We start from the raw sequence: 55,829 nt of genomic DNA, 5'->3' as shown, positions 1-55,829 counted from the left end.
CCACGGCCGCGGGACCGGATCTCGCGCCCGCGGGGTCCGCGCTGTCCCCGCCGCGCCGGCCGTGGTACCGCCGCAGACGTGCTGTGGCCGCACTGGCCTGCGCCTGTGCTGTGCTCGCGACGCTCGGGGCGCTGACCGCGCTGGCGGACGGGCAGCGGGCGCCCGCCGGCACTCCCGCCCGGGCGGCAGCCGTCCCGTCCGCCTCCAGCACGGCAAGGACCGGGGCATCCCAGCGGCCGAGCACCTCGCCCCCCGCGAGCCGCACCCCCGGCGCCGCACGCTCTGCGCAGCCGACCGCACCCGGGAAGAAGCCGGCCACCACGGCCCCGTCCGGCGCGGCGTCCGCCACCGCCGGCGGCGGCGGGCAGCCCGCCCGCCTGCCGCTGGCCTGGTCCGTGAACTCCCAGGCCTGGAAACTCGGCTGCGGGCACGACTACGTCATCGCCAAGGAGCCCGCCCAGGTCCCCCCTCCCCCCGCCCCGCAGGACGCCGCGCCCTGGGCGGCGACGCAGGGGGCGGTGCACGGCGGCGAGACACTCGTGCAGCTGACGGTGCAGGGGCGCAGCGACACCGCCGTCGTGCTGGAGGCGCTGCGCGTGCGGGTGAGCGGACGCACCGCGCCGGCCGAAGGCAGCGCCTACGCCATGGACCAGGGCTGCGGCGGCGCCGTCACACCCCGGTCCTTCGCCGTGGACCTGGACAAGGACCGCCCCCTCGCCCGTGCGGTCGCCGGGAACGACTCCGGCACGCCGATCCCGGCCGTGCGCATGCCCTACCGGGTCTCCGCGACGGACCCCGAAGTGCTGCTGGTCACCGCCGGCACCCGCGCGTGCGACTGCCGCTGGTACCTGGAACTGGACTGGTCCTCCCAGGGCCGCACCGGCACGGTCCGTATCGACGACGGCGGCCGCCCGTTTCGCACCAGCGCCATCGAGGGCCTGCCCCGGTACACGTACGACACCCTGAACCGCCGGTGGGGGCCCTACAGCTAGCAGCGGGGCCCCGGGTTCGTGCGGGCCGGGCCGGGCGCTACAGGCCGATGTCGAGCCGGTCGATGTCGGTGAACTCCACGCCCAGGCCGTGGGCGCGGGTGTTGTTGTAGCGGAAGTACATCTCGGCGAGGCCCTCGGCGGCGATGCGCTGGAGCTGCTGTTCGGTGGCGCCCTGGTCGCGGGCGGTGAACAGGCGGTCCGCCCACTGGGGGGTGAGGGCCTGGGTGATGTCGCGGACTCGGGCGTCGTCCGTGGTGCCGGGAGCCGCGGTGAAGCCGAAGCGGGCCCGGGTGGAGAGGATCAGGCCGTCTGTGGTGGACGCCTTTGTCCTGGCCCGTTGCCGCACCTTCGGCTGCCAGCGCTTTCTGACCTCGCGTTCCATGCGGTCGCGCAGGTCCGGGCGGGGCCGTTTGAGCTGTCCCTTGACGTAGCGCTCCACGGTGCGCTGGGAGACGCCGAGGAGTCGGGCGACGGCCCCGGTGCCCTTGAGTTGCTTGACCAGGTACCTCATCCGGGCTTGGGCGCTGCGGGGAAGGGGGCGGGTGAAGGCTGCCTCCAGGGAGCGGTCCAGGCCGTCCCCGACCGGGTCTGTCATCGTCGGCTACTCCCCTTCCCCGGTGGGCGGATCGTTCTTGACGTGGTTGGCGATGTTGAAGACGCCGCCCTGCTGCTCGAACTGCTCCTCGGCCCACAGGACCGTGCGGGTGCCCTGGTGTTTGACCATGCCCGGGGAGATGCCGAGCCGGAAGGTGCCCGGCAGGGGCCGGCCCTCGGGTGTGTGTGGCAGGACGTCCAGCGGGGACGGCCCGGGTGAGGGGTAGACGACGGCGTCGGTGCCGATCGCCACCGGGTAGAGATCGGCCGCGGCGGCGGTCTTCATCAGTTTGCGGTGCAGGCCGACGCGCTGGTTGGCCAGCACGGCGGCCCGGATGTCGGGGCGCCACGTCTCACGTTGCAGGGCCGGCCACGGTTCGTAGTGGGGCACTTGGCCGCGGCTGCGCTGGCGGAGTTTGCCGATGCCGCCCTTCGCGGTGGCCTTGATGGCGCCGGCCAGCAGGGCCGGCGCCGCGTCGGCGTGCCGGGAGCGGGCCATCGCCCGCAGGAACTCGGCGCCGTCCATGCCGGTGGTGACGCCGAGGTCGGCCATCGTGGCGACGTAGGCGTCGCGCAGCCGCTTGTACCAGGCGTCCAGGTAGCGGCCGTTGCGGGTGCGTACGTACGCCTCGACGGGTGCGACCTCGAAGCCGAGTTCCACCGCGTAGGCGACGGTGGGGGTGGCGTACCAGGCCGGTCCGGTGGGGTGTTCGCCTTTGGGGGTGAACGGGGAGGGGAGCCGGCCGGCGTCGATGGTGCGGCCGTTGATCTGGATGCGGGAGAGGTCGACGTGGGAGAGGTCGACCAGCCAGGAGCCGGGCAGTGAGGGGTCGAAGGGCGGGTTGCCGGTGCGGTGGGTGGGGCCGCCCAGGCCGACGGTGAGGCCGTTGGCGGCGGCGGCGAAGGACATGTTGATGTCGATGGCGACCAGGTAGGGCCGCATGCACTCCTCGTCGGTGAGGGGCCGGCACCAGTCGTAGGGCTCCTCCATCAGCATCTCGGCCGGGGTGCGCAGGTGGTGGCGGGCGAAGCGGCCCTTGAGCAGGGGGTGTTCGTCGGGGACCTCGCACTCCACCGCCTCGTGCACCGCGGTGAGCGCGTCGTCGTTGAGGGCCCGGGTGAACTCGCCGGTGGCGGGGTCCTTCTGTGCGCGGGTCGGCGGGTGCAGCGCGGTCATCAGCTCCAGGCCGGTGACCGCCGCGGTGCCGCGCGGTGTCATCACGCGCTGGGCGTAGGTGGTGAGGTAGCGGGCGAGGTCGGCCGGGTGCATGGTGGGCAGCCGCGGGGTGTCGCGGTCGTCCCACTCGCGGGCGTCCAGGGCGTTCCAGGCCGGGATGCACAGCTGGACGCAGTGGCGGCGCGCTCCGTCGGCGGGGCGGTAGATCCTCGCCCAGGGGCCCAGGCCGCGTCGGGTCAGTTTCCAGTCGGCGCGGGCCAGTTGCCGGACCGTCCGGTGGCTGTCGGGGAGGCGGCCGTTGCGGCGTTCGTCGTCGGTCAGGGTGGTGGGCAGGCCGTAGCGTCGCAGGGCGGAGGGGGTGAGGACGAGGAGGGGGTCGGCGTCGCGGCCGTGGGCGTGCAGGCGGGCCTGGCCGAGCCGGGCCTCGGTCAGGGCCCAGTCGACGAGCGCCGGCAGGGACTTGGCGGGCACGTCCAGGACCAGGCCGTCGACGCAGTACGCCTGTGTCGGGCCGGTCTCGGCGTCGATGACGGCGAGGGGGCCGTGTTCGAAGCGCCGGGCGGTGGCGGGTGGGGCGGGGCTGGGTGCCGTGGCGGTGGGGGTGGGGGCGGTGGGGGTGGGGGCGGCGGTGTCCGCACCGTCGGGAGTCTCGGGGGCGTCGGGGGTGAGGGTGTCCTCGGGGGCGCCGGCGGGCGGGAACTGCTGTGCCCAGCCGTCGAGGAGGCGCTGGTAGGCCTGGCGCCGCGGGGGGCGGGGCTCGGCGCGGCCGGACTCCCAGTTCTTCACCGTCTGCGCCGTGGTCTGCAGTACCTGGGCGAGGCGGGCCTGGGTGATGCCGGCCCTCTCTCTCAGGCGGGCCCGCTCGGCGGGGGCGGGCAGGTGCGGCTCACCGGCGAGCAGTGTGTCAACGGCCGCGAACAGCTCTTCTTCCGTCGGCATGGAACCCGGTCACCTCCGCCGGTCACCGTAGCATTCGTTACCCTCCGATTCGCCGACGTGTTTACCCCTGGATTTAACCCGCCGGGGAGGCCGCCGGAACGCGGGGGATGTCGTTCCGGCGGCCGGTCCGGTCAGACGGCGCTCAGGACGGCCGCCGAGTTGAAGCCGCCGCGGCCGCGGGCGAGGACGAGGGCGTGGCGGACGCGGGTCTCGCGGGGGGTGGTGACGAGGTCGAGGGGGCAGTCGGCGGCGGGCCGGGTGGTGGCGGTGGTGGGCGGGATGATCTGGTCGCGCAGGGTGAGCAGGGCGGCGGCGGTGTCGAGGGTGGCGCCGCCGGCCAGGAGGCGGCCGGTCATCGTCTTGGGTGCGGTGACGGGGACGCCGCGGGGGCCGAACAGGGCGGCGAGGGCCTGGGCTTCGGCGCGGTCGGCGGTGCGGGTGCCGGCGGCGTCGGCGAAGACGACGCCGATGTCGGCGGCGTCCAGGCCGGCGTCGGTGAGGGCCAGGCGGGCGGCGTCGGCCAGGCGTGGGGTGCCGGGGCCGTCGAAGGTGGCGGCGTAGCCGGTGAACGCGCCGTAGACGGGGGCGTCGCGTTCGCGGGCGGCGGTGGCGTTCTCCAGGACGAACAGGGCGCCGCCCTCGCCGACGACGTGGCCGTCGGCGCGGGCGTCGAAGGGCCGGTAGGCGCGGGCGGGGTCGGCGGTGGTGCTGAGGTGGCCGGTGGCGAGGTGGGCGGCCCAGCCCCAGGGGCACAGGGCGGAGTCGACGCCGCCGGTGACCATCAGGCGGGCGCCTTTGCGGATCTGGCGGCGGGCGTGGGCGAGGGCGTCGAGGCCGCCGGCCTGTTCGGCGACGACGACGCCGCTGGAGCCGCGCAGTTGGTGGCGGATGGAGATCTGGCCGGTGTTGACGGCGTAGAACCAGGCGAAGGACTGGTAGGCGCTGACGTACTGGCCGCCCTTGGACCACAGGGCCTGCAGTTCGCGCTGGCCGAACTCGAAGCCGCCGGCGGAGGAGGCGGTGACGACGCCGGCGCCGTAGCCGGGCAGGGTGGCGGGGTCGCTGCCCGAGGCGTCGAGGGCTTCCTTGGCGGCGGTCAGGGAGAGGCGGGTGACGCGGTCGGTCTGCGACAGCAGGAGGCTGGGCAGGTGGTCCTCGTCGACGAATCCGGGGATCTCGCCGGCGATGCGTACGGGGTAGCGGGAGGCGTCGAAGCGGGTGAGCGGGCGGATGCCGCTTTCGCCGCGCAGGGTGGCCGCCCACCAGGCTTCGGTGCCCAGCCCGTTGGGGGCCGTGACGCCGATGCCGGTGACGACGGAGCCGGTGGTGGCGCCGGTGGCGGCGCGCCGGGCGGGTCGGTCGAGGGTGGCCGTGGTCATGCCGCCTCCTCAAGTCGCGGCCGGGTCAGGACGATGGCGCTCTGGAAGCCGCCGAATCCGCTGCCGACGCTGAGGACGGTGTCCGTGCGCTGTTCGCGTGCGGTCAGCGGGGTGTAGTCGAGGTCGCAGGCCGGGTCGGCCTCGTGCAGGTTGGCGGTGGGGGGCACGGTGTTGTGCTCGATGGCCAGGGCGCTGGCGGCGATCTCGAGTGAGCCGATCGCGCCGAGGGAGTGGCCGATCATGGATTTGATGGAGCTGACCGGGACCCGGTAGGCGTGGTCGCCGAGGCTGCGTTTGAAGGCTGCGGTCTCGTGGCGGTCGTTCTGTTTGGTGCCGGAGCCGTGGGCGTTGACGTAGTCGACGGCGGTGGGGTCCAGGCGGGCTTCGTCGAGTGCCGCGCGGATCGCCTCGGCCATCTCCGCGCCGTCGGACTTCAGGCCGGTCATGTGGTAGGCGTTGCTGCGGCCGGCGAATCCCGCGATCTCGGCGTAGATGTGGGCGCCGCGGCGGCGGGCGTGCCCGAACTCCTCCAGGACCAGCACGGCCGACCCCTCGCCGAGGACGAAGCCGTTGCGGGAGCGGTCGAAGGGGCGTGAGGCGGTTTGTGGGGTGTCGTTGCGGGGGCTGGTGGCCTTGATGGCGTCGAAGCAGGCCACGGTGATCGGGGAGATGGGTGCCTCGGTGGCGCCGGTCACCATGATGTCGGCGCTGCCCTCGCGGATCAGGTCGACGGCGTGGCAGACGGAGTCGATGCCGGAGGTGCAGCCGGTGGAGACCAGGGAGACCGGGCCCTGGGCGCCGACGGCGCCGGCCACCTCGGCGGCCATGGAACTGGGCACGAAGTAGTCGAAGAGATGCGCGACGGCGCGGGTGTGGTCGACCTCCCAGGTGCTGCCCCCTTCGCTGACCACGCCGTACTCGGTGTCGAGGCCGGTGGTGCAGCCGACGGCGCTGCCGAGGGTGACGCCGGTGCGCACCGGGTCCAGGACGCCGGCCAGTTGGCTGTCCTCGAGCGCTTCGCGGGCGCTTGCGAGGGCGAACTGGGCGGCGCGGTCGAGGCGGGTGGCGTCGGCGGGGCCGATGCCGTGGGCGGCGGGGTCGAAGTCCGCTTCGGCGGCGATGCGTGAGCGGAAGGTGCTCGCGTCGAAGAGTGTGATGCCGCGGGTGGCGGTGCGGCCCGCGGTCAGCGTGTTCCAGAACGCGCGGGTGCCCACGCCGCCCGGGGCCACGACCCCGATGCCGGTGATGACGACCCGCCTCATCGGTTGTCCCTCACAGTTGTCCTCCAGTTATGAGCCCAGGTACGGGCCGAGTGCGCCGCACCACGCGGCAGGCGCGCCCGATCAGCCGGGGTGCGTGCGGGCCGCGGACGAAGAAGTGGCCGCCGGGGACGGTGCGCCGGACGAAGCGGCCGGTGGTCCAGCGCGCCCAGCCGTCGAGCGTGGCCGCGCCGACGACGGGGTCGTTGTGGCCGTCGACGGCCAGGACGGGCACGGGCAGGGGGCGGTGTGCCGCGTCGGCGAGCGCGGCGGTGCGCAGGGCGGTGGCGAGCAGGAGGTCGTCGCGCAGTACGGGCAGCACGGTGCGGTACCAGAGGCTGCCGGGGGCGGCGAGGGGGCCGTGGGGTGCCGCGTCGAGGTCGCTCGCGAAGCGCAGCAGGTCGGTGTCGCTCAGCTCGCCGTGGTGGGGGGTGGCGGCGTGGGGCGGGGGGCTGGCGCCGACGGCCAGGAATGCGGGGGCGGGCAGCGCGAGGTCGAGCAGTGCGCGGGTGAGGGTGTGGGCGACGACGCCGCCCAGGCTGTGTCCGTACAGGGCGTAGGGGCGGCCGTCGGTGATCTGTTCGGCCAGCGGGCCCAGGAGGGCCTCGAGGAGCTGGGCGCGTGTGGTGGCGCGGGTTTCGCGGCGGCGGGCGCCGCGTCCGGGCAGCAGGAGGGGGACGACGTGCACCGCGGGGCCGGTGGTGGCGGGCCAGTGCGTGAAGGCGGACACGCCGGCGCCGGCGTGGGCGAGGCAGTAGAGGGTGAGGGGTGTGCCGTCCGGCATGGTGTCGCACCTCCTCGGTCGCCGTGGTGGGAGCGTGTGGGCTGGTGCTGAGCCTCGCCGACGTGCCTGGAGCACGGCTTGAATCGGCCACGTGCGGGCGGGTGTTGGCGGCAGCTGCCGCGGTGTGCCGGTGTCACTCCGCGGGCGGGGGCGGGGTGGGGGCGGTCAGGGCGTGGGCGGTCAGGGCCGGTGCGGCGCCCACGTAGGCGGTGGGGTCGAGGAGCTTTTCGAGTTCTTCCACGGTGTGGTGCGCGGTGACGTCCGGCAGGGTGGCCAGAACGTCCAGCAGGGGGCGCTGCTGCTGGTGGGCGGTGAGCGAGGCGTGGGCCAGGAGGTCTTTCGCGCGGGTGCGGCCCAGGCGGGGTGCCAGGAGGGCGGCCAGGCGTTCGCTGACCACCTGGCTCTTGGTCAGGCGGAGGTTGTGCAGCATGCGCTGGGGGTCCGGGGTGAGGCCGGCGGCCAGTTCCGCGGCCGTGTGGGCGGCGCCGCCGGCCAGGCGCAGCGCCTCGCGCAGCAGGAGCCACTCGGCGTGCCACACGCCCGCCGAGCGTTCGTCCTCGGTCACCAGGCACTGGGTGAGCCCGGCGGTCAGCAGGGGCACCTGCAGGGCGGCGCTGCGGATGAGTGTGGACAGGACGGGGTTGCGTTTGTGCGGCATGGCCGAGGAGGTGCCGCGTCCCGCGGCGGCGGGCTCGGCGGCCTCGGCGATCTCGGTGCGGGTCAGGACCTGTACGTCGGCGGCGAGTTTGCCCAGGGCGCCGGTGGTGAAGGCGAGGGCGGCGGCGGTGTCGGCGACCGGGGTGCGCAGCGCGTGCCAGGGCAGGGCGGGCCGGGCCAGGCCGGTCTCGGTGGCGAAGGCGGTGACGAGCTGCTGCGGATAGTCGCGGTGGGGTGCCCGGTGGGCCTGGGGGCCGGCGAACTCCAGGTATCCGGCGAGGGTGCCGGCCGCTCCGCCGAGGGAGACCGGCAGGCCGCGGTGTGCGGCGCGGACGCGGTCGGCGGCGTCGACGGCCAGGCGGTGCCAGCCCGCGGTCTTGAGGCCGAAGGTGGTGGGGACGGCGTGCAGGGTGAGGGTGCGGCCGGCCATGACGGTCCGCGGGTGCCGGCGGGCGAGGCGGGCCAGGGCGGCGGCGGTGCGGTCCAGGTCGGTGAGGATCAGGTCCAGGGCCCGGCGGCACATCAGCATGGTGCCGGTGTCCAGGATGTCCTGGCTGGTGGAGCCGCGGTGGACGTATTCGGCGGCCTGCGGGTCGGTGGCCGCCACCGCCTCGGTCAGGGCGGCGACGAGTGCGACGACCGGGTTGGCGGTCTGTCGCGCCTGCAGGGCGAGGGCGCGCGGGTCGAAGCGTTCGGCGCGGGCGGCGCGGGTGATGGCGCGGGCCGCGGAGTGCGGGACGGTGCCCAGGGCGGCCTGGGCGCGGGCGAGGGCCGCTTCGGCGTCCAGCATCGCCTGGAGCCAGGCCGTTTCACCGACGGCCTCTTCGACGGGGGTGCCGGCCCGTACGGGGGAGAACAGTCCGGCGTCCGGGCCGCCGTCGAAGGGGGGTGCGTGCTCGGTCATGGTGTCCTCTCCAGCAGGCCGGCGGGGGGTGCGGGCAGGGGGGTGGCGGGCCGGGCGGGGGCGAGGCGCAGTACGTGGCGGGCGATGGCGTCGGAGTCGCCGAGGATGACGGAGTCGACGCCGGGGCGGATACCGGCCGCGGTCACCCAGTGCACGGACTCGGTGGGGACGCCGTAGGCGAAGCGCCGCGGGTGGGCGCGGCCTTGGGCGTCCACGGTGTGGTAGGGGCGGGTGGTGACGGCCAGGCCGCCCGATTCCCAGGCGCCGCCGGTGCTGTTGATCCGGTAGGGCGTCGCCTGGCCGGTGGTCAGCAGGCTGTGCAGCAGGGGGTCGGCGGTGTTGCGCAGGTCGGGTTCGGGCAGGCGGGCCTCGATGAGGACGCCGGCGCGGACGGGGGCGGCGCTCACCTGGCCGGCGCCGGCCACGAACGCGGCTCGGGCTCCGTGTGCGCCGGTGCTCAGGGACACGTGGGTGCCCGGTCCCAGGAGCCGGACGGTTCCGGCTTCGATCAGTGCGGTCAGTTCCTCGATGCGTGAGACGGGCGGGCCGATGGAGAGGAACGCGTTGAGGGGGGTGTACCAGCCGGCCAGTTCGTCCCGGTACGAGGCGCCGTCCAGGCCTGCGTGGTCGACGGCGAGGCGTATTTCGTTGCGCAGGTCGCGCAGGACGTCGAGGGCTGCTTTGAGCGGTCCGTCGACGTTGCCGGCGCGTGCCTGGCGTATGTCCTGGTCCAGGTGGGTGAGGAGCCAGTGCTGGAACTGGTCCCGGCCGGCGAAGTGCCGTCCCCGGGCGGGGTGCTGGATGCGGTCCCAGTCCCAGCGCTGGGCGGGGGTGATGCCGTGGGTGTCCAGGACGTGTTCGCGCTCGTGTGCGGTGGCGGCCGTGAGGTAGGCGGCGGCGAAGTGGGGGGCCTGGCGGGTGCGGTGGCGGGTGCGCAGCAGTGTCTCGTAGTAGACGCTCTCGACTTCCGCGGAGATCAGCGGCCACAGGTGGGTGGTGAAGCGGACCGGTTCTCCTTCGCGCCGGCGGCGGTGCAGCCGGTCGATGGCGGCGGCGGTGAGCAGGCGTGGTTCGTGGCGGCCGCTGGGGCCTTTCTGGTTCTCGCCGCGTGCGTGGTGGGGGACGCCGCGCCGGGAGCCGGCGTACAGGCGTGGCTCGCGGCCGGAGGGGAGGTAGACGGTGCGGCCCCGGCGGCGGACGAAGCGGCCGCCGCGGCCGAGGGTGAGCAGGGCGATCTGGTCGAAGAAGTTGAGGCCGAGTCCGCGCATCAGCACGGTCTGTCCGGGTGGGATGGTGTCGAGGTCCAGGTCGGCGGGGTTGGCGGGCGGGACGTATGTCAGGCCGTGTTCCGCGGCGGTGCGGGTCCAGGCCGATTCCTGGGCGCCGGGGCGGCGGGGCAGGTGGCCCTGGGCGAGGACCACGGCGTCCAGGCCGCGCAGGCGGGTGCCGTCGGCGAGGGTGAGGATCTGGGGGCCGCCGGGTTCGTCGCTCTGGTCGCGCAGCGCGACGGCGCGGGTGCGGTGCTCGACGATGCGGCAGTGGGCCGGCGCCCGCCGGCTGATGCGCCGGTAGGCGTCCTGCAGGTAGCTGCCGTAGAAGGCGCGGGTGGGGTAGGCGTCGGGCCCCAGGGCGTGTGCCTCGGCGCGGGTGGCGTCGTCGAAGGGGCCGCCGGGCGTGGCGGTCCGGGCCAGGGAGCGGGCCCAGGTGTACAGGTCGGGGCCGGGTTCCACCGGTCCTTTCATGGTGACCGTGGGGTCGGTGAACACGGTGACCTGGGAGGCGACGGTGTTCATCAGCAGCAGCCGTGACTGGTCGGTGCGCCAGACCTGTCCGGCGCCGGGCGGTGCGGGGTCCACGAGGTGGACGGTGACCCGGCGGGGTGAGGGGGCGGCGCGTTCGTTGGCGCAGATCCGTTCCAGTACGGACAGGCCGCGGGGGCCGGCTCCCACGAGGGCGATCCGCAGGTGCTGCGTGTTCATCACGCGTCCTTGGATCCGGGCACGGACGCGTCCTCGGATCCGGGCACGGGGGTGGGGGCGGGGGCGGGTGTCCGGCCGGCGGCGGGGTGGCCGGGGGCGTGGGCCGGGGTGCGGCGCCGACGGGGGGTGGTCATGGCCGGGGCTCTCCTCGGGTCGGTTCACTGGAAGCGGGCCCGGCGGGTGCCTGGGCCATCCGCACCCGCGGCTGGCCGGCCAGGGCGGCGAGCGCGGCGGCCACGCCGCCCGTGCCGCCCCCCAGTCGGGGCAGTTCGCGCAGCAGCCGGGCGCACTGGCCGACCAGACGCGACGCGTCGGCGTCGGCGATCCGGGAGCGGTCGTGTACGGCGGTCAGGACGAGGCCGTCGTCGGTGCCGCGGCGGGCGGACAGGGTGACCGGGAACAGGGTCCGGGCGCCGGCCGGGCGGGGTGGGGTGACGCTGATGCCCTGGGCGGCGAGGGCGGAGCGCAGGTCGTCGCGGCCGGGCCGCAGGGTCTCGACGGCGATGGCGCTCTGCGCGAGTTCCTCGTTTGCGCGGCACCCGCTCCACCGGTGGACCTGGCCGAGCGAGACCCACTCGTAGGAGGCGATGTCCAGGGCCGCGTCGCGCAGTTGGGCCAGCAGCCGGGTGACGGGCGCGGCGGGGTCGACCCGCACGGTCACGGGCAGCGTGTTCGTGAGCAGGCCGGGCAGCCGTTCGACGGAGTCGAGGGCGATGCCGCGGCCGGGCACGGTGACGCCGAAGCCCACCGTGGCGGGCCCGGTGGCGTCCGCCGCCCGGTACAGCAGCAGGGCCCACGCCGCCTGCAGCGCGCCGGCCTCGGTGGCCGCGCAGGACGCCGCCCAGGCGCGCAGCCGGCCGGCCTGGGCGGCGCCGAGGCGGGCCTCGCTGCGGCCGGTCCCGTTCCGGCCGGTGGCCGGTCCCGGCACGCCGGGCAGGACCAGGGCGGTGCCCGGGGTGATGGCGCGGGACCAGAAGTCACGGGCGGGGGCGGTGTCCTGGCGGGCGAGCCAGCGTGCGTAGTCGCGGATGTCGGGGCGCCGTTCGCCGCCGGGCAGGCGGCCGCCGGCGAGGTAGGCGCGGTAGAACTCCTGCAGCAGGACCGCCACGCTCCAGCCGTCCAGCATGACGTGGTGGAAGGTGAGCAGCACCCGCACGCCCGGGTGGTGGCCGGCGCCGGCGGGGGCCCTGTCGTCGAGGAGGTTCAGGCGCAGCAGGGCCGGGCGGCGCAGGTCGAAGCCGCGTGTGCGGTCGCGTGTGCTCAGGTGCTGGAAGCCGACGGAGCCGGCCGGATGCCGGACGACTTCGATGCCGGCGTGTGCGTGCAGGAGCAGGCGTGGTCCGTTCTCCCAGTCGAAGGCGGCGCGCAGGACGGTCTCCCGGTCGGCCACCGACTGCCAGGCGGCGGTGAACCGTTCGGTGTCCAGGGGGCCGCGCCAGCGCCAGTGCAGTTGCTCCACGTGCCGGCCGGGGTCGGGGTGGGCGAGGGCGTCCAGGAGGAGGGTGTGCTGGTGGGGGGTGAGCGGCAGGGTGGCCGGTGGAGGGTGAGGGGTGGGGGCGGGGTGGTCCGGGGAATGGCTTGAGGGGTGGCCTGGGGGGTGGCCTGGGGGGTGGTGGCGGGACTCCCCCGGGCGTGTGGGGGCGGTGGCCGGTAGCGGCTGCGGCTCACGGGGCGGCACCGGGTCCGGCTCGGGCGCACGCGGCGGCACCGGCTCGCGCCCGGGCCCCGGATCAGGATCGGGCCCCGGATCGGGATCGGGCCCCGGATCGGGATCGGGCTCACGCGCGCGCTCGGGCTCCGGTGAGGTCAGGTGCGCCAGGGCGGGCCGGTCGGTGCTGCCGTCCGCGCGCAGGGGGATGTGCGGCACCCGGTACAAGCGGGCGGGGACCAGGTGGGCGGGGAGCCGCGCCGCCAGGGCGGCACGCAGGTCGGCCGGCGCCGTGCCCGTCACCACGTGGGCGACGATCCGCGGGCCGTCCGGGCCGTGTCCGGCCAGGCCGACGGCCGCGTCCCGCACCCCGGGCAGGGAGACGAGCGCGGCGTGCACCTGGCCGAGTGCGACCCGGTCGCTCATGTCGGTCTCCCGGTGGTCGGCGGCGGGACGGGACGACGGGCCCGGCCCGCTGTCGCCGCCGGTGCCGCCCCAGGGACTGACGCGCCGCTGACGGCTGCCGCCGCGCCTTGCTTCGCCACTGTCATGACAGGGCGGTCGGGTGGACTGCGGCTGTGGCGCGGCTCGCGGGCCGCTGGTGCGGGCGGGGGCGGGAGGGGCCGGGCGGCGGCGTAGGGGAGCGCGGCCGGTGGGGGACGAGCGCGGCGCAGGGGCTCTGCGACCGGTCCTCGACCCGTGGTCCAGCGCGGCGGCCGAGGATGCCGCCAGACGGGGAGGTGAGAGCACCTCCGTTTCGGCGTGAGGAGTACGTGATGCGCAAGGTCGTTTCCCGGGACGGCACGACGATCGCCTACGAGAAGGCCGGCGACGGACCACCGATCGTGCTCCTCAACGGCTCCTTCCGCGACCACACCATCTTCGACGCGCTCGTTCCCGAACTGGCGCCGCACTGCACCACCTACGTCTACGACCGCCGCGGCCGCGGCAAGAGCGGCGACAGCCCCCACTACGACGTGGCCCGCGAGATCGAGGACCTCCAGGCCGTGATCCAGGAGGCGGGCGGCTCGGCGGTGGTGTTCGCCGGTTCCTCGGGCGCGAACCTGGCCGTCGAGGCGGCGCTCGCCGGGACGGCGATCTCCAGGCTCGCGCTGCACGAGCCCTTCTACCGGGTCGACGGCTTCCCGAAGCCGCCGTGGAACGTCGCCAAGACGCTGCGTGTCCTCATGGAGGAGGACCGGCGCCAGGAGGCGGTCGAGTACTACCTGGGCAGCTTCCTGGGGCTGACCCCGGACACCGTCGCCCAGTGGCGCAAGGGACCGATCTGGGCGGTCAACGAGGCGAACGCCCACACCCTCGCCTACGACGTGGCGATCTGCGGCGACTGCACCGTCCCGGCCGGACGGCTCGCCGGGTACACCACGCAGACCCTCGTCCTCAACAGCTCCGGCACCAGCGAGTGGCTGCGTGCGGCGGCACGGGCCACCGCGGCCGCCCTGCCCGCCGGCCGGTCGCTGGAACTGCCCGGCTCCTGGCACCGGATCGACATGGACGTCCTGGGCCGGACCCTCGCCGAGTTCGCCACGGCCTGAGCACCGCCTCTGCTCGCTCCCCCACGCCATCCCCCGTCCAGGAGGGCCCCACCGTGACCACAGCGCACACCCCGGCCACCAGGACCGGCCCCGCCGGGGCAGCCGCCGGTGCGGGCGGCGCCACCGTGTGGCTGACCGGGCTGCCCAGCGCGGGCAAGTCCACCCTCGCCCGTGCCCTCGCCCGACGGCTGCACGTCACCGGCCGCCGCGTCGAGGTCCTCGACGGCGACGAGATCCGCGGACTGCTCTGCGCGGGCCTCGGCTTCGGCCGCGCGGACCGGCACACCAACGTGCAGCGCATCGGCTTCGTCGCCGAACTCCTCGCCCGCAACGGCGTCACGGCACTGGTCCCGGTGATCGCCCCGTACGCGGAGAGCCGCGACGCGGTCCGCGAGCGCCACGAGGCGAACGGCACGCCGTATGTGGAAGTGCACGTGGCCACCCCCGTCGAGGTGTGCTCGGTGCGCGACGTCAAGGGCCTGTACGCCAAGCAGGCGGCGGGTGAGCTGACGGGGCTGACCGGCGTCGACGACCCGTACGAGGTTCCAGGGACGCCGGAGCTGCGGATCCGGACACAGGGCAGGACGGTGGCCGACACCGCCGCCGAACTGCACACCTTTCTGACCGAGAGGGGCCTGGCATGACGGTAGCGCCGCAACTGCGCGAGGCGGTGCCCGAGGACGTTGAGGCACTCCCCCACCTCGATGCTCTCGAGTCGGAGGCGGTGCACATCTTCCGTGAGGTGGCGGGTGAGTTCGAGCGGCCGGTGATCCTGTTCTCCGGCGGCAAGGACTCCATCCTCATGCTGCACCTCGCGCTGAAGGCGTTCGCGCCCGCGGCGGTGCCGTTCTCGCTGCTGCACGTGGACACCGGGCACAACTTCCCCGAGGTCCTCGACTACCGCGACCGCACCGTCGAACGGCACGGGCTGCGGCTGCACGTCGCCTCCGTGCAGGACTACATCGACCGCGGCGTCCTGCGCGAGCGTGCGGACGGCACCCGCAACCCGCTGCAGACGCTGCCGCTGACCGAGAAGATCCAGGCCGAACAGTTCGACGCCGTCTTCGGCGGCGGACGCCGCGACGAGGAGAAGGCCCGCGCCAAGGAGCGGGTGTTCTCGCTGCGCGACGAGTTCTCCCAGTGGGACCCGCGCCGCCAGCGCCCCGAACTGTGGAACCTCTACAACGGCCGCCACGCCCCCGGCGAACACGTCCGCGTCTTCCCCCTGTCCAACTGGACCGAGCTGGACGTGTGGCAGTACATCGCCCGCGAGAACATCGAACTGCCCGCCATCTACTACGCCCACGAACGCGAGGTGTTCGCCCGCGCCGGGATGTGGCTGACCGCGGGTGAGTGGGGCGGCCCCAGGGCCGGCGAAGCCGTGGAGAAGCGGCTGGTGCGCTACCGCACCGTCGGTGACATGTCCTGCACCGGCGCCGTCGACTCCGACGCCGACAGCATCGAGAAGGTCATCGCCGAGATCGCCGTCACCCGGCTCACCGAACGCGGCGCCACCCGCGCCGACGACAAGATGTCCGAGGCCGCGATGGAAGACCGCAAGCGCGAGGGGTACTTCTAGACATGACCCGCACCACCGAACCCACCGGAGCCCTGTCCATCTGGCAGCTGTCCGAGACGACGCTGCTGCGGTTCGCCACCGCCGGCTCCGTCGACGACGGCAAGTCCACCCTCGTCGGACGCCTCCTGCACGACTCCAAGTCGGTCCTCACCGACCAGCTGGAGGCCGTGGAGCGGGCCTCCGCGAGCCGCGGCCAAAACGCCCCCGACCTCGCCCTGCTCACCGACGGCCTGCGCGCCGAACGCGAACAGGGCATCACCATCGACGTCGCCTACCGCTACTTCGCCACCCCCAGGCGCCGCTTCATCCTCGCCGACACCCCCGGACACGTGCAGTACACGCGGAACATGGTCACCGGCGCCTCCACCGCCGAGCTGACGGTGATCCTGGTCGACGCCCGCAACGGGGTCGTGGAACAGACCCGCCGGCATGCGGCCATCGCCGCGCTGCTGCGGGTGCCGCACGTCGTCCTCGCCGTGAACAAGATGGACCTGGTCGACTACCGCGAGCCCGTGTTCGCCGCGATCGCCGAGGAGTTCACCGCCTACGCCACCGAGCTGGGCGTCCCCGAGGTCACCGCGATCCCCATCTCCGCACTGGCCGGGGACAACGTCGTCGAGCCCTCCGCGGTCATGGACTGGTACGGCGGACCCACCGTGCTGGAGCACCTGGAGACCGTGCCGGTCAGCCACGACCTCGCAAACTGCCACGCCCGGCTGCCCGTCCAGTACGTGATCCGCCCGCAGAGCGCCGAACATCCCGACTACCGGGGTACGCCGGTCAGATCGCCGCGGGCACCTTCCGCGTCGGCGACGAGATCACCGTCCTGCCCTCCGGACGCACCTCGAAGGTGTCCGGGATCGACCTGCTCGGGGTGCCGGTCCAGGAGGCCTGGACGCCGCAGTCGGTGACGCTGCTGCTCGAGGACGACATCGACGTCTCCCGCGGCGACCTGATCGTGCCCCGCAAGGACGCCCCCGCCACCAGCCAGGACGTCGAGGCCACCGTCTGCCACGTCGCCGACGCCCCCCTCACCGTCGGCCACCGGGTCCTGCTCAAACACGGCACCCGCACCGTCAAGGCAATCGTCAAGGACATCCCGGCCCGCCTCACCCTCGACGACCTGTCCCTGCACCCGCACCCCGGACAGCTCGCCGCCAACGACATCGGCCGGGTCACCATCCGCACCGCCGAACCCCTGCCCGCCGACTCCTACGCCGACTCCCGCCGCACCGGCTCCTTCATCCTCATCGACCCCAGCGACGGCACCACCCTCACCGCCGGCATGGCCGGTGAGTCCTTCGCCACGCCGGAGCCGGTCAAAGACGAGGCGGACGAAGACGGGTGGGACTTCTGAGCATGAACTCCCCTGACTTCTACTCCACGTTCGCAAAGGAGGGCGGCCGCGTCGGCAGCGGTGCCCTCGGCAGCGGGCAGGGCGGAGTGGCGCGATGTGCGCGCTGACGTACGCGCACTGCCCGCGCGCCCACACCCCCCACCCGCACAGCCGAAGACAAGCCGACCTCCCGGCCACGACCTGACACCTCGGACGACCCGACAGGCGTGAGAGCCGGACCAACGAGAGGAACACCTCCCGTGCCTGCCACCACCGCCCTGCGCCGCACCGTCGCGGTCCTGGCCGCCCTGCCGCTGCTGGCGCTCGCCGCCTGCGGGTACGGCTCCCAGGCCGAGAAGGACGACGGGGCCAAGGTCGCCGCCGGTGCCGAGAAGACCGACGGTCTGGACTCCGTCCGGATCGGCTACTTCGGCAACGTCACCCACGCCACGGCGCTGGTCGGCAACCAGAAGGGCTTCTTCCAGAAAGCCCTGGGCGCCACCGAGGCCAAGTACGCCACCTTCAACGCGGGCCCCTCCGAGATCGAGGCGCTGAACTCCGGTTCCATCGACATCGGCTGGATCGGCCCCTCCCCCTCGATCAACGGCTACACCAAGTCCGGCGGCAAGAACCTCCGCATCATCGGCGGCTCCGCCTCCGGCGGCGTCAAACTGGTGGTGAACCCGGACAAGATCAAGTCGCTGAAGGACGTCAAGGGCAAGCGCATCGCCACCCCGCAGCTCGGCAACACCCAGGACGTCGCCTTCCTGAACTGGATCGCCGAGCAGGGCTGGAAGACCGACGCGCAGTCCGGCAAGGGCGACGTGACCGTCGTGCGCAGCGACAACAAGGTCACACCCGACGCCTACAAGTCCGGTTCCCTGGACGGCGCCTGGGTGCCCGAGCCGACCGCGTCGAAGCTGGTCGCCGAGGGCGGCAAGGTACTGCTGGACGAGTCGACGCTGTGGCCCAACAAGAAGTTCGTGATCACGAACATCATCGTGTCGCAGAAGTTCCTCACCGAACACCCGAAGGCTGTCGAGGCGGTGCTGAAGGCCTCGGTCGACACCAACGCGTGGATCAAGGCCAACCCCGACGAGGCCAAGGCCGCCGCCAACAAGCAGCTGGAGAAGGACACCGGCAAGGCCCTGCCCGCCGACGTCCTCGACCCGGCGTGGAAGTCGATCCAGCTCACCGACGACCCGCTGGCCGCCACCCTCGACGCCCAGGCCGAACACGCCGTCAAGGCCGGCCTGCTCGACCAGCCCGACCTGGGCGGCATCTACGACCTCACACTGCTCAACAAGGTCCTCAAGGCCAAGGGCAAGCCCACCGTCGACGACGCCGGACTCGGCCGCCGGCCCTAGCAGCCGGCGCCGATCACGCCCAGGGACCAGGACCAGGGACCAGGAGGTTCGACCGACCATGGCCACGACCACGACCCCGCCCGTCGCCGAGGACACCCGGGCCGGTGAAGCCGGCACCGCCGGGAAGGCCGCGGCCACCACCGCGCGCGCCGCCCGTATCGAGCATGTCTCGAAGTCGTTCGCGGGCCCCGCCGGGCAGCAGCTCGTGCTGGACGACATCACCCTCGATGTCGCGCCCGGCGAGTTCGTCACCCTCCTGGGGGCCTCCGGCTGCGGCAAGTCCACGCTGCTCAACCTGGTGGCGGGCCTGGACCGGCCCAGCACCGGCGAGATCACCACCGACGGACGCCCCGCCCTCATGTTCCAGGAGCACGCCCTCTTCCCCTGGCTCACCGCGGGCAAGAACATCGAACTCGCCCTCAAACTGCGCGGCGTGCCCAAGACCGAGCGCCGTGACAAGGCGGAGGAACTGCTCGAACTCGTCCGGCTGTCGGGCGCGCACGGCAAGCGGGTGCACGAACTGTCCGGCGGCATGCGCCAGCGCGTCGCGCTCGCCCGGGCGCTCGCCCAGGAGAGCAAACTGCTGCTGATGGACGAGCCGTTCGCGGCACTCGACGCCATCACCCGCGACGTACTGCACGACGAACTGACCCGCATCTGGCGCGAGACCCAGCTGTCCGTCCTGTTCGTCACCCACAACGTGCGCGAGGCCGTCCGCCTCGCCGAACGCGTGGTGCTGCTGTCCTCCCGCCCCGGGCGCATCGCCCGCCAGTGGACGGTCGGCCTTCCGCAGCCGCGCCGCATCGAGGACACCGCCGTGGCGGAACTCTCCGTCGAGATCACCGAAGAACTGCGTGGGGAGATCCGCCGTCATGGCCAGCACTGATCCCTCCCTCAAGGGTGACGTCGACCTCGCCGGTCTGGAGGCGGGCCTCGACGCCCTGGAGACCCGGCACAGGACCCGGATCCCCTTCAGGCAGACCTTCGTGGAGAAGGTCCTGCCGCCCGCCGTCGCCGTCCTGCTGGTGCTCGCCATCTGGCAGGCCCTGGTCTCCTTCAAGATCGTCGACGACCCGAACCGGCTGCCCGCGCCCTCCGCCGTGTGGGACGTCGTCCACCAGGCGTGGCTTGAGGGCGAACTGCTCGGCTACATCTGGACCAGCGTCTCGCGCGGACTCTCCGGCTTCCTGCTCGCCCTCGTGATCGGCACCCCCCTCGGGCTGCTGGTCGCCCGGGTCAAAGTCGTCCGCGCCGCCATCGGCCCCATCCTGTCCGGCCTCCAGTCCCTGCCCTCGGTCGCCTGGGTACCCCCCGCCGTCATCTGGCTGGGCCTGAACAACTCCATGATGTACGCCGTCATCCTCCTCGGCGCCGTCCCCTCCATCGCCAACGGCCTCGTCTCCGGCGTCGACCAGGTCTCCCCCCTCTTCCTGCGCGCCGGCCGCACCCTGGGCGCCACCGGACTGAAGGGCACCTGGCACATCGTCCTTCCCGCCGCCCTGCCCGGCTACGTCGCCGGCCTCAAACAGGGCTGGGCGTTCTCCTGGCGCTCACTGATGGCCGCCGAGATCATCGCCTCCTTCCCCGACCTGGGGGTGGGCCTGGGCCAGCTGCTGGAGAACGGCCGCAACGCCAGCGACATGGCCATGGTCTTCGAAGCCATCCTCCTCATCCTCATCGTCGGCATCGCCATCGACCTGCTCATCTTCAGCCCGCTGGAGCGGTGGGTACTGCGCAGCCGCGGCCTGCTGGCCACGTACTGACGGCGCTGCCGGCCCCGACCCCTCCCCGGGCCCGTCGGCTCCAGCCGCGCTCGACGCGCCCGGCATCGGCGCGGAGGCCGAGCGGTGGAACCGGGTTCTGCGCGACGGCGGCCCCCGCGGCCTGCCCCGCCGACAGGGCACGGTCTGGCTCTACCTCAACGGGGCGGAGGACCTGCGGACGTGGGAGGTGTGCACCGTCACCGTCTGGCGCCAGCTACGGCGGCCGCGCTCGGTGAGTTGCGGGCGCGGGGTCTGCTGCGGGGGGGGCGGGGAGGTGGTGCGGGCCGTGGCGGACGCGGTGGCCGTGACGCCGAGTGCCTGTTTCTGCACCCGCGGGAGACTTCGGGGTGGCGCCTGGCCGCGTTCCTAGTGCTGTGAGGGTTGGGTCGGCGGGAGGGCCTTTTGCATGCGGATGAGGAGGGCCTTGGCTGCCGGAGTGTGGGGACCGTCCGTCGGCCATGCGAGAGCAATCCGGCCGCGGAGGCGGGGGGAGGTCAGGGGGAGCGTGCGGAGGCCGAGAGCGGACGCGGCTTCGGGCGGGAGTTCCGGGAGGATGGCAACTCCGAGGCCGCGGGCGGCGAAGCGTGTCAGCAGGCTCGGCGCGGCGGCCTCGAAGGCGATGCGTGGCTGGAAACCGGCCTGTCGGCAGGCGCGTTCGAGTGCGCCGCGCATGCCGGTGCCGCGTGGAAGGCTGATGAGTGGGCGGTCGGCGAGCTCGGTCAGTGGGAGTTCTGTGCGGCCGGCGGGGAGGAGCAGTGGATCCTTTGGGGTCATGGCGGCGACCAGTGGGGTGTCGATCACGACTTGGAGGCTGATGCCCGGCGGGGGGTCGTCGTCGGTGACGCCGACGATGGCGAGGTCGAGTTCACCGCGACGCAGGGCGGTGAGCATGCGTGCTGAAGTGTCCTCGGTGAGGGAAATCTCCACCTGCGGGTGCTCGTCGTGGAAGTCGGCGAGCAAGGCGGCCAGGTCGTACCCGTCGGTGGCCGCGCCTGAGACGACGCCGATGGTGACATGCCCTCGGACCAGGCCGGTGAACTCGTCCACCGTCTGCCGCATCCCCTCGATGGCCGCAAGTGCTGCCCGCGCATAGGGAAGGACAGCCTCGCCCGCTTCGGTGGTGGTAACCCTTCGACCGGACCGGTCCAGCAGGGGTTGCCCAAGTTCCCTCTCCATCTGCCGGATCTGGGCACTCACCCCCGGTTGCGCGACATGCAGGCGGGCCGCGGCGCGGGTGAAGTTGGCTTCTTCGACGACGGTGAGGAAGTACTGCAGCTGGCGGAGCTCCATAAGCGGAGATGCTAGTTGCGAGAATTACCGTCTCTTGGACTTCTGGCACAGCGTCCGAGACGCTGGTGATCATGAAGAGTGCAGCCGTGGACGTCCGTGCCGAGATCGCGGCCGAGCGGCGCGAACTGGCGGACGTGCTGGACGGACTGACCGAGCACCAGTGGGATGCGCCGACCTTGTGCAGCGGGTGGCGGGTGCGAGAGGTCGCCGCACACATGAGCATGGGATTCAGGTACTCGTTCGGCAGGACGACGCTGGAGCTGGCTCGGTCGGGAGGCAACCTGCACCGGATGACCGACCGCGCCGCGCGCCGCGACGCCGCTGTCCTCACGCCCCATGAACTCGCCGCAGCGCTGCGGGACAATGCCCATCACCCCTGGAGGCCGCCGGTAGGCGGCCCGGCGGCGGCACTCGGGCACGATGTCATTCACGGATTGGACATCACCGTCGCGCTCGGGCTCGGGCGACAAGTCCCCCTGGAACGCCTGCGCATCGTGCTGGAAACCGTCAAGCCGAGCACGCTCCGCTTCTTCCGGGCGCACCTCGGCGACGTCGAACTGCGGGCCACCGACCTGGAGTGGTCGTACGGCAGGGGCGCCCAGGTGGCGCGCCCCGCTCAGGAGCTCCTGCTGCTTGCCTACGGGCGCAGGCTCCCAGCGGTGCGCGCAGACGGCTGACGCCGACTCGGTAGTTACTGGTGACCAAGGTGAGCCGGGGTGGCGTCCGGCTGTCCGCGTGGCGTAGCCGCTCGGACAGCGCGGTGGGCGAACCGGCAGAGAGAAGGTGGCGCGATGGAGTACTCGCACGACGACGAAGAGCTGGTGAACCAGCCGATCGGGTACTGGACGTGGGCCGCGAACAAGACGCTTACGGCGTATGTCAGGGGGCGGCTCGCGGCCATCGGAATCACACAGCCTCAGTGGTGGGTGCTGCACCAGGTGCTGCACAGCGAAAGCGGTGCCACGCGGGAGGAGGTGATCAGTGCCCAGCAGGGCAACCTGGACGTTGGCGCCGGCCTTGCTCCCGACATCGACCTTCTGGTGGAGCGGAAGCTGCTCGTGCTGGATAGAACCGGCCGGCTCCAGATCACCGACGATGGCAGGGCGCTGCACCAGCGCGCCGCCGAGACTCAGCGCGCCAGCCGGACACAGGTGCACACGGGTATCCCGGACGAGGAATACCTGATCACCCTGAAGGTCCTGCAACGCATGATGCGCAACGCGGGTGGAGACGTGGCCGCGGGGTGATGATCAACCGCCCCACCTGCCGAAACGAACAGATCCGGCGCTTGTCCAAGGTCCTCGCTCTCGTGATCCCGAACGTTCCTGCCCCGTCCAGGGGGAGCGCATGAGCAGCAAGGGGCTCAGGGGGCAGATCTGGCAACAGCTCTTCGACCACCACTATCACTTGGTGACCTACGACAGCCTCAACTGCTACTTCCGCGCAACGCGGCACCGCCGCTAACTAGGAGCCGAGTCGAGACCGCTCGGGCTTGCCACGACCAGCCTCGGACAGTCTCACCGCATGACAGAGGCACACCTCCGATCACGGCGGGCGCACCTGAGTCCCTGCTCTTCTTGAGTGACGCACGGAGTTTGCGTCCTGACCATGTCCATGCCGTGCGTTATGCGGCTGTGGCCTCCACAGCGGCGCACCGGTCTCCCCGGCCTGCACACACCCGAGTCGCTTATCAACCCGGAGCGTACGGTGGCGCGGCCGCTGGAGACCGGCGCCGTGTCGTGGACGCCTGGACAGTTCTCAGCGCGTCACGTCCGCCAGAACATCCCGGAGTCCCCGGAGCGACTGAATCTTGAGCTCGTCGAATCCCGGACCTTCGACTCCCAGACCGTGCTCCTGCGCTACCAGCCCACGGCACCGTGATGTAGCCCTGGCGCAGCCGCCCGACGACACCGGCCTGGACGGTGAGCTGGTGGTGTGGGAGTCCGGCCGTCTCGCGTCCGAGCGGCTGCAGCAGCGCCTGGCCCACCGTCGCGGCGCCGGCGCTCTGGCGGCCGCGAGCACTTGGCCCGCGCACCTGGTCTTCCCTGTCAAGTTCAGCGTGTTGAGCGGTGCTGGGTCTCGGTTTCGTCCATGCGCAGGATGCGGGTGAGTGAGCGCAGGACGCTCGTGGAGACGCCGCGCAGTTTCCCGCGTTTCATCCCGGTGTAGTTGTATTGACCACGAGCGTTGTTGACGGTGACACAACGCTTGTGGCTCGGGTGAAGGCGCTGGAGACACGTTCACCCCCCAGGCGGCACCGCGGTGATGTAGGGCGTTTCTCGGGTCGAGGTAGGGCCGTGGGCGGCCTCGCTGTGACGGTCAGCGTTCGCCAGACGTGCGACCTGTGGGCAATGGATGTGCTGCCGGGTCGCGCGTGCCACCCTCGATCGTTCTATGCCTTGTCGCCGAGGCTTGCCATAGCGTCGTGGACTTGTTGTGGGGTCGGTTGGCTCGCGGGCAGGGGGTGGCGGGAGGACTCGGTGCGCAGGCCGTCTAGGAGGAAGGCGGCTTGGCGGCGCCACCCGCTTGGTGCGGCCTCGCCGGTGGCTCGGGCCAGCAGGGCATTGGCGGCAAAGGCGAATACCAGATCCGCGTTGGTGAAATCGGGACGGAGTGCGCCGGCTTCGTGGGCCCGCTCAACGATCTGCCGTGCGGCGCCCATGCTCCGGGCGCAGGCGGTCATGAGTCGCTTCGCGTTCGGGTAACGTCCGCTGACCACGTCGGCGACGGCTGGATCGGTGGCCTGAAGTTCGCAGAGCTTCTCGACGTAATACGTGAATCCCTCCCAGGCATCCTCCAAGGACAGGGCCTGCTGGCCGACCTGGTCCAGGAGGTGTGCCGCGCGGTCGGTCACCACCTCGTCGATGAGGGCCTCACGCGTGCCGAAGAGGTTGTAGAGGGTGCCGTGACTCACGCCCGCCCGTCGGGCGATTTCCTTGAGCGGCACCTGCAGACCACGTTCCTGGAAGAGCTCGGCGGCGGCAGCTCGCAGCTTCTCCGCGTTCCGTTGCGCGTCGGTCCGCATGCGGTGATTCCTCCTGGTCGGCCTGGCGTATCCCTCGCCGCGTGCTGCCGGTCAGCAGAACGTGACCATCGGGTCAACTTGCATGTTACCGTCGACCCGTAAGTTGACCCGTGGGTCAAGATGACCGGAATAAGGAGTCCACCGCATGTCCAAAGTGATCGCCGTCTTCGGGGCCGGCACCGGTCTCGGCGCCTCCGTCGCCCGCCGCTTCGGCCGCGAAGGCTTCCGTGTCGCCCTGGTCGCGCGCCGCAAGCAGCGCCTCGACGCACTCGTAGAGCAGCTGGCGGTGGCCGGCATCGAGGCAGCCGGGTTCACCGCCGATCTATCCAGGCCCGCCGAAGTACCGGCCTTGGTGGCGAGAATCCGCGACCGCTTCGGCCGCGTCGACGTGATCGAGTACGGGCCGTTCAGCACCGAGCAGAGTCTGATTCCAGCCGCCGAGATGGATGCTGCCGCCCTGGAGGAGGGCATTCCGATGTTCTTGCTGACGCCGGTGGAAGTGGTACGTGCAGTTCTGCCGGAGTGGACAGAGCGGGGCGATGGAGCCTTCCTCCTGACCACCGGCGTCACGGCCGTCCACCCCCTGCCCCGGCTCAGCGGCCTGGCCCCCGTCGGCGCCGCCGCCCGTAACTACCTGCACTCTCTCCACGGTGAGGTCGCCGAGGCGGGAATCTACGCCGGCACCCTCTCCGTCGGTGCGACGATCGACCGCAGCGAGTTGAGCGCCCTCATCGCCTCTACGGGATCGACTGCAGAGTTCCCCCTCGTCGACCCTGACGAGCTCGCCGAGCAGTACTGGGACATGTACACCAAACGAGACCGGATCGAGCAGCTCTACCCCCAGCCCCAGAACGTGTAGCCCAGGACGCGCTGACGACCGGCCCCGGCGCCGTCGCGTGCGGCGAGGCCCGTAATCCCCACTCAGGGGCGAGGGGATGGGGCCGTTCCTCACCTCCACGCATCTCCCCACCACCGCAGAGGTCGTCGTGTCTCACCCCAATGCCCGGCTGACCATCCACGGCCGCAGGCTGCTGGTCGACCGGGTTCGGTCCGGCAGACCCGTCGCCCACGTGGCCGATGAAATGGGTATCTCCCGCACCACCGCTCACAAGTGGGTTCGGCGTCTCATCTCAGCCCGGCAGACGGCCCCTGTACCGCATGGACTGTGAACTGTAGAGGCTGGTCAGTGCATGCGTTCACCGCACTCTGCTGGGAACAGGGCGGCGCCGGGCGGCAGTTCGGCTGGTCGCCGTCCCGTCACCCGCAGGCACGCTTCAGCAGAGCCGTCTTCGGGTGGGTATTCGAGGGCAACCTCGTCCAGCACGGCGATCTCGCCGCCGACGTGTAGTTCCGCTGCGTGTACGCCGCTCGGGAAACAGCCGACCAGAGCCCCGAAGGCTGCCGTGTCATTGCTCTCGGCGACGCACTCTCGGATCTTGAAACGCCAGTGCTCGGCCGCATCGGCAAGCAGTGCCTTGCCCCGCTTGCCCAGTCCAGCAAGGAGAGCTGAGCGAGCCTGCAACTGGTGGGCGATGGCGCAGCAGATCGGCACCGCTGTGCCGTAGGACGTCGTCACCCGCGAGTACTCGCCGTGGGGATAGGACGACAGGGCCTCATCGACCAGCCCCAACGCGGCGTCCCGCGCCGCCGGGTGACCCTGCTGCGCGATGTCCAGGAGCAGAGGGGTCGCGACCGCCGCCGCCGGAAACACCGCGGCACTGTGGCCATGGACGATTCCGCCGCCGCCGAGCAGTGAGCTGGCCTCAGCCGCCTCCACCAGGTTCGCTGCATCCGCCAGCGCGCGCAAACCGTGGGCGGCACGAGCCGGTTCATACCAGTTGGGATGGCCTGGTATGGCATCCCAGTCCACCGCGTTGATCGCATCCAACACGACAGCATCCTCGCACCTGGTTGCTACCCACTGCCCCAGGGCCCGACGATGCCTTGTGAGTCATTCCGTTAGGAGTTTTTAGCGCTGCCGGCATCGTCCACAAACGCACGCGCCCCTATCGCCCCCAGACAAACGGCAAGGTGGAGCGCCTGAATCGCACCCTGCTCGACGAGTGGGCGTACGTGCGCCCGTACTCCAGCAACGCCGAGCGCACCGAAGCCTTGGCAGACTTCCTCCACACTTACAACTACCACCGGTGCCACACCGCACTCGATGGTCAGCCACCCATTAGCCGCGTGAACAACCCTGCGGGTCAATACATGTAGTAAACGGTGCAAGGCGGGGGCCTCCTCACGGCGCAGCCCGGGGACGCGGCGCTCACCGCAGAGGACCGTCATGCCGGCTTCCTCGGGGCTGATGCGGCCTGGAGCGTGTTGGCTGGTCGGCTGCATCGGGCGCCGCTGCTGCTGATCGGCTTCCAGAGGGCTTGATGTCCGGAGCCGGGCGGATGGTAGCCCTCTGCACTGTGGTGGCGACTCGTCCGGAAGGTCCGTCGGCTTGCGCGGTCCCGTCCCGTGATCCGCATCCAGCCTGGGGGCGGGGAGGTATCCAGCGGCGAAATTCCTCTGACCTGCGGCTCCACCCAACAGGAAAGGGCTGGCACTGGGGGTTACTGCTGTGAGGGGTAATGACAGGGTCTCTCAGTTTGTGTGCGGCGAACCTACTCTGGGCGCATGGACAACCGCGCCGAAATCAGTGCGTTTCTGAAGTCTCGCCGTGACAAGATCACGCCCGAGCAGGCCGGTCTGCCCGTGTACGGACAACGCCGGGTGCCGGGGCTGCGCAGGAACGAGGTCGCGACGCTCGCCGGAGTCAGCGTCGAGTACTACACGCGCCTGGAGCGCGGCAATCTCAGCGGAGTCTCCGACAGTGTCCTGGACGCGCTCGCCCAGGCCCTGCGGCTTGACGACACGGAGCGCACGCACTTGTACGACCTGGCCCGGGCGGCGAACGCGACGCCCGCCCGTGTGCGGCGCCGGGCTGCCCGGCCGGCTGTGCGGCCCAGCGTGCAGCGCATCGTTGACGGGATGCCGGGCATGCCGGCGTTCGTGAAGAATCACCGATTCGACATTCTGGTGGCCAATCCGCTCGGGCGGGCACTGTTCTCGGAGATGTACGCCGATCCGGTCTGTGGGGCGAACACCGTGCGGTTCGTGTTCCTCAGTCCCGCGGCCCGGCGGTTCTACGTCGACTGGGAACGCATCGCCAGGGGCGCAGTGGGTGCGCTGCGGGTCGAGGCGGGCAAGAACCCGTACGACCGCGAGCTGTCGAACCTGATCGGTGAGCTGTCGACTCGCAGTGACGCCTTCCGTGTGATGTGGGGCGCGCACGACGTACACGTCTTCCATGAGGGGACGAAACGCTTCCGGCATCCGGTCGTCGGCGAGCTGGAGCTCGACTTCGAATCGATGAACCTGCCGGACGGCTCGGGGCTGGTCGTGGCGTTGTACAACGCGGCCCCCGGCTCCGCGGCCGCGGACGCGCTGAACCTGTTGGCGAGCTGGTCCGCCACGGCCGAGGCCGCGGATGTGCAGTCCGCCGGGGCGGACTCCGAGAACTGAACCGACGTCCATAGCCCCGCCTGCTCCGGCTGCCGCCGGCAGCAGGGGCGGGGCTTTGGCCTGCGCATATGCCGCTGGGGGTCCCTGCTGTTACCCCTCACAGCGGAGACTCCCTCATCGTGTCCGTTCCCGGTTGCATGGTTAGTGCCCCGCTTTGGGGCCGACCGGTATCGAACCTCGTATCGGTCCGTCCCCGCTCATGCAAGGAACCACCATGACTGGCAAGAGCACGATGATCACGCTGAACAACGGCGTGCAGATGCCCGCGCTCGGCCTCGGCGTCTTCCAGAGCCCACCGGAGGAGACCGCCACCGCGGTCACGACCGCGCTCCAGCACGGCTACCGGCTGATCGACACCGCCGCCGTTTACGGCAACGAGAAGGAGGTCGGCGAGGGCATTGCCGCCTCCGGCGTCGACCGCGGCGAGGTCTTCGTGACCACCAAGCTGTGGCTCTCGGACTTCGGCCACGACGCGACCCTGCGTGCCTTCGACGCCAGCCTGGGCAGGCTGGGCCTGGACTACCTGGACCTGTACCTGCTGCACTTTCCGTACACGTCCGAGTTCGATTCCACAGTCGCCGCGTACAAGGCGGCACAGAAGCTGTTGGCCGACGGGCGGGTGCGGGCGATCGGCGTCTCCAACTTCAGCGCCGAGCGTCTGGACGACCTGATCGTGCGCACCGACGTCGTACCGGCGGTCAACCAGGTCGAGCTGCACCCGTACTTCATCCAGGGCGAGCTGCGCGAGGCGCATGCCGGCCTCGGCATCGTCGCCCAGGCATGGTCGCCCCTCGGCGCGGTGAACCTGTACTGGCCCGAGGCCCCGCAGGCGGGCAAGAGCCCGCTGCAGGACCCGGTCATCACTCAGATCGCGGCCAGGTACGGCAAGACCCCCGCGCAGATCGTGCTGCGCTGGCACATCGAGCACGGCCTGTCCGCGATCCCGAAGTCCGTCACGCCGCACCGCATCGCGGAGAACATCGGCATCTTCGACTTCGCGCTCACCGCCGACGAGACGGCCGCCGTCGACGCCCTCGACACCGGCCTGCGCGGCGGTCCCGACCCGGACAGCATCAAGGCCGACTCCTTCGGCTGAACCGGCGCCGGCCCTCGGCCGCTGCCGCGACGCGGCTCCCTGTTTCACCCCATATTCAGCAAAGGCTCTACCTCCGCATGTCTTCTCACCGAGAAAAGCCCGCCAGGCTGCCGTTCGTCGTCCCGCTGCTGGCCCTCGGCACCTTCCTGATGATCACCAGCGAGTACATCATCGCGGCCCTCCTGTCCGAGGTGTCCGCCGACCTCGGCGTCAGCGTCTCCACGGCCGGCCTGCTGATCACGGCGTTCGCGGTCGGCATGATCGTGGGCGCGCCCACGATCTCGATCGCCACGCTGCGCCTGCCCAGGCGTTTCACCCTGGTCATGGCGCTTGCCGTATTCGCCGTCGGCCACGTGATCGCCGCACTCAGCTCCTCCTTCACCGTCGCGCTCGCGGCACGCGTGGTCACCGCGCTGGCCACCGGCACCTTCATCTCCGTCGCCTCGGTCGTGGCCACCTCCGCCGCGGGACCGGCCGCCGCCTCCCGCGCCATGGGCGTGATGATGAGCGGAATGAGCCTGGCCATCGTGGCCGGTGTGCCGCTGGGCTCCTGGGTCGGCCAGGCGATCGGCTGGCGCGGCACGTTCTGGGCGCTGGCCGCCCTCGCGGTCGTGGCTGCCCTGGTCATCGGCCGGTTCATCCCTGCCGAGGAACGCGCCGAGGTGACACCCTCGGTCCGCTCCCAGCTCGCCGTCCTGCGCCATGGCCGTATGTGGCTGGTCCTTGCCGCCACCGCGCTCGTCACGGGTGGATTCATGGCCGCGTACAGCTACATCTCTCCGTTGCTCACCGAGCGGACCGGGATTTCCGAAGGAGCCGTACCTCTCGTGCTGGTCGGTTTCGGCGTCGGTGCTCTGCTGGGCACGAACATCACCGGGCGCCTCGGCGACCGCAGGCCGCTGGCCACGTTCATCACCACCTCCGTCGCCTCGGTGCTGGTGCTGCTCCTGCTGATCCCGCTGTCCACCAGCCCTGTGGCGACCGTCGTCCTGGTGGTGCTCCTGGGTGTGACGGGTCTGGGCATCACATCGATCGCCACCCCGCTGGCCGTGCGCTTCGGACACTCCTCGCCCGCCCTTGCCGCTGCCTTGACGGTGTCGGCCTTCAACGTGGGGATCGCCCTCGTCTCCTGGCTGGCGGGCACGACCTTGGACACCTCCCTGGGCGTGACCGGACCGGAGGTGGTCGGCGCGGTCATGGCCGGACTGGGCCTGATTCCCCTGCTCGTCCTCGCCGCGATGCGCGCCACCCGGACCGCCGTGCCTCAGATGTCCCTGCCTGCGGCGGACGAGGAGACCTCGCACAAGGCTCAGGCTCACCACGTGGCGGCCTGATTCCGGAACACCACGGGGTGTTCCTGCAATAAACCAATCAAATCTGCTGATTAAGTTTTTCAGCTAATTAAACACGCAGAAAGGATGAAATGCCATGACTGAAGAACAGACCGCCGTACAGAAGCTGCTCGGCGACTTCGCGCCCGAACTGGTCCGGCTCACCGACGACGTCCTGTTCGGCGAGGTGTGGGCGAGTGAGGGACTGTCCCAGCGGGACCGCAGCCTGATCACCGTGGCCACCCTGGTCGCCCTCTACCGCGCCGACCAGCTTGCCTTCCACCTGCCGAAGGCGCTGGAGAACGGAGTGACGAAGGACGAGCTGGTCGAGGCCATCACCCACATCGCGTTCTACGCCGGCTGGCCCAATGCGATGTCCGCGATCACCCAGCTGAAGAACATCGTCGAGGGCGCCGACGCGAGCTGACCCCGCGCCGCTCCGTCTACCTCACGACCATCAGGACCTGCACCGGCCAGGGCGTTGTCGTCGCTCGTGGCCACTCGAAAGGAGAACGAAATGAAGAAGCGTGTACTGGGAAACAGCGGGCTTGAAGTGTCGTCGATCGGGCTCGGCTGCATGGGAATGACCTTCGGCTACGGCCAGGCCGCGGACACCGGTGAGGCCATCAAGCTGATCCGGGCGGCCGCCGAGCGCGGTGTGACGCTCTTCGACACCGCGGAGGGGTACGGGGAAGCGAACGAAAGGCTGGTGGGGGAGGCCCTGGCGCCGGTGCGCGACCAGGTCTCCATCGCCACGAAGTTCGGGTTCAAGGACGGCAACCCCGCAGCGGGGCTGGACAGTCGGCCGGAGCGGATCCGGCTGGTCGCCGAGCAGTCCCTGCAGCGTCTGCAGACCGACCGCATCGATCTGTTCTACCAGCACCGGGTGGACCCCGACGTGCCGATCGAAGAGGTCGCCGGCACGGTCCGGGATCTCATCCAGGAAGGCAAGGTCAAGCACTTCGGCCTGTCCGAAGCGGGTGAGGACGTCATCCGCAGGGCCCACGCGGTCCAGCCGGTCACGGCCCTGCAGAGCGAGTACTCGCTGTGGTGGCGCGAGCCCGAGGAGATCATCCTGCCGACCCTGGAAGAACTGGGCATCGGCTTCGTGCCGTTCAGCCCGCTCGGCAAGGGCTTTCTGACCGGCGCGATCAGTCAGGACACGAAGTTCGAGGCCAGCGACATCCGTAACGTGCTGCCGCGCTTCGAGGAAGAGGCGCGTGAGGCCAACCTCGCGCTGATCGCGCTGCTGGGTGAGATCGCGGACGCCAAGCAGGCGACCCGGGCTCAGACCGCCATCGCGTGGCTGCTGGCGCAGAAGCCGTGGATCGCACCGATCCCGGGCACGACGAAGCTGCACCGCCTCGAAGAGAACATCGGCGCCGACAACGTGGAGCTGACCTCCGAGGACCTCGGGCGCATCGAAGAGGCAGTTGCCCAGGTGCAGATCAAGGGCGAGCGGTACACCGCAGCGCAGCAGAAGACCATCAACCGGTAAGTCATCATCCTCCCTCGGCCCGTTCCTGACGAAGCGTCGTTCAAGGCGCTTCGTCAGGAGGGCCCTGCCCGTCAGGAGAAGTTCACATGGAAGCGCAGGCACTCAAGGGGCGGATCGCCCTGGTCACCGGCGGCACGACCGGACTCGGTTTCGGCGCCGCCAAGCGTCTGATCGAAGAGGGAGCCACCGTCTACATCACGGGCCGGCGCAAGGACGTGCTTGACGCCGCAGCGGAGAAGCTCGGCCCGTCCGCCACCGGGATCCGAGCCGACGTCACGAGCAAGAGCGACATGCTGCGCGTCGCCGAAACGATCAAGGCGGCGCACGGCCACCTCGACATACTCTTCGCGAACGCGGGTGGCGGACACGCCACGCCCCTCGCTGAGCTGAGCGAGGAGCAGATCGACAGCGAGCTCGGCATCAACATCAAGGGCGTCATCCTCACGGTGCAGAGCGTGCTGGACGTCCTGCGCGACGGCGCGTCCATCGTCCTCAACGCGTCGATCACCGCCGACATGGGGCTGCCCGGGTTCGCCGTCTACGCGTCGTCGAAGGCGGCCGTACGCTCCCTCGCCCGCAGCTGGACGACGGACCTCAAGGACCGTGGGATCCGGGTCAACTCGATCAGCCCCGGAGTGGTGCCCACCGAGGGCTACAGCCACGAACAGAAGCTGAGCGACGACGACATCGCCGCCTACGTCGAGCGCGTCGCGAAGGAAATCCCGGCCGGACGCGTGGGAACGGCCGAGGACATCGGCGACGCCCTCGTCTTCCTGGCCTCGGACACCAGCCGCTACATCACGGGCGTCGACCTCGTCGTGGACGGCGGCATGACCCGCGTCTACGCCGGCCAGAACTGACGGAGGAACCCACATGACCACGCTCAAGTCGGCAGAGCGCCACGTCATCTGCGAGGTACGCGGCAACCCTGCCCACCGCGCCAAGGTCAAGGAGCTCCTGCTGGAGCTCGTGGGCCCCGCGCGGGCCGAAGCCGGATGCCTCTACTACGACCTCTACCAGCAGTCGGACGAGCCCGACACCTTCTACATCGTCGACGGCTGGGCCTCGCCCGAAGCCGTCGTGGAACACGCCGAGCACCCGAACGTGACGAAGGTCGTCGAGCAACTCCTCCCGCTGCTCGACGCACCCCTCAAGGTCACCACCAGCAATCGGGTCAGCGACCCGGACTAGCGACAGGCGGGGTCCGAACCCTTCAGGACATACTCATGGCTCGCATCTTTATCACCGGTTCCACCGACGGCCTCGGCCTGATGGCCGCCCAACTGCTCGTGCGGCAGGGCCACACGGTGGCGCTCCACGCACGCAACAACACCCGGGCCCGCGACGCACACGCCGCGCTCCCGGACCACGCGGGCGTCGCCGTCGGTGACCTCTCCAGCATCGCCCAGAGCCGCGACGTGGCCACCCAGGTCAACGACCTGGGCACCTTCGACGCGGTCATCCACAACGCCGGCGTCGGCTACTACGGGCGAGGCAAGGTGGAGACCGAAGACGGTCTCTCGGACGTCTTCGCGGTCAACGTGCTGGCGCCCTACCTCCTCACGGCGCTGATCACACCGCCTCGACGGCTCATCTATCTCAGCTCCGGCATGCACCACAGCGGCGAGGCCACCCTGTGGGACCCGCAGTGGACGACGCGGCCGTGGCAGGGCTCCCAGGCGTACTCGGAGTCGAAGTTCCACGTCACCGCTCTCACGCTCGCCGTCGCTAGGAAATGGCCCGAGGTGCTCTCCAACGCCGTCGACCCGGGCTGGGTCGCCACGAAGATGGGCGGCAGTGGCGCCACCGACGACCTGCGGCTGGCTCCGGTGACCCAGGCATGGCTGGCGGCCGCCGACGACGCGGCGGCGCTGGTCACCGGCCGCTACTTCCACCACCAGCAGCCCCGCCCTCCGCACCCGGCGACGCAGTCGCCCGAAGTGCAGGATCGGCTGCTGACGTACTGCGCCGACCTCACAGACGTCGAGCTGCCCACAGCAGTCTCTGCCGACTGAGCCCGCGTCCCCCTTCCCGTCCTCACGCGGGCACCGCTGCGTGCGCCCACCACGATTGGAGCGAACCATGACCGCAACGAACCCACTCATCACCCTGAACAACGGCGTCCAGATCCCCGCCCTGGGACTCGGCGTCTACCAGAGCGCCCCCGAGGAGACCACCGACGCGGTCCTGACCGCGCTGCACGACGGCTACCGGCTGATCGACACCGCCGCCGCCTACTTCAACGAGCGGGAGGTCGGTGAGGCGATCGCCCGCTCCGACATGGACCGCTCCGAGATCTTCGTGACGACCAAGGTGTGGATCAGCGACTACGGCTACGACTCCGCGCTGCGGGCTTTCGACGTAAGTCTGCGCAAAATGGGCATCGAGCAGCTCGACCTGTGGCTGCTGCACCAGCCGTTGCCGTCCGACTTCGAGAGGACGATCGCGGCGTACAAGGCGGCGGAGAAGCTCCTCGCCGAGGGGCGCGTCCGTGCGATCGGCGTGTCGAACCAGACGCCCAAACAGCTCGAAGAGCTCATCTCCCGCACCGACATCGTCCCGGCCGTCAACCAAATCCAGGTGCACCCCTACTACACGCAGCCCGAGTGGCGCGCAGCGAACGAAAGCCACGGCATCCTGACCCAGTCGTGGTCGCCCATCGGCGGCTCCTACGTCTACCGAGGCGCCGAGACGAACCCTCTTGAGGACCCCGTCATCACGGCCCTGGCCGACAAGCATGCAAAGACGTCCGCGCAGATCGTGCTGCGCTGGCACCTCGACCACGGCTTCTGCGCGATCCCCAAGTCCGTCAAAGCCCATCGCATCGCCGAGAACTTCGACGTCTTCGACTTCGCCCTGACACCCGACGAGGTGGCCGCGATCGACGCCCTCGACACCGGCGTACGCGGCGGACCCGACCCGGACTCGCTCAACCTGGAGAACGCCGGCTTCCCAATCCCCGACTAGGGACTCCCCAGCCGATCAGGCACGTCGTCAGCGCCGCTGACGCCCCCCCTCCGGCCGGGCCCGAACGGCTCACGGGCCTGGGCCCGGTCGTGGCTCTCCCCATTGCTGCCTCCAAAGCGCTGAACACCTCGGTACCCGTGCGGCGCCGATGGAAAGAACGAAAGAGTGCAATGACCACGAAAAACATATCCATGAAGAAGCCGTTCAAGCTCGCGGCGATCTCCGCGACGGCAGCCGTCATCGTCTCGGCACCGTACGCGTCCGCCGCGACCGGACAAACGGACGCGCAGCCCGCCGTCACCCATGTGAAGACCGTGGCCGCCTTCGACTTCGCCACCGGCGACGTGCCCGAGAACATCACCGTCGCCCCGGACAATTCGCTGACCGTCTCGATGGTGGGCACGCCCGCGGGCGAACGGCCGGCACTGGTGCGGATCACGCCGTCCGGGCACCGCACGGTGCTGGTCACCGGGCAAAAGGGCGACGGGATCACCGGCAACACTCGCGGCCACGACGGCACCGTCTACTACAACGTCTGGTCCTCCGACGCCTCCCGGAACGGGGTGTGGAAGCTGCCGCCCGGCGGCACTCCTCACCGCATCGCGGCCCTGCCCGTCGACAGAGTCCCCAACGGTCTGGCCATCGATCCGGCCGGGCGCACCTTGTACGTCGCCGACAGCCAGAAGGGCACCGTCTGGGCCGTCCCGGTCGCCGGCGGCCCCGCGGCCGCCTGGCTGGTCGACCCCGCCCTCGCGATCAAGGCGTCCGCCCCCGTGCCGTACGGTGCGAACGGACTCCGTTTCCACAACGGCGCCGTATGGGTCTCCAACCTCAGCAAGGGCACCCTGCTGCGGGTCCCCGTCACCGCCACCGGAACTCCGGGCCGGATCCACACGGTCGCCGACGGCCTCACTGGCATCGATGACTTCAATTTCCTCAGTGACCACTCCAACGTCGTGTTCGCCGCGCTGAACACACAGAACAAGATCGTGGTCGTCTATCCGAACGGCACCACCAGGACCGTGCTGACCGCCTCGGACGGCCTCGCCTCGCCCACCGCCACCGCAGTGCGCGGGAAGCGGTTGTACATCACCGACGGCGGACTCAACGAGCCCCACGACGCGCAAGTGCAGAGCGGGAAGATCGACCTCGGCGCGCTGCTCTCACACTGAGCGTCCGGCAGTGCCCAGTGGTCCAAAGGGCGTGGCCTGCAGGATGCCAGCTGGGGGTCCCTGCAGGTGCCCCTCACAACCGAGACTCCCACGTCATCGCCATTGCCGGTTGCATGGTCAGTGTCCCCCTTCCGTGGGGATGGGGCCCCAACTGGCAAGAGCCCGGTGAGCACGCTGGACAGCGCCGCCGAGATGTTCACCCCGAGCCTCGGCGTCCGCCACAGCGCGCCCGGCCACACCACCACCGTGACGACTCCCCTGAGGAGAACAACAGCATGACCACAGCTATGCGCGACGTGCCCCGTTCCGGGAACCGGGACGAGCGCCAGGGCGCCGCCATCGTCGTCGGTGCATCTCTCGCGGGTCTGATGACCGCTTTGGCCCTGTCGCACGCCGGAGTCGACGTGACGATGCTGGAGCGATCGGGAGCCGCCCCTCGGGCCCGGAAGGGGGCTGCTCTCGGCGGGGTGAGTGAGGGCCTCCTCAGCAGAATCACGGGATCTCGTCACGCACACGGCGGTTCGGCGCCACTGAGTTCAGTGGCCCCCGGTGTGCAGAGCTGGATGGCGGTCCACGCCCGGCTCCGGGCGGCCGCCGACGCCGACCCCTATATCGAGCTGCGCCCCCATACGCTCGTACGGAGCGTCGACCAGGACGCGGATTCCGCGTGGGTGATCACCTCGGACCAGCAGACATTCCGAGGTGATGTCGTGATCGGAGCGGATGGCCACGGAAGCGTCGTGCGCGTCGGCGTCGCACCCGACAAGCCCGACGCGGCGTTCGCCGGCTACCTGATCTGGCTCGGCCTCACCAACGAGTCCTCGCTCGCGTCCTCGCGCCGCCTGCCGCGGGACGTCGACATCCTCAGTGGCGGAGAGGACTATCTCCTCGGCTACCCACTGCCCGGCCCCGACGGTTCCGTCGCCCCGGGCTCGCGCCAGGTCGGCTGGGCCTGGTACGACGCGAGCCACAACAATCTCCTATGCGAAACGGGCAGTGTTGTCGGCAACGTCGTGCGTCGGTCGCTCACCTCCGGCGACATACCGGAGGCGACCTTGCGCGAGCTCGCGGACAAAGCCGAAGACCTGTGGCCGTCGCCCTGGCGTGAGGCCATCCTCGATTGCATCGAGCGGCGTGCCGTCATCGGCACCCCCATCGCCGAGTACGTCCCCGATAAACTCGTTAACGGGCGTCTTGCCCTGGTGGGAGATGCCGCGCATGTGCCGACGCCGATGACCGGCTCGGGCTTCAGCGCATCGCTCCACGACGCCGAGGCCGTCGCCGAATCCGTTGCTGCGGGCGTGCGCGGATCGACGGTGGCGCAGGCTCTCGGAGAGTACGAAAGGAAGCGGCTCGGCAACGTCCGCGGCATGGTCCAGTCGGGCCAGCAGTTCAGCCGCTCTTTCACCGGCCGAGCCGCCTGAGCACATCCCTGGCGCCGGCGTACCACCGGAACCGAATCCACACGTCACCAGCACACCGGCGTCGACGACTCAGACGTGGACGGGTTGAAGCCAAGGTCTCATCTGGTCGTCGGTGGCACAGAGCCGGCGTCCACCACGTCGTCTACCCAGAGCACGACATGGGCCAGCGCGTCACCCACCTCGTACGAGGCCGGAAGCTGGACTACATCGAGTTCGAGGACGACTTCGCCATGGTCAAGACCAACCCTCCGGCCGACATCATCGGCCTCCTCCTGTCCAACAGCGCCGTCCGCACCCGTTACGGCATCACGGTCGTCGCCATCAAACTCCCCGGCGAAGGCTTCACTCACGCCACCGCCGAAACCGTCGTGGAAGCAGACGGCACCATCATCGTCGCCGGACGCACCCGCGCGACCGAACGCTTGAGCGAACTCCAGTAAGCGACGGCAGGCGGCTGCGGGTCGGTGCGGTCGTCGCATGCACCGGGGCGCGCATGGACCTGCGCGGCACCGGCGGTCCCCTGGTGCGCTGCCTGCTGGAGCAGGGTCAGGCCCGGCCCGGTCCGGCCGGTGTCGGTCTCGGCACCGGGGAGGAGGGGCGGCTGGTGCCCGCGGCGGGTGTGCGGGGTGTGCGGCTGTGGACGATCGGGGCCCTGCGGCGGGGGAACCTGCTGGAGACCACCGCCGCTGCGGAGATCCGGGCGCAGGCCGCCGAGGCCGCCGGCGCGGTGCGGGAGGCGCTCGCCGTGCCCCGGGCTTCCCGGCCGGCCGCTGCGGGCAGCGGCTGAGGGGCTCGGCCGGGCCTCCAGCCGGAGTCGACGGATCGCCCGCCGGTTGTTGAGGCGCTTGGGTCAGGGTGGCGGTGAACGGGGTGGGCCGGCGAAACGGAGACCGTCATGCGGGCACGGCAGGCACCGGCCAGGGCCATGAGGGCGCTGGGCCGCGGTTTCGGCGAGGGCGTCATGTGGATGGGGTTCGGATGGTTCGGGGCGCTGCCGCCCCGTCCGTGGTCCGGGTACGCGTTGCCGCTCGTCGAGCAGCCGTGTCTGCCGCCTCTGTCGCAGGAGGAGTTCGTGCGGTGGACGGCGCCGGTCAAGGACCTGTGAGAGGTGGCCGCGGTGTGCGGCCTGCCAGACGTTCCGCCCGAGGACAAGCCGACGAAGAAGGAGACCCAGGTGAGGCGCACCGGGCCGGCCGCTGCTCATGTTCCTGTGCCCAAGCGGCGCATTCTCAAGCTGTTCCGTCCCTACCGCAGGAGCCTGCTGTTCGTCGGGGTGCTGGTGGTGGCTTCGTCGCTGGTCTCTCTCGTCAATCCGTTCCTGATCCGCGAGATCATCGATGTGGCGCTGCCGCAGGGCAGGACGGGGCTGCTGTCCGTGCTCGCGCTGGGCATGGTCGTCGTCGCGGTCGCGAACAGCTCGTTCAACGTGTGGCAGACCTATCTGTCCGCGAAGGTCGGCCAGCTCGTCATGCACGATCTGCGGACCGCCGTCTACTCCCATCTGCAGCGCATGTCGCTGGCCTTCTTCACCCGGACCCGTACCGGTGAGGTGCAGTCGCGGATCGCCAACGACATCGGCGGGATGCAGGTGACGGTGACGACGACGGCGACGGCGCTGGTGTCGGACGTGACCACGGTGCTCACGACGGTCACCGCGATGGCGCTGCTCGACTGGCGGCTCACCCTCGCCTCGCTGTTCGTGCTGCCGGGTTTCGTGTGGGTGAGCCGTCATGTCGGGGACGAGCTGCGGGTCCTGACCCGTGCGCGGCAGCGTCAGTTCGCCGACCTGTCGTCGAACGTCCAGGAGTCGCTGTCGGTCAGCGGGATCATGCTCGGTCACACCATGGGCCGTTCGCGTTCGCTCAGTGACGCGTTCGCGGGGCAGTCGCGCAAGCTGACCGACATCGAGGTGCGGGCCAGCACGGCGGGCCTGTGGTATCAGTCCACGATCTGGATCGTGATGGCGGCCATGCCGGCGGTGATCTACTGGGTGGCGGGGCTGAGTGCCGGCGGCGGCCACATGTCCGTCTCCATCGGTGCGCTGGTCGCGTTCGCCACGCTCCAGCAGATCCTGTTCCGGCCGGCGCAGCGGCTGCTGACGATCGGTCTGGACATTCAGAGTTCCCTGGAGTTGTTCGGCCGGATCTTCGAGTATCTCGACCTGCCCGTGGACGTGGCCGAGCCGGAGCGGCCGGTGGTGCCGGCGAGTCTGCGGGGCGAGGTGCAGTTGCGCGGGGTCGGTTTCCGCTATGCGGGGGCCGAGCGGGCGACGCTGGAGGGTGTCGATGTGACGGTGGGCGCGGGGCGCAGTCTCGCCGTCGTCGGGGAGACCGGGTCGGGCAAGACGACGCTGAGTTACCTCATTCCGCGGCTGTACGACGCGACGTCGGGCGTGGTGACGATCGATGGTGTCGATGTGCGTGACCTGTCGTTCGACACGCTTGCCGCCGCTGTGGGTGTGGTCTCCCAGGAGACGTATCTCTTCCATGCGTCGGTCGCGGACAATCTGCGGTTCGCCAAGCCGGACGCGAGTGACGAGGAGCTGGTCGCGGCGGCGCGGGTGGCGCACATCCACGACTATCTGATGTCGCTGCCCGACGGCTACGACACGGTGGTGGGCGAGCGCGGGTACCGGTTCTCCGGCGGGGAGAAGCAGCGGCTGGCCATCGCACGGGCGATCCTGCGTGATCCGCCGGTGCTGGTGCTGGACGAGGCGACCAGTGCGCTGGACACGCAGACCGAGCGGGCCGTGCAGCAGGCCGTCGACGCGGCGAGCGCCGGCCGTACGACGATCACGGTCGCGCACCGGCTGTCGACCGTCCGCAACGCCGACGAGATCCTGGTCCTGGACGGGGGGCGGGTCGCCGAGCGCGGCACCCATGACGAACTGCTCGCCCTGGGCGGTCATTACGCGACGCTGGTGCGGCGGGACGGCGAGATGGCCGTGGTGTAGGCGGGCGCCTGGCCGGGGGGTGTGCAGTCGGCCTCGAGCGGTTCTGGAGGGGTCATTGCCTACGATCCGGCGCATGGAGACCGCGTCTGCCGCAATACCGGATCCGTACTCGGTCGGCCGGCGCACCCTGCTGCGCGGTGGTGCCGTCGCCGGGCTGGGTGCGTTCGTGTCGTCGTCGTCCGTCTTCGCCTCGCCCGGCCCGGTTCCGGCCGGGGGCGCCGAGCCGTCGGCGGACGGACTGCTGCTGACGAAGTTCAAGGACCCGCTGCGCACGCCGCCGGTGCTGCGTCCGCGTGAGCGCGGCGGGTTCGACGAGCTGACCGTGCGGATGCGTACCGCCGACGTCACCGTGCACTCGGAGCTGCCGGCGGTCCGGATGTGGACGTACGAGGGCAGTTATCCGGGTCCGACGATCGAGACGGTCCGCGGCCGGCGGCTGCGGGTGGCCTGGGAGAACGCGCTGACGGGGAACATCCCGGTCACCGCTGTGGAGTTCGGGCGGCCCGGCGGCCCCATGCCGGATCCGCTGTCCAACTATCCCGGCACGGACGGCTGCCAGGAGGTGGCCGGGGTGGCCGGTCTGGGGCCGTGGGCGGCGGTGCATCTGCACGGCATGCTGACCGGTGGCGGCAACGACGGCTGGATGGAGAACCTGCTCGCTCCGGGCGAGGTGCAGTTGTCGGCGTATCCCAACGACCAGGCCGCGACGACCCTCTGGTATCACGATCACACCCATCACGTGAGCCGGTTCAGTGTGTATGCGGGGCTGGCGGGTCTGTTCGTGTGCCGCAACGCCGAGGAGCGTGCCCTGGGGCTGCCGCGGGGCCGGTTCGAGGTGCCGCTGGTGCTGAGCGACCGCAACTTCGATCTGGACGGGTCGGGGGCCATGGCCGGGCGTCTGGTGCACAAGGTGGAGATGGTCAATACGAAGCTCATGCGGGCGCATGCCGCTCCCTACACCCTGGTCAACGGTGTGGTGTGGCCGTATCTCGAGGTCCAGCCGCGCTGGTACCGGTTCCGGATCGTCAATACGGCCAACTCGCGGATCTACCGGCTGATGCTGCTGGCGGACGGCGCGCCCGTGGCGGGCGCGTTCCAGGTGATCGGGACTGATCAGGGGCTGGTCGGCAGGCCGCTGCCGGTTCAGGGGGCGTTGAACCTCTCCCCCGGTGAACGCGTGGACGTGCTGGTCGACTTCGGTGCGTTGCGCGGCCGGTCGGTGAAGCTGGTCAACACGATGGACGGTGTGAGCCCGGGTGGTTCCAGTGTCCGTGACGACCTGCTGGAGCCCGATGTGATGCAGTTCCGTGTCGCGGGCCGGGGATCCGGCGGGCGGTTCACGCTGCCCCGGACCCTGTCGCCCGGCTTCGAGCGGCCCACGCATCACGATCTGCCGCACGGCGGGCGTCCCCGGTGGGTGGTGCTGGTCGGTCCGGGTGCGGCGAACGTGCCCGAGCTGTGGGAGATGGAGGAGGTGGAGGCGGCCGAGGCGGAGCAGATCACCCTGCCCTCGGCGGGTGTCGTCCAGGTCCGGGACGGCGAGGGGGTGGTGACCACGCTGCGGCGTACGGCCATGGCCTACGACGACGGGAACGCGTTCACCGTGGCGCACGGCGGTGTGGAGATCTGGAAGTACCTGAATCTGGCCGCGTCGCCGCATCCCATGCACATTCACCTGGCGCACTTCCATGTGCTGTCCCGGGAGCACTACGACGTGAGCGGTTTCGACCGGGTGGTGCGGGGTTCGGCCAGGCCGGCCGCGTTTTTGGGGGCGGCGCAGTTGGAGGCGCACGAGCTCGGGGAGAAGGACACCGTCCGGGTGGGCACGGCCGGCCGGATCGTGCCCGGGCCGGAGGGGACGCCGGGTGAGATGGTCACCGTGGCGGTGCGTTTTCCCGTGGTGGGCCGTGGGGTGCACCACTGTCACATGCTGGAGCACGAGCAGCACATGGTGCGTCCGCTGGTGGTCTCTCCGGCCGGTCACCGGCACGTGGGCGGCCACCACTGACACGGCGTGTGCCCGCGGCGGTGGTCGGCGCGGGCACACGGCGGGCAAAGCGTCGGGGGTGCGGTCAGGCGGCCTTGCGGACGATCTCCACGGGGCCGGCGTCCAGGAGGGCGCGCACGGCGCCCTCACCGCCCGCGACGTCCAGCGACATGTCGTGGAGCCGGCCGATGACGTTGCGGACGACCTTTTCCGGCTGCGTCTTCTCGGTGCCCTCCCAGACCAGCTCGGGGAAAACCGTCAGGTAGACCTTGTCGTTTCCCTGGCTGTAGATGTTCACTTCCATGACGTCACGAAGGGCCATCCGGGCTTCGTAGATCAGGCTGTTCATGTGCCACCGACTTCCGGTATCCGTTTCTGGGGCTTCCTGGCCACACGTACCGGACCCATGATGGTCAGCGGCCGAACGGTGCGCAACGAGGCCCAAAGAATACTCTGTTCAACTGCGGGAATTCCGCGATTGAACGGGATTGCCAATTAACGATGTTTGACAGAGAAAGGCCGCCCTGCGGACCATCGGCAGTGTTCGCACATGCTGCTGGCCGCGTCCCACGAAAAGCATCCGGAGTGCCATGAAAATCCTGTTCGTCACCACAGGCAGCCAGGCCACCTACTACGCCGCCGCTCCGCTGGCGACGGCCGCGCGCAACGCGGGCCACCACGTCGTGCTGGCCGCCCACGAGCCGTGGGTGGAGACCGCGGAGGCCATCGGTCTGCCCACCTTCTGCTTCACCGTGGACCCGATCCGGCACTTCATGCGGGTCACCAACCCGGGCAAGGGGCTGCGGTTCCCCCGGGAGCTGGGCGACGAGGAGATGCTCGGGCAGGGCCGCGGCTTCGCGAAGATGGGCCTGGCGGGCGTCGAGTCGCTGCTGGAACTGTCCCGGGACTGGCGGCCGGACGTGGTCGTGGGCAGCTCGCAGAGCTACGCGGCGATGCTGCTGGCCGCCCACCTGAAGGTCCCCTACGTGCGCCACATCGAGTACCTGGGCATTCCGCTGACCGGGATCGACCCGGGTGCCGAGGCCGAGCTGCGGCCGGAGATGGAGCGCCTGGGCGTGGACGGGCTGCTCGAGCCCGACCTGCTGCTCGACTCGACGCCGCCCTCGCTGCGGCCGGCCGGCGATCCGGCGGCGCAGGCGATGCGCTGGATCCCCAGCAACCCGCAGCGCCGGCTGGAGCGCTGGATGTACACCCGCCCCGAGGGCGGCCGCAAGCGGGTGGTGATCACCTCCGGTTTCCGCAGTCTGATGTTCCGCGACCCGGGCTGGTCGATGCCGCTGCTGGTCAAGGAGCTGGACAAGCTGGGTGCCGAGACGCTGATCGCGGCGAACCCCGGCGCGGTGGGGCGGTTCGGCGACCAGCTGGGTGACGCGCGCGTGGGCTGGATCCCCATCGACGTCACCGCCGCCACCTGTGACCTGGCGGTCCATCACGGCGGTGCGACCACCGCGACGACGCTGATGGCCAACGGGGTGCCGCAGCTGGTCATCCCGGAGAACCCGCCGGAGTTCCCGCCGAACTACCACCGGGAGGCCATCGCCAAGGCCATCACCGGCTTCGGTGCCGGCAGGACGCTGTGGCCGCAGGCCCAGGAGCCGGACAAGGAGCCGGGCGAAGTGATCGCCGCGGCCTGCCGGGAGCTGCTGGAGAACCCCGGCTACACGGAGCGCACGCAGTTCCTCGCCAAGGAGATCTCGACGCTGCCCACGCCCGCCGAGATCGTGCCCAGGCTGGAGGCGCTGGTCTGAGGGCCGGCCACGTTCACGGCCGGCACGCGCCCGCGCCCCGGGACCGCGGAGGGTTCTCCGCCGGTCCCGGGGCGCGGGCGCGTGGTGCGGGCTCCCGCTCAGCGGGCGGCCAGGGCCTCGATCTCGCGCAGCACCTCGTCCGGGGTGGGCAGCGCGGCGCTGTGGGCGGCGAGGGTACGGGTCCGCTCGGCGTACGTCGGGTCGGCGAGGATCTCCCGGCAGGCCGTGACGGTCACCTCGTCCAGGTCCTGCCCGTCCTGGGGCCGGTCGCGGTCGACCATCACGGCGGCGCCGTAGCCGCTGACGGCCTGGGCGACGGCCTTGCCGTAGCCGTTGTCGGGGACGATCAGCTGGGGCACGCCGGCGTGGATCAGTGTCATGGCGGTGGTGGCGCCGCCGTGGTGGACGGCCAGGTCGCAGGTGGGGGCGACGACGTCCAGGGGGATCCAGCCGATGCGTACGCCGCCGAGTTCGGCGCCGTAGCGTTCGGCGGCCTCGGGCAGGGCGGCGATCAGCACCTCGGCACCCGCCCCGGTCAGGGAGTCCACCAGGCGGCGCAGCGAGCTGCCGGGGGTGTCGAGCATCAGGTTGCGGGTGCCGGCGGTGATCAGCACCCGGCGCCGGCCGGCGGGGCGGGTGTACATCCACGGCTCGACGCGGCGCTGGCTGACCCGGGGCACCCAGCGCATCGACCGGGCCGCGGAGGCGCCCGGCGGGCGCAGGGCGGGCGGGCACAGGTCGACGAAGAGGTCGGGCTCGGGCAGGCCGGTCAGTCCGAGGCGCTGCAGCTGCGGCTGGAGTTCGGCGATGGCGGTGCGGTCCCGGCGGGCCATCGGGGCGATGTACCAGATGTGCCGGACGAAGGGGACCTTGAGGCGGGCGGCGAGGAGGCGGGGGACGTGGGAGAGGCCGCCGACGACCAGGTCCGGGGTCCACTGCCGGGTCACCTCCAGCAGGGCGTCGATGCGGTCGGTGGCCGTCATGGCGTCCTGGCCGTAGCGCATGCGGTCGGGCGTGATGCAGACCGCGGGCAGGGCGACGGACTGGGCGGCCGCCATCAGTGGTTCGTCGGCGGCCAGCAGGATCTCGTGGCCGGCGTTGCGGGCGGCGGCGGCGAGCGGGGCGACGCCGAAGACGGCCGCCTGGCTGCCCCCGACGGTGAACAGTATTTTCATGGCTGTCGCACTTCTTTTCGTGGTCGGGTCGGGTGCGCGGACCGCGCGGGCGGGGCGGAGTCAGCCGGCCTGGGCCATTTCCATGACGTAGCGGCCGTAGGAGGAGTTCGCGAGGCGGCTGCCGAGCCGGTAGCAGGACTCCTGGTCGATGTAGCCCATGCGGTAGGCGATCTCCTCGAGGCAGGCGATGCGTACGCCCTGGCGGTGTTCCAGGACCTGGACGTAGTCCCCGGCCTCCATGAGCGCGTCGTGGGTTCCGGTGTCGAGCCAGACGAACCCGCGCCCCAGCGGCACCAGCCGGGCCTGGCCGCGTTCGAGGTAGACGCGGTTGAGGTCGGTGATCTCCAGTTCGCCGCGTTCCGAGGGGCGCAGGCGGCGGGCGATGTCGACGACCTGGTTGTCGTAGAGGTAGAGGCCGGTGATGGCCATGTTGGTCTGCGGGTCGGCGGGCTTCTCCTCCAGGGCGACGAGCCGGCCCTGTTCGTCGAGGGTGCCCACGCCGTAGCGCTCGGGGTCGCGGACCGGGTAGCCGAACAGGACGCAGCCCGTGAGGTCCTGTGCGGCGCGCTGGAGCATGGGCCCGAACTCGTAGCCGTGGAAGATGTTGTCGCCCAGGACCAGGGCCACGGAGTCGTCGCCGATGTGGTCCGCGCAGACCAGGAACGCGTCGGCGAGGCCGCGGGGTTTGTCCTGCTCGGCGTAGGTCAGGGTGATGCCCAGCCAGGAGCCGTCGCCCAGCAGCCGCCGGAACATGTCCGAGTCCTCGGGCGTGGTGATGATCTCTATTTCGGTGATCCCCGCCAGCATCAGGGCCGACAGCGGGTAGTAAATCATCGGCTTGTCGTAGACCGGGAGCATTTGCTTCGAAACTCCGAGGGTGATCGGATGGAGTCTCGTGCCATTGCCGCCGGCCAGGATGATGCCCTTCACCGTGGCGCCTCCTCAGTGACTTCGTGCCCAATTAGGCGTGCCACGCACTTTATCGGGGGCCGGTGTCCGCCCGGAAGTTTTCCCCGCGGCGGTGCCTTCGCATTCGGTGTTGTTGACAGGCACGGGCCCGCGTACTCAGGCTGGCGGCATACCGGTTCAGGCATTCGTATTTACTGACGTCGTTTAGGTGGGCCTGTGGAAATCGAAGATCTGACGCCCTTTCTCGAATCCGGGTCGAGGGCCGGTATCGGCATCATGGGGTGCGCCGACATCGCGGTGCGCCGGGCGCTGCCGGCGATCGGCCGCTCCCCGTTCCGTCTGGCGGCCGTCGCGAGCCGTTCCCGTGAGAAGGCTGAGGGTGTCGCGGGTGGCGCCGGCTGCGCGGCCGTCGAGGGGTACGAGCGGCTGCTGGAGGCGCCCGGTGTCGACGCGGTCTACATCCCGCTGCCGAACAGCGAGCACGCCAAGTGGGCGCGGCGGGCGCTCGAGGCGGGCAAGCACGTGCTGCTGGAAAAGCCCGCCGTGCCCGACGAGGACAGCGCCCGGGACCTGGTCGCGCTCGCCGAGGAGCGCGGGCTGGCCGTGATGGAGAACTTCGCGTTCCTGCGGCATCCCCAGCACGCGCAGGCGCGGGCCCTGGTGGACGGCGGGGCCATCGGTGAACTGCGGTCCTTCAACGGGTCGTTCGGGATCCCGCCGACCGATCCCGGCCAGATCAAGTACCAGGCGGAGCTGGGGGGCGGGGCGCTGTGGGAGGTGGGCTGCTATCCGGTGCGGGCGGCGCAGGAGTATCTCGGTGCGTCGGCGCGGGTGCTGGGGGCCGCGTTGCGGTTCGACGCGCAGCTGGGCGTGGACGTGTCCGGGGTAGCGCTGCTGGGTGACGACGACGGGGTCAGTGCGCACTGCTCGTTCGGTCTGTCCCACGGCTACCGCTCGACGTACGACCTGTGGGGCAGTGAGGGGCGGCTGGTGCTGGAGTGGGCGTTCACGCCCTCGGTCGGTGCCCGTCCGGTGCTGCGTCTGGAGCAGAAGGACCGTCAGACGCGGATCCTGGCCGCGGCCTCGGACCAGTTCGTCGGTGTGTTCACCGCGTTTCACGCGGCGGTGGCCGATCCGGCGGCGCGGGCGGTGCACCACGGTGATCTGGTGCGGCAGGCGCGGCTGATGGCCTGTATCCGCGCCCGCGCCCTGGTCGGGGCGGCCGGGTGAGCGGGGTCCGGTGAGCCCACCGCGGCGGCCGGCCCCCGAGGGGCCGGCCGCCGTGGTGTGTCCCGCTACTGTCCGGCCCGTGCCGCGGCGGGCGGGCGCGGCGGGCACTGCTGCCAGGTGGGCAGCAGGCCGGCCGCGGCCGCCTGGGCGAGGGTGGGTGCCGCGGCGTCCTTGTCCGAGCGGATGGGCGGTGCGGTGAGGTTCCAGGGCAGGGCGAGTGCCGGGTCGAGCGCGTCGATGTCGATCATCGATCCCGGCACGTACTCCTGGGAGCACAGGTAGCTCATGCAGGTGTCGTCGCTCAGGGCGAGGAAGGCGTGGCCGACGCCGTCGGGCAGGTAGACGGCCGTCCCGGTCTGCGGGCTCTGGTGGGTGACGTCGTAGTGGCCGAACGTCGGTGAGCCCACCCTGAGGTCGACGGCGATGTCCAGGGCGCTGCCGCGCACGCAGGTGACGAACTTCGCCTGTCCGGGCGGGAGGGTGGTTCCGTGGATGCCGCGCAGGGTGTTGCGGTGGGAGACGGAGTAGTTGACCTGGCGGACCGTGAACTGCCAGCCGGTCTGGGCCAGCAGCAGGTCGGCCCGCACGGATTCGAAGAAGTGGCCCCGCCGGTCGCTCAGGGGCTCGGGTTCGACGCGGTAGGCGCCGGGGACCGTCATTTCCGTTATCAGCACCGGTGGCTCCTCGTCCCGTCAGCCGGCGGCCGGCGCCGCGGCGGCGCCGGCCGCCCGGGCGATCCGCTGCCGCATGGAGGCGGTGTCGTTGGTCCGCGGGAACGCCTCGCGCGGGGTGTCGACGCCCAGGAAGTCGCACAGCGGCTCCCAGCCCTGGCGCACGTCGTAGACGAGGACGTTGTCCGCGCCCAGGGTGCGTACGACCTCCTCGTTGTGCCGGTGGTAGACGTCGACGGCGTGGTCTTTGTCGGCGAAGCGGCCGCCGAACAGTCCGTCCCAGACCATGGTGTTGGTGATGCGGAACAGGCGTGCCTGCGGGCTGCCGGGCTCGGGCGGGTTCGCCGTGCTGCGCAGGGCGAACTGGTAGAGGGTGTCGTGGGTGCTGCGGTACCAGCTGTCGGGGTCACGGACCGTCAGGACCACCTTGGCGTCGGGGAACGCCTGGCTGATGGGCCGGTAGTGGACGGCGCAGGGGCCGTCGACCGCGGAGCCGTAGCCGTCGAAGACGGCGGCCCAGTCGGGCCTGTCGCCGTCGCAGACGATGCGTTCCCACTGCCGCAGCCGGTCGGTGTCGCCGACGATGTCGAACATGTGGAAGCAGGGGCCGAGACCGAGCCGGTCCAGGGCCACCTTCAGTGAGGTCGTGCCGGTCCTGCCCAGGCCGGCGTTGATGAGCTTGAGCACAGTGCTCTCTCCCTTGTCTCAGCGCCAGGCCGCGGCTTCCTGGCGGGTGGCGACGTTCACCCGGTTCCAGAAGTTGACCAGGCCGATGTGCATGACCAGCGCTCCGAGCTGCTCGTCGGTGTAGTACTGGGCGGACTTCTCCCAGATCTCGTCGGAGGCCATGTCCTGCGGGTCGGTCATCAGGGTGACGGCCTCGGCCATCTCCAGCGCGGCGCGTTCGGCGTCCTCGAAGCAGGTCTCGGTGCGCCAGCCGGCCACCCGCGGCAGGCGCTCGTCCGCCGCCGCGTGCTCCGGGCCGTCGGGGAAGGTGTAGGTGCGGCCGTTGATCTCGCTGACGCGCAGCCGGACCAGGTCGAGGGTGGTCTGCGGCACGCCGACCCTGCCGATGACCTCGGTCAGGTCGAGCAGGGGCTGCAGGGCGCCGGGAACGACCAGGGAGGGGTTTTCCGTCCGTGGGGTCATCGGGTCTTCTCCTGTGCGGTATGCGTGGATGGGTCGGATGCTCGCGGCGGCCTCAGACCGGGATGCCCTCGATGACCGAGATCGGCGCGCTGGTGGGAACGACCCGGGTGAGTTCGAAGCCGGCCTGGGCGAACAGCTCGGCGTACTGGGCGCGGGTGCGTTCGCGGGCGCCGAGCATCAGCATCAGCCAGAGGTCGATGGTGTGGCCGAGGTGCTTCTCGTTGTTCTCCGGGACCACGTACTCCACGACGAGCAGCTTGCCGCCGGGGGCGATCGCCTCGCGCGCGTTGCGCAGCGCCGTGACGGCGTCGGCCTCGGAGAAGTCGTGGATGATGTGCTTGAACAGGTAGGCGTCGGCGCCAGCGGGCAGCGTGCCGAGGTAACCGCCGTGCTCGATGGTGAGCCGGTCCGCGACCCCGGCGGCCTCGAAGAGCGCCGGCGAGTCCACGGTCGCGATCTCGGAGTCGTACAGCACGCCCTTGGTGTCGGGCGCCTGCTGGAGGATGCCCGCCAGGAGGTTGCCGCGGCCGGCGATGACGTCCACGACGGTGCCGAACCCGGAGAAGTCGTAGGCGGCCAGGATCGGGGCGGTCTCCGAGACCGAGAGCCCCCCGAACGCCTGGAAGAACACCCGCGCGTAGTCGGGGTTGGCGTGGAAGAAGTCCAGCGCGCCCATGCCGCGCAGCTTGGGCAGGTTGGCCTCGCCGGTCTCCACGGTGTCGATCAGGTGGCCCCACTCCTCCCACAGCGTGGGGTGGTTCATCAGCAGGGCGAAGCCGCGCATCGAGTCCGTCGCGTCCTCACGGAGCTTGTCGGACAGCGGGGTCTGCTCGTACCGGCCGTCCGGGCGGACGGCGAACACCCCGTGGCCGGTGAGCGCGCGCAGGACGCGGTGGGTCGCCGTGGTGTCGGACCCGACCCGGGCCGCGATGTCCCGGGCGGACAGCGGGCCGTCGGCCAGTACGTCCGCGATGCCGAGCCGGGCCGCGACCGAAATCGCCTGGGTGATCACCGCGCCCTGGATGAGATGCAGCAGTGAGTACGAGTCGGACTGGTCACGAACCTCGGGCAGCACGGACATGCCTTTCCTTTCCAAGCGCCTCTTCTCGCGGATTCCAGACGATAGGCGGGCACTTCTCAAAACCGCAACCTCGGCATTCACGTAATTGCACGCAGGCCGTTCAACCGGGGAATGTGAGCGGTTGAACGGGCTGGGTCCAGTACCGCTCCAGCACAATTCCGGCCTGGCTTGTCAAATTGTTCCGGCCCGGCTACATCGAGGAGGCACCCGTTGCGGCACGACACCCCGACCACGGTGGATTTCTGGTTCGACCCGACCTGCCCCTGGGCGTGGCTGACCTCCCGCTGGGTCCTCGAGGTCGCCCGGCAGCGGCCCCTGGAGATCCGCTGGCACCTGATGAGCCTGACCGTGCTCAACGAGGGGCGCACCGATCTGCCCGAGCGCTGGCACCGGGACCTGGCCCTGCGGCTGGAGCCGGTGCGGGTGTGCGCCGCCGCCGAAGGGAAGTACGGTCCCGGGACGCTGGGCCGGCTCTACACCGAACTCGGCACCCGCTTCCACCTGGAGCAGGCGCCCAAGGAGCGCTCCACCTACGCGGCGGCCCTGGCCGCCGCGGACCTCGATCCCGGCCTCGCCGACGCGGCCTTCCGCGACACCTGCGACGACGCGGTGCGTGCCTCGCACCAGGACGCCGTCGACCGGGTCGGTACCGATGTGGGCACGCCCGTCGTCGCGGTGGGGGGCGTCGCGTTCTTCGGCCCGGTGGTCTCCCCCACCCCGCTCGGTGAAGCGGCGACCCGGTTGTGGGACGGCGTACGCGCCGTGGCCGCGACCGACGGGTTCTTCGAACTCAAGCGCACCCGCACCGGGAAGCCGGTCCTCACCTGAGGGGCCGCTCTCAGCGGCCCGCCGTGGTGACGGGAGGCGTCCAGCTGCCGGCCAGCCAGGTCTCCAGGGAGACGAGGCCGGGCCGGTTGCGGCGCAGTTGCTCGAGGTCGGCGCGGTATCCGTCCCGCTCGAACCAGTCGAACATGTTGGCGAGGTCGGGGCGGGCCGAGCGCAGCGGCTCGATCGGCAGCCGCTGGTAGCGGACCGGGACGCCGGCGGCCGACTCGAACGCCGCGGCCATCTGCGGCCCGGTCAGGCTGTCGCCGGCGATCTCGACCACCCGGCCCAGCCAGGCGTCCGGGTCCTCGAAGGCGTCGGCCGCGAACACGCCGATGTCGGCGGTGGCGATGAGCTGTACCGGGGTCTCGGGGTCCAGCCACATGGCAAGCACCAGCTCGCCCTCGACGGGGCGCGGGGCGATGTCGAGCAGGATGTCGTGGAACATGACCGGCCGCAGCACCGTCGTCGGCAGGTCGAGGGTGCGCAGGTACTGCTCGGTGCGGTGCTTGCTCTCGAAGTGCGGGACCCGGGTGTCGCGGTCCGCGCCGCCGACCGAGCTGTAGACGAAGTGCCGCACCCCGGCCCGTACCGCGGCGTCGGCCACCGCCCTGGCCTGCCGCTCCTCGGCCTCGACGCCGCCGGGGCCCCGGAAGGTCTGGACGCTGAACACCCCGTGGACGCCCCGCATCGCCGCCGTCAGCGACGCCTCGTCGTCCATGTCCCCGCGGACCAGGACCGCGCCCGACTCCTGAAGCTCCCTCGCCGCCGCCTTGGCGGGGTCGCGGACCAGGGCGTGCACGGTGTGCCCGCGCCGCAGCAGTTCGCGGGCCACCGCCCCGCCCTGCCGGCCGGTACCGCCCAGCACCAGGATCGTTCGGTCAAGCGCCACTGTCTTCTCCAAGTCTCGTGCCCACCGGGGCCGGCCCGGTGGTGCGGTCGGATGCGGCGGCCGCGGGGCGGCCGCCGTGCGTCGGGGGTCGGGGTCAGGGGTCGGGCGTCACCAGGGGACGGGCCCCTCGTCCGACAGGCACGCGCCCGACGGGCCCTCCTCGTCCAGCAGGGCGAGCCGGACCACGATCTCGGCCCCTTCCGCGGGCGTGCGGCGACCGCGGTGGCGGTTGAGGTCGGTGGCCACCACTCCGGGCAGGGCGGCGTTGACCTTGACCGGGGTCCCCCGCAGCTCCTTCGCGTACGCGACGGTGACCGCGTTCAGGGCGGTCTTCGAGGACTGGTAGGCGATCATGCTGACGTTCGCCAGCGGGGAGCCGGGGTCGCAGTTCAGGGTCAACGACCCCACGTGGCTGGACACGTTGACGACTCGCCCGGCCGGGGAGCGGCGCAGCAGCGGCAGCATCGCGCCGGTCACCGTGACCACGCCGAAGACGTTGGTCTCGTAGACCTCCCGCAGATCGGCAGCGCTCGCCTCGCTCGGTGCGCCGGTGAAGCCGCCGGCGGTACCGGCGTTGTTCACCAGGATGTCCAGGCGTCCGTGGCGCCGTTCGATCTCGCGGGCGGCCTCGGCCACGCAGGCCGGGTCCGTCACGTCGAGCCGCAGCGGCGTCGCGGCGATGCCGTCGGCGGCCAGCGCGTCGGCGGCCTGCTTGCCGAGCACCTCGTTGCGCGAGCCGACGAGGACGGCGATCCCCCGCTCACCGAGTCGCCGTGCGGCGGCGAAACCGATGCCCTTGTTGGCCCCCGTGACCAGGGCGACCTTCTCGACCGTCACGTCAGCTTCCTTTCTGCGGCCGGTCATGCGCGTATTCACCGTGGGAAGAAGCGAAAACCGAAGACACCCGACGATATTGCTGCGGTGCACTCTCCACGTTCAAGCGTTCACCGCCGCGTTCAAAGGCGCCGAATACGCGGTCGAACGCCTCGCCCGCGCCCGCGGAATTCGGAATCGTTGCGGCCGGACATCGCCCTGAGTAGCTTCACAAAGGCCAACCATTGCCGCAGCGCAGAGGGCCTCATGAAATGAAGAAGACTGACGTCATAGTGGTCGGTGCGGGGCCGGCCGGCCTGATGCTGGCCGGAGAGCTCCGCCTGGGCGGAGCGGACGTGGCCGTCTACGACCGGCTGCCCGCCCCGGCCGGGGAGTCTCGGGCACTCGGCTTCAACCGGCGGGCGGCCGAGTCGCTGGGGCAGCGCGGGCTGCTGGAGCGGCTGGGCGAGTTCCGGTGGGGCCCGATGGGCCACTTCGGCGGGGTCCGCTTCGACCTCGGCATGCTCGACGAGGACCACAGCGGGGTGCTGGGCCTGTCCCAGGCCAGGACCGAACAGGCGCTGGGCGGCTGGCTGGCCGACCTCGGCGTGCCGGTCCTGCGCGGCCGCGAGGTGACCGCTCTGCGGCCAACGCCCGAGGGTGTCGTGGTGTCCTACACCGGTCCCGACGGGCCCGGCGAGGAGAGCGCCGGGTATGTGGCCGGCTGCGACGGGGCGGGCAGCACCGTACGCGCGCTGGCCGGCATCCCCACCCGGGACTGGGAGCCCACCAGGGGCATGTACACCGCGGAGATCAGCGGTGTCACCCCGCGCCCCCGGCCGATCGGTGAACGGCTTCCCGGCGGCCGCATGGTGGTGTGCACCCCGCTGGGCGCGGGCCGCTGCCGCGTGGTCGTCCACGACCCCGGCCTGCCCGCCCGTCCGGAGCCGGGTGCGCTGACGTTCTCCCAGGTCGCCGACGCGTGGCGGCGGCTGACCGGCGAGTCGATCGACGACGCGGACTGCCAGTGGCTGTGGGCGTGCGGCAACTCCGCGGCGCTGGCCTCGGAGTACCGGCGCGGGCGGGTGTTCCTGGTGGGCGACGCGGCGCACGAGATCCCGCCGCTGGCCGCGTGGGGACTGAGCGCGGGACTGCAGGACGCGGTGAACCTGGGCTGGAAGCTGGCGGCGGCGGTCCGCGGGTGGGCCCCCGAGGGCCTGCTCGACACCTACCACGCCGAACGCCACCCCGTCGGCGAGCAGTTGATCCGCAACGCCCGCGCGGCGTCCAAGCTCTACCTCGGTGACGAGGCCATGGATCCGGTCCGCGAGGTGGTGGGCGAGCTGCTGGCCCACCGGGACGCCGCCGAGCAGGCCGCCGGAGTCGTGAGCGGTCTCGGTGTCCGCTACGACCTGGCCAAGGGCGAGCACCCGCTGCTCGGCCGGCGCATGCCCCCCGAGCACACCCTCGCCCTCCCCGACGGCACCCGCGCCCGCGTCGCCGAACTCCTGCGCACCGGACGCGGCCTGCTCCTGACCACCGACGACACCGCCGCACACACCGCACGCCACCACACCGACCGCGTCGACATCGTCACCGCAACCGCGGCCGGCACAGCGGCCACCACCCCCGACACCGTCCTCGTCCGCCCCGACGGCTACGTCGCCTGGACCGCACCCGGCACCACCGACGACCTCGGCCAGGCCCTCGAGCGCTGGTTCGGCGCCGCCACCCCGCAGTACGCCGACCGGTGAGCGCCCGGCGAAACCCATCGAAGAGGAGCAGACACATGGCCAGGGATGTCATCGTCGTCGGGGCCGGCCCGGTCGGGCTGATGACGGCGGGCGAACTCAAGCTCGGCGGCGTGGACGTCGCCGTCCACGAGTCGCTGCCCGCCCCGACGCGCCAGTCGCGCGGCGCGAGCTTCACCAGGCGCACCGCCGAGTGCTTCGACCAGCGGGGCCTGCTCGGCCGTCTCGGCGCCACTGAGCCCGCCGACAGCCACTTCGGCGGCATCCCGATCGACCTCGGCATGCTGGCCGAGGACCACTACGGGCACCGGGGGGTCTCCCAGTTCCGCACCGAGCGCATGCTGGAGGACTGGGTGGGCGAACTCGGCGTACCGGTGCTGCGCGGCCGCGAGGTGACCGGTCTGCGGCAGGACGACGACGGCGTCCTGGTGAGCGTCGACGGACCCGACGGACCGGCCCAGGAGCGGGCCGCCTACCTCGTCGGCTGCGACGGCGGGCGCAGCACCGTCCGGAAACTGGCCGGGATCGGCTTCCCCGGCACCGACGGCCGGCGCGGTTTCCTCACGGCCGACGTCACCGGCATCGACACCCGCAAGCGGCGCATCGGCGAGAACCTGCCGGGCGGCAGCATGGTGATGGCGATGGACCTGGAGAACGGCGTGACCCGGGTCGTCGTCCACGAGGCCGGTACGCCGCCGCCGCGCGAGCGCGGCTCACTCTCCTTCTCCGACCTCGCCGACGCCTGGCAGCGGCTCACCGGCGAGTCCATCCACCACGGGCGGTGCCGCTGGATCAGCTGCTTCACCGACGCCTCGCGGGCCGCCGCCGAGTACCGGCGCGGGCGGGTGTTCCTGGCGGGCGACGCGGCGCACGTGCAGCCCCCGGCCATGGCGCAGGGGCTGAGCGTGGGCGTCCAGGACGCGGTGAACCTGGGCTGGAAGCTGGCGGCGGCGGTCCGCGGGTGGGCCCCCGAGGGCCTGCTCGACACCTACCACGCCGAGCGTCACCCCGTCGGCGAGCAGCTGGCGCGCAACGCCCGTGCGGCGATCGAACTGCGGCTCACCGGCGAGGACATGGACCCGGTCCGCGAGGTGGTGGGCGAGCTGCTGGCCCACCGGGACGCCGCCGAGTACGCGGCCGGCATGCTGAGCAACCTCGGTGTCCGCTACGACCTGGCCAAGGGCGAGCACCCGCTGCTCGGCCGGCGCATGCCCCCCGAGCACACCCTCGCCCTCCCCGACGGCACCCGCGCCCGCGTCGCCGAACTCCTGCGCACCGGACGCGGTCTGCTCCTGACCACCGACGACACCGCCGCACACACCGCACGCCACCACACCGACCGCGTCGACATCGTCACCGCAACCGCGGCCGGCACAGCGGCCACCACCCCCGACACCG

53 protein-coding genes and 3 pseudogenes (2 of these 56 running past the window's edge) are annotated in these 55,829 nt (G+C 71.3%); 34 read left to right on the top strand and 22 right to left on the bottom strand.

The window, feature by feature from the left end; genetic code table 11:
• Window positions 1–992 carry the 3' portion of a helix-turn-helix domain-containing protein gene (locus tag OIE75_RS40705; RefSeq protein WP_329468873.1) on the top strand. It extends 382 nt beyond the left edge of the window, so the window shows 992 of its 1,374 coding nt (coding positions 383–1,374); its start codon lies off the left edge, out of view; it ends in the stop codon at window positions 990–992.
• Between the two features lie 37 nt (window positions 993–1,029).
• Here the strand turns inward: OIE75_RS40705 and tpg are convergent, their stop codons facing one another.
• The 9 genes from tpg to OIE75_RS40660 form a co-directional block, all read right to left on the bottom strand.
• Window positions 1,030–1,587 (bottom strand): telomere-protecting terminal protein Tpg, encoded by a 558-nt coding sequence (gene tpg, locus OIE75_RS40700; protein WP_307017644.1) that lies wholly within the window; start codon window positions 1,585–1,587, stop codon window positions 1,030–1,032.
• Window positions 1,588–1,593: 6 nt separating this feature from the next.
• Window positions 1,594–3,702, bottom strand: coding sequence for a telomere-associated protein Tap (gene tap / locus OIE75_RS40695; protein WP_329468875.1), 2,109 nt, complete (start codon window positions 3,700–3,702; stop codon window positions 1,594–1,596).
• 131 nt (window positions 3,703–3,833) lie between these two features.
• Complete coding sequence (locus OIE75_RS40690) at window positions 3,834–5,081, bottom strand: ketosynthase chain-length factor (protein ID WP_329468877.1); 1,248 nt, start codon at window positions 5,079–5,081, stop codon at window positions 3,834–3,836.
• The gene (locus tag OIE75_RS40685) at window positions 5,078–6,343 is read right to left on the bottom strand and encodes a beta-ketoacyl-[acyl-carrier-protein] synthase family protein (protein WP_307017638.1); all 1,266 of its coding nucleotides are present in this window, start codon (window positions 6,341–6,343) and stop codon (window positions 5,078–5,080) included. Before OIE75_RS40685 ends, OIE75_RS40690 begins: the two co-directional genes overlap by 4 nt.
• Before the next feature lie 10 nt (window positions 6,344–6,353).
• Window positions 6,354–7,124, bottom strand: a complete 771-nt coding sequence (locus OIE75_RS40680; protein WP_329468880.1) for a thioesterase II family protein — start codon at window positions 7,122–7,124, stop codon at window positions 6,354–6,356.
• A gap of 133 nt (window positions 7,125–7,257) precedes the next feature.
• On the bottom strand, window positions 7,258–8,685 hold the full coding sequence (locus OIE75_RS40675; protein ID WP_307017633.1) for a lyase family protein: 1,428 nt from the start codon (window positions 8,683–8,685) through the stop codon (window positions 7,258–7,260).
• Entirely contained in the window at window positions 8,682–10,664 is a 1,983-nt protein-coding gene (locus OIE75_RS40670) for an FAD/NAD(P)-binding protein (protein ID WP_329468881.1), read from the bottom strand. The genes OIE75_RS40675 and OIE75_RS40670 overlap by 4 nt, the downstream gene beginning before the upstream one ends.
• On the bottom strand, window positions 10,664–10,798 hold the full coding sequence (locus tag OIE75_RS40665; protein ID WP_307017629.1) for a hypothetical protein: 135 nt from the start codon (window positions 10,796–10,798) through the stop codon (window positions 10,664–10,666). The genes OIE75_RS40670 and OIE75_RS40665 overlap by 1 nt, the downstream gene beginning before the upstream one ends.
• A complete protein-coding gene (locus OIE75_RS40660; RefSeq protein WP_329468883.1) occupies window positions 10,795–12,738 on the bottom strand; it encodes a condensation domain-containing protein in 1,944 nt (647 codons plus the stop codon). Before OIE75_RS40660 ends, OIE75_RS40665 begins: the two co-directional genes overlap by 4 nt.
• Window positions 12,739–13,088: 350 nt before the next feature.
• Here OIE75_RS40660 and OIE75_RS40655 point away from each other — a divergent pair, with 350 nt between their 5' ends.
• The 7 genes and pseudogenes from OIE75_RS40655 to OIE75_RS40625 all read left to right on the top strand — a co-directional run bounded on the left by OIE75_RS40655 (window position 13,089) and on the right by OIE75_RS40625 (window position 19,910).
• On the top strand, window positions 13,089–13,865 hold the full coding sequence (locus tag OIE75_RS40655; RefSeq protein ID WP_329468884.1) for an alpha/beta fold hydrolase: 777 nt from the start codon (window positions 13,089–13,091) through the stop codon (window positions 13,863–13,865).
• Window positions 13,866–13,918: 53 nt separating this feature from the next.
• The gene (cysC, locus tag OIE75_RS40650; protein ID WP_443078251.1) at window positions 13,919–14,509 is read left to right on the top strand and encodes an adenylyl-sulfate kinase; all 591 of its coding nucleotides are present in this window, start codon (window positions 13,919–13,921) and stop codon (window positions 14,507–14,509) included.
• Window positions 14,506–15,444 carry a sulfate adenylyltransferase subunit CysD gene (gene cysD, locus OIE75_RS40645; RefSeq protein ID WP_329468886.1) on the top strand — a complete coding sequence of 313 codons (939 nt, stop codon included), beginning with the start codon at window positions 14,506–14,508 and terminating at the stop codon, window positions 15,442–15,444. Before cysC ends, cysD begins: the two co-directional genes overlap by 4 nt.
• 2 nt (window positions 15,445–15,446) lie before the next feature.
• Window positions 15,447–16,801: pseudogene (locus OIE75_RS40640) on the top strand (sulfate adenylyltransferase subunit 1).
• Window positions 16,802–17,040: 239 nt separating this feature from the next.
• Window positions 17,041–18,147 (top strand): aliphatic sulfonate ABC transporter substrate-binding protein, encoded by a 1,107-nt coding sequence (locus tag OIE75_RS40635; protein WP_329468888.1) that lies wholly within the window; start codon window positions 17,041–17,043, stop codon window positions 18,145–18,147.
• 58 nt (window positions 18,148–18,205) lie between these two features.
• A complete protein-coding gene (locus OIE75_RS40630; protein WP_329468890.1) occupies window positions 18,206–19,033 on the top strand; it encodes an ABC transporter ATP-binding protein in 828 nt (275 codons plus the stop codon).
• Window positions 19,020–19,910, top strand: a complete 891-nt coding sequence (locus OIE75_RS40625; protein WP_329468892.1) for an ABC transporter permease — start codon at window positions 19,020–19,022, stop codon at window positions 19,908–19,910. The genes OIE75_RS40630 and OIE75_RS40625 overlap by 14 nt, the downstream gene beginning before the upstream one ends.
• A gap of 150 nt (window positions 19,911–20,060) precedes the next feature.
• On the opposite strand, the gene OIE75_RS40620 is transcribed toward OIE75_RS40625, so the two are convergent.
• Both OIE75_RS40620 and OIE75_RS40615 read right to left on the bottom strand, forming a co-directional pair.
• On the bottom strand, window positions 20,061–20,240 hold the full coding sequence (locus tag OIE75_RS40620; protein ID WP_329468893.1) for a hypothetical protein: 180 nt from the start codon (window positions 20,238–20,240) through the stop codon (window positions 20,061–20,063).
• Window positions 20,241–20,276: 36 nt separating this feature from the next.
• A complete protein-coding gene (locus OIE75_RS40615; protein WP_329468894.1) occupies window positions 20,277–21,200 on the bottom strand; it encodes a LysR family transcriptional regulator in 924 nt (307 codons plus the stop codon).
• A gap of 71 nt (window positions 21,201–21,271) precedes the next feature.
• On the opposite strand from OIE75_RS40615, the gene OIE75_RS40610 reads away from it, so the two are divergent.
• The gene (locus tag OIE75_RS40610; RefSeq protein WP_329468895.1) at window positions 21,272–21,877 is read left to right on the top strand and encodes a maleylpyruvate isomerase family mycothiol-dependent enzyme; all 606 of its coding nucleotides are present in this window, start codon (window positions 21,272–21,274) and stop codon (window positions 21,875–21,877) included.
• 114 nt (window positions 21,878–21,991) lie between these two features.
• A complete protein-coding gene (locus tag OIE75_RS40605) occupies window positions 21,992–22,447 on the top strand; it encodes a MarR family winged helix-turn-helix transcriptional regulator (RefSeq protein ID WP_329468896.1) in 456 nt (151 codons plus the stop codon).
• Between the two features lie 1,145 nt (window positions 22,448–23,592).
• On the opposite strand, the gene OIE75_RS40600 is transcribed toward OIE75_RS40605, so the two are convergent.
• The gene (locus OIE75_RS40600; RefSeq protein ID WP_329468897.1) at window positions 23,593–24,225 is read right to left on the bottom strand and encodes a TetR/AcrR family transcriptional regulator; all 633 of its coding nucleotides are present in this window, start codon (window positions 24,223–24,225) and stop codon (window positions 23,593–23,595) included.
• 145 nt (window positions 24,226–24,370) lie between these two features.
• Here OIE75_RS40600 and OIE75_RS40595 point away from each other — a divergent pair, with 145 nt between their 5' ends.
• Window positions 24,371–25,084, top strand: coding sequence for an SDR family NAD(P)-dependent oxidoreductase (locus OIE75_RS40595; protein WP_307017601.1), 714 nt, complete (start codon window positions 24,371–24,373; stop codon window positions 25,082–25,084).
• 76 nt (window positions 25,085–25,160) lie between these two features.
• Window positions 25,161–25,349: pseudogene (locus OIE75_RS40590) on the top strand (helix-turn-helix domain-containing protein); the annotation flags it as partial.
• A gap of 59 nt (window positions 25,350–25,408) precedes the next feature.
• On the opposite strand, the gene OIE75_RS40585 reads toward OIE75_RS40590, so the two are convergent.
• Window positions 25,409–26,116 (bottom strand): hypothetical protein, encoded by a 708-nt coding sequence (locus OIE75_RS40585; RefSeq protein ID WP_307008757.1) that lies wholly within the window; start codon window positions 26,114–26,116, stop codon window positions 25,409–25,411.
• An 89-nt stretch (window positions 26,117–26,205) separates the two neighbouring features.
• Here OIE75_RS40585 and OIE75_RS40580 point away from each other — a divergent pair.
• From OIE75_RS40580 to OIE75_RS40500, 17 genes and pseudogenes are all read left to right on the top strand, one after another.
• A pseudogene (locus OIE75_RS40580) lies at window positions 26,206–26,442 on the top strand (integrase core domain-containing protein); the annotation flags it as partial.
• A gap of 408 nt (window positions 26,443–26,850) precedes the next feature.
• Complete coding sequence (locus OIE75_RS40575) at window positions 26,851–27,738, top strand: helix-turn-helix transcriptional regulator (RefSeq protein WP_307017597.1); 888 nt, start codon at window positions 26,851–26,853, stop codon at window positions 27,736–27,738.
• A gap of 214 nt (window positions 27,739–27,952) precedes the next feature.
• On the top strand, window positions 27,953–28,834 hold the full coding sequence (locus OIE75_RS40570) for an aldo/keto reductase (protein WP_307017595.1): 882 nt from the start codon (window positions 27,953–27,955) through the stop codon (window positions 28,832–28,834).
• 77 nt (window positions 28,835–28,911) lie between these two features.
• Window positions 28,912–30,168 (top strand): MFS transporter, encoded by a 1,257-nt coding sequence (locus OIE75_RS40565; protein ID WP_307017593.1) that lies wholly within the window; start codon window positions 28,912–28,914, stop codon window positions 30,166–30,168.
• Window positions 30,169–30,262: 94 nt separating this feature from the next.
• Window positions 30,263–30,592 carry a carboxymuconolactone decarboxylase family protein gene (locus OIE75_RS40560; RefSeq protein ID WP_329468898.1) on the top strand — a complete coding sequence of 110 codons (330 nt, stop codon included), beginning with the start codon at window positions 30,263–30,265 and terminating at the stop codon, window positions 30,590–30,592.
• 90 nt (window positions 30,593–30,682) lie between these two features.
• On the top strand, window positions 30,683–31,663 hold the full coding sequence (locus OIE75_RS40555) for an aldo/keto reductase (RefSeq protein ID WP_329473905.1): 981 nt from the start codon (window positions 30,683–30,685) through the stop codon (window positions 31,661–31,663).
• 86 nt (window positions 31,664–31,749) lie between these two features.
• The gene (locus tag OIE75_RS40550) at window positions 31,750–32,523 is read left to right on the top strand and encodes an SDR family NAD(P)-dependent oxidoreductase (protein WP_329468900.1); all 774 of its coding nucleotides are present in this window, start codon (window positions 31,750–31,752) and stop codon (window positions 32,521–32,523) included.
• Between the two features lie 13 nt (window positions 32,524–32,536).
• Complete coding sequence (locus OIE75_RS40545; RefSeq protein ID WP_329468901.1) at window positions 32,537–32,854, top strand: putative quinol monooxygenase; 318 nt, start codon at window positions 32,537–32,539, stop codon at window positions 32,852–32,854.
• 35 nt (window positions 32,855–32,889) lie between these two features.
• Window positions 32,890–33,678, top strand: coding sequence for an SDR family NAD(P)-dependent oxidoreductase (locus OIE75_RS40540; protein WP_307017588.1), 789 nt, complete (start codon window positions 32,890–32,892; stop codon window positions 33,676–33,678).
• 67 nt (window positions 33,679–33,745) lie between these two features.
• Window positions 33,746–34,630, top strand: coding sequence for an aldo/keto reductase (locus OIE75_RS40535; RefSeq protein WP_329468903.1), 885 nt, complete (start codon window positions 33,746–33,748; stop codon window positions 34,628–34,630).
• Between the two features lie 170 nt (window positions 34,631–34,800).
• Window positions 34,801–35,802, top strand: a complete 1,002-nt coding sequence (locus OIE75_RS40530) for an SMP-30/gluconolactonase/LRE family protein (protein ID WP_329468904.1) — start codon at window positions 34,801–34,803, stop codon at window positions 35,800–35,802.
• Between the two features lie 275 nt (window positions 35,803–36,077).
• Window positions 36,078–37,226, top strand: coding sequence for an FAD-dependent monooxygenase (locus OIE75_RS40525; protein WP_307017581.1), 1,149 nt, complete (start codon window positions 36,078–36,080; stop codon window positions 37,224–37,226).
• Window positions 37,227–37,384: 158 nt separating this feature from the next.
• Entirely contained in the window at window positions 37,385–37,666 is a 282-nt protein-coding gene (locus OIE75_RS40520) for a TrkA C-terminal domain-containing protein (RefSeq protein WP_329468905.1), read from the top strand.
• A gap of 53 nt (window positions 37,667–37,719) precedes the next feature.
• A complete protein-coding gene (locus OIE75_RS40515; protein ID WP_329468906.1) occupies window positions 37,720–38,013 on the top strand; it encodes a hypothetical protein in 294 nt (97 codons plus the stop codon).
• 108 nt (window positions 38,014–38,121) lie between these two features.
• Entirely contained in the window at window positions 38,122–38,331 is a 210-nt protein-coding gene (locus OIE75_RS40510) for a hypothetical protein (protein ID WP_307017575.1), read from the top strand.
• Window positions 38,332–38,400: 69 nt separating this feature from the next.
• Complete coding sequence (locus tag OIE75_RS40505; RefSeq protein ID WP_329473906.1) at window positions 38,401–40,179, top strand: ABC transporter ATP-binding protein; 1,779 nt, start codon at window positions 38,401–38,403, stop codon at window positions 40,177–40,179.
• 73 nt (window positions 40,180–40,252) lie between these two features.
• A complete protein-coding gene (locus OIE75_RS40500) occupies window positions 40,253–42,187 on the top strand; it encodes a multicopper oxidase family protein (RefSeq protein ID WP_329468909.1) in 1,935 nt (644 codons plus the stop codon).
• Between the two features lie 64 nt (window positions 42,188–42,251).
• Here OIE75_RS40500 and OIE75_RS40495 read toward each other — a convergent pair whose 3' ends face one another.
• Complete coding sequence (locus OIE75_RS40495; RefSeq protein WP_329468910.1) at window positions 42,252–42,515, bottom strand: hypothetical protein; 264 nt, start codon at window positions 42,513–42,515, stop codon at window positions 42,252–42,254.
• Between the two features lie 241 nt (window positions 42,516–42,756).
• Here OIE75_RS40495 and OIE75_RS40490 point away from each other — a divergent pair, with 241 nt between their 5' ends.
• The gene (locus OIE75_RS40490; RefSeq protein WP_329468911.1) at window positions 42,757–43,935 is read left to right on the top strand and encodes a glycosyltransferase; all 1,179 of its coding nucleotides are present in this window, start codon (window positions 42,757–42,759) and stop codon (window positions 43,933–43,935) included.
• 98 nt (window positions 43,936–44,033) lie between these two features.
• Here OIE75_RS40490 and OIE75_RS40485 read toward each other — a convergent pair whose 3' ends face one another.
• Both OIE75_RS40485 and rfbA read right to left on the bottom strand, forming a co-directional pair.
• Window positions 44,034–45,110, bottom strand: a complete 1,077-nt coding sequence (locus tag OIE75_RS40485; RefSeq protein WP_329468912.1) for a glycosyltransferase — start codon at window positions 45,108–45,110, stop codon at window positions 44,034–44,036.
• A 60-nt stretch (window positions 45,111–45,170) separates the two neighbouring features.
• On the bottom strand, window positions 45,171–46,040 hold the full coding sequence (rfbA, locus tag OIE75_RS40480; RefSeq protein ID WP_307017560.1) for a glucose-1-phosphate thymidylyltransferase RfbA: 870 nt from the start codon (window positions 46,038–46,040) through the stop codon (window positions 45,171–45,173).
• A gap of 195 nt (window positions 46,041–46,235) precedes the next feature.
• Here rfbA and OIE75_RS40475 point away from each other — a divergent pair, with 195 nt between their 5' ends.
• Entirely contained in the window at window positions 46,236–47,249 is a 1,014-nt protein-coding gene (locus OIE75_RS40475) for a Gfo/Idh/MocA family protein (protein WP_307017558.1), read from the top strand.
• A gap of 65 nt (window positions 47,250–47,314) precedes the next feature.
• Here the strand turns inward: OIE75_RS40475 and OIE75_RS40470 are convergent, their stop codons facing one another.
• Genes OIE75_RS40470 through OIE75_RS40455 form a run of 4 tightly spaced genes read right to left on the bottom strand, consistent with a single transcriptional unit; the run spans window position 47,315 to window position 50,150 of the window.
• Window positions 47,315–47,923, bottom strand: coding sequence for a dTDP-4-dehydrorhamnose 3,5-epimerase family protein (locus tag OIE75_RS40470; RefSeq protein WP_307017556.1), 609 nt, complete (start codon window positions 47,921–47,923; stop codon window positions 47,315–47,317).
• Window positions 47,924–47,941: 18 nt separating this feature from the next.
• Window positions 47,942–48,607 carry a sulfotransferase family protein gene (locus OIE75_RS40465; RefSeq protein ID WP_307017554.1) on the bottom strand — a complete coding sequence of 222 codons (666 nt, stop codon included), beginning with the start codon at window positions 48,605–48,607 and terminating at the stop codon, window positions 47,942–47,944.
• 18 nt (window positions 48,608–48,625) lie between these two features.
• A complete protein-coding gene (locus OIE75_RS40460) occupies window positions 48,626–49,069 on the bottom strand; it encodes a carboxymuconolactone decarboxylase family protein (RefSeq protein WP_307017552.1) in 444 nt (147 codons plus the stop codon).
• A 52-nt stretch (window positions 49,070–49,121) separates the two neighbouring features.
• Window positions 49,122–50,150 (bottom strand): methyltransferase, encoded by a 1,029-nt coding sequence (locus tag OIE75_RS40455; protein WP_307017550.1) that lies wholly within the window; start codon window positions 50,148–50,150, stop codon window positions 49,122–49,124.
• 210 nt (window positions 50,151–50,360) lie between these two features.
• Between OIE75_RS40455 and OIE75_RS40450 the strand changes: the two genes are divergently transcribed.
• Window positions 50,361–50,978 (top strand): mycothiol-dependent nitroreductase Rv2466c family protein, encoded by a 618-nt coding sequence (locus OIE75_RS40450; RefSeq protein ID WP_329468916.1) that lies wholly within the window; start codon window positions 50,361–50,363, stop codon window positions 50,976–50,978.
• Window positions 50,979–50,988: 10 nt separating this feature from the next.
• On the opposite strand, the gene OIE75_RS40445 is transcribed toward OIE75_RS40450, so the two are convergent.
• A complete protein-coding gene (locus OIE75_RS40445; protein ID WP_307017546.1) occupies window positions 50,989–51,867 on the bottom strand; it encodes an NmrA/HSCARG family protein in 879 nt (292 codons plus the stop codon).
• A gap of 108 nt (window positions 51,868–51,975) precedes the next feature.
• Window positions 51,976–52,731: an SDR family oxidoreductase gene (locus OIE75_RS40440; RefSeq protein WP_329468917.1), complete on the bottom strand. Its 756-nt coding sequence runs from the start codon at window positions 52,729–52,731 to the stop codon at window positions 51,976–51,978.
• A 221-nt stretch (window positions 52,732–52,952) separates the two neighbouring features.
• On the opposite strand from OIE75_RS40440, the gene OIE75_RS40435 reads away from it, so the two are divergent.
• Together OIE75_RS40435 and OIE75_RS40430 are read left to right on the top strand one after the other, a co-directional pair.
• Window positions 52,953–54,434 carry an FAD-dependent monooxygenase gene (locus tag OIE75_RS40435; protein ID WP_329468918.1) on the top strand — a complete coding sequence of 494 codons (1,482 nt, stop codon included), beginning with the start codon at window positions 52,953–52,955 and terminating at the stop codon, window positions 54,432–54,434.
• Between the two features lie 35 nt (window positions 54,435–54,469).
• Window positions 54,470–55,829, top strand: the 5' portion of a protein-coding gene (locus OIE75_RS40430; protein WP_329468919.1) for an FAD-dependent monooxygenase. The gene runs 107 nt beyond the window's last position; only the first 1,360 of its 1,467 coding nucleotides appear in the window; its start codon is at window positions 54,470–54,472; the stop codon falls past the right edge of the window.

It is taken from the genome of Streptomyces sp. NBC_01723, assembly GCF_036246005.1.
In the GTDB taxonomy this organism is placed as follows: Bacteria; Actinomycetota; Actinomycetes; order Streptomycetales; family Streptomycetaceae; genus Streptomyces.
The sequence above is the reverse complement of the archived record's forward strand: the minus strand, read 5'-3'. Positions and strand labels throughout refer to the sequence as shown.

Excerpts from the sequence above, each read along its gene's own strand:
- tpg (WP_307017644.1), bottom strand. The coding sequence starts at position 1,587 with ATGACAGACCCGGTCGGGGACGGCCTGGACCGCTCCCTGGAGGCAGCC.
- tap (WP_329468875.1), bottom strand. The coding sequence starts at position 3,702 with ATGCCGACGGAAGAAGAGCTGTTCGCGGCCGTTGACACACTGCTCGCC.
- OIE75_RS40690 (WP_329468877.1), bottom strand. The coding sequence starts at position 5,081 with ATGACCACGGCCACCCTCGACCGACCCGCCCGGCGCGCCGCCACCGGC.
- OIE75_RS40685 (WP_307017638.1), bottom strand. The coding sequence starts at position 6,343 with ATGAGGCGGGTCGTCATCACCGGCATCGGGGTCGTGGCCCCGGGCGGC.
- OIE75_RS40680 (WP_329468880.1), bottom strand. The coding sequence starts at position 7,124 with ATGCCGGACGGCACACCCCTCACCCTCTACTGCCTCGCCCACGCCGGC.
- OIE75_RS40675 (WP_307017633.1), bottom strand. The coding sequence starts at position 8,685 with ATGACCGAGCACGCACCCCCCTTCGACGGCGGCCCGGACGCCGGACTG.
- OIE75_RS40670 (WP_329468881.1), bottom strand. The coding sequence starts at position 10,664 with ATGAACACGCAGCACCTGCGGATCGCCCTCGTGGGAGCCGGCCCCCGC.
- OIE75_RS40665 (WP_307017629.1), bottom strand. The coding sequence starts at position 10,798 with ATGACCACCCCCCGTCGGCGCCGCACCCCGGCCCACGCCCCCGGCCAC.
- OIE75_RS40660 (WP_329468883.1), bottom strand. The coding sequence starts at position 12,738 with ATGAGCGACCGGGTCGCACTCGGCCAGGTGCACGCCGCGCTCGTCTCC.
- OIE75_RS40655 (WP_329468884.1), top strand. The coding sequence starts at position 13,089 with ATGCGCAAGGTCGTTTCCCGGGACGGCACGACGATCGCCTACGAGAAG.
- cysD (WP_329468886.1), top strand. The coding sequence starts at position 14,506 with ATGACGGTAGCGCCGCAACTGCGCGAGGCGGTGCCCGAGGACGTTGAG.
- OIE75_RS40630 (WP_329468890.1), top strand. The coding sequence starts at position 18,206 with ATGGCCACGACCACGACCCCGCCCGTCGCCGAGGACACCCGGGCCGGT.
- OIE75_RS40625 (WP_329468892.1), top strand. The coding sequence starts at position 19,020 with ATGGCCAGCACTGATCCCTCCCTCAAGGGTGACGTCGACCTCGCCGGT.
- OIE75_RS40615 (WP_329468894.1), bottom strand. The coding sequence starts at position 21,200 with ATGGAGCTCCGCCAGCTGCAGTACTTCCTCACCGTCGTCGAAGAAGCC.
- OIE75_RS40610 (WP_329468895.1), top strand. The coding sequence starts at position 21,272 with ATGAAGAGTGCAGCCGTGGACGTCCGTGCCGAGATCGCGGCCGAGCGG.
- OIE75_RS40605 (WP_329468896.1), top strand. The coding sequence starts at position 21,992 with ATGGAGTACTCGCACGACGACGAAGAGCTGGTGAACCAGCCGATCGGG.
- OIE75_RS40600 (WP_329468897.1), bottom strand. The coding sequence starts at position 24,225 with ATGCGGACCGACGCGCAACGGAACGCGGAGAAGCTGCGAGCTGCCGCC.
- OIE75_RS40595 (WP_307017601.1), top strand. The coding sequence starts at position 24,371 with ATGTCCAAAGTGATCGCCGTCTTCGGGGCCGGCACCGGTCTCGGCGCC.
- OIE75_RS40575 (WP_307017597.1), top strand. The coding sequence starts at position 26,851 with ATGGACAACCGCGCCGAAATCAGTGCGTTTCTGAAGTCTCGCCGTGAC.
- OIE75_RS40570 (WP_307017595.1), top strand. The coding sequence starts at position 27,953 with ATGACTGGCAAGAGCACGATGATCACGCTGAACAACGGCGTGCAGATG.
- OIE75_RS40565 (WP_307017593.1), top strand. The coding sequence starts at position 28,912 with ATGTCTTCTCACCGAGAAAAGCCCGCCAGGCTGCCGTTCGTCGTCCCG.
- OIE75_RS40560 (WP_329468898.1), top strand. The coding sequence starts at position 30,263 with ATGACTGAAGAACAGACCGCCGTACAGAAGCTGCTCGGCGACTTCGCG.
- OIE75_RS40555 (WP_329473905.1), top strand. The coding sequence starts at position 30,683 with ATGAAGAAGCGTGTACTGGGAAACAGCGGGCTTGAAGTGTCGTCGATC.
- OIE75_RS40550 (WP_329468900.1), top strand. The coding sequence starts at position 31,750 with ATGGAAGCGCAGGCACTCAAGGGGCGGATCGCCCTGGTCACCGGCGGC.
- OIE75_RS40545 (WP_329468901.1), top strand. The coding sequence starts at position 32,537 with ATGACCACGCTCAAGTCGGCAGAGCGCCACGTCATCTGCGAGGTACGC.
- OIE75_RS40540 (WP_307017588.1), top strand. The coding sequence starts at position 32,890 with ATGGCTCGCATCTTTATCACCGGTTCCACCGACGGCCTCGGCCTGATG.
- OIE75_RS40535 (WP_329468903.1), top strand. The coding sequence starts at position 33,746 with ATGACCGCAACGAACCCACTCATCACCCTGAACAACGGCGTCCAGATC.
- OIE75_RS40530 (WP_329468904.1), top strand. The coding sequence starts at position 34,801 with ATGACCACGAAAAACATATCCATGAAGAAGCCGTTCAAGCTCGCGGCG.
- OIE75_RS40525 (WP_307017581.1), top strand. The coding sequence starts at position 36,078 with ATGACCACAGCTATGCGCGACGTGCCCCGTTCCGGGAACCGGGACGAG.
- OIE75_RS40520 (WP_329468905.1), top strand. The coding sequence starts at position 37,385 with ATGGGCCAGCGCGTCACCCACCTCGTACGAGGCCGGAAGCTGGACTAC.
- OIE75_RS40515 (WP_329468906.1), top strand. The coding sequence starts at position 37,720 with ATGGACCTGCGCGGCACCGGCGGTCCCCTGGTGCGCTGCCTGCTGGAG.
- OIE75_RS40510 (WP_307017575.1), top strand. The coding sequence starts at position 38,122 with ATGCGGGCACGGCAGGCACCGGCCAGGGCCATGAGGGCGCTGGGCCGC.
- OIE75_RS40500 (WP_329468909.1), top strand. The coding sequence starts at position 40,253 with ATGGAGACCGCGTCTGCCGCAATACCGGATCCGTACTCGGTCGGCCGG.
- OIE75_RS40495 (WP_329468910.1), bottom strand. The coding sequence starts at position 42,515 with ATGAACAGCCTGATCTACGAAGCCCGGATGGCCCTTCGTGACGTCATG.
- OIE75_RS40490 (WP_329468911.1), top strand. The coding sequence starts at position 42,757 with ATGAAAATCCTGTTCGTCACCACAGGCAGCCAGGCCACCTACTACGCC.
- OIE75_RS40485 (WP_329468912.1), bottom strand. The coding sequence starts at position 45,110 with ATGAAAATACTGTTCACCGTCGGGGGCAGCCAGGCGGCCGTCTTCGGC.
- OIE75_RS40460 (WP_307017552.1), bottom strand. The coding sequence starts at position 49,069 with ATGACCCCACGGACGGAAAACCCCTCCCTGGTCGTTCCCGGCGCCCTG.
- OIE75_RS40455 (WP_307017550.1), bottom strand. The coding sequence starts at position 50,150 with ATGTCCGTGCTGCCCGAGGTTCGTGACCAGTCCGACTCGTACTCACTG.
- OIE75_RS40440 (WP_329468917.1), bottom strand. The coding sequence starts at position 52,731 with ATGACCGGCCGCAGAAAGGAAGCTGACGTGACGGTCGAGAAGGTCGCC.
- OIE75_RS40435 (WP_329468918.1), top strand. The coding sequence starts at position 52,953 with ATGAAGAAGACTGACGTCATAGTGGTCGGTGCGGGGCCGGCCGGCCTG.